The organism is Stenotrophomonas sp. RG-453 (assembly GCF_033843685.1).
GTDB lineage: Bacteria > Pseudomonadota > Gammaproteobacteria > Xanthomonadales > Xanthomonadaceae > Stenotrophomonas > Stenotrophomonas bentonitica_A.
In genome coordinates this window covers 57,672-115,045 of record NZ_JAMYED010000007.1, presented here as the reverse complement: position 1 = coordinate 115,045, position 57,374 = coordinate 57,672, and the positions used below count along the sequence as shown (strand labels likewise).

Annotated in this window: 52 protein-coding genes (2 of these 52 cut by a window edge); 11 read left to right on the top strand and 41 right to left on the bottom strand. The window is 62.5% G+C overall.

Annotated elements, in window-relative coordinates; all coding sequences use genetic code 11:
- From NJD74_RS14450 to NJD74_RS14380, 15 genes are all read right to left on the bottom strand, one after another.
- A protein-coding gene (locus NJD74_RS14450) for a CusA/CzcA family heavy metal efflux RND transporter (protein WP_319624438.1) crosses the window boundary here: on the bottom strand, positions 1-1,697 show its 5' portion. The gene continues 1,456 nt to the left of window position 1, outside the view; 1,697 of the gene's 3,153 nt are visible here — the first part of the coding sequence; the start codon lies at positions 1,695-1,697; the stop codon falls past the left edge of the window.
- Position 1,698: 1 nt separating this feature from the next.
- Positions 1,699-3,075, bottom strand: coding sequence for an efflux RND transporter periplasmic adaptor subunit (locus NJD74_RS14445; RefSeq protein WP_319624437.1), 1,377 nt, complete (start codon positions 3,073-3,075; stop codon positions 1,699-1,701).
- Complete coding sequence (locus NJD74_RS14440; protein ID WP_319624436.1) at positions 3,072-4,394, bottom strand: TolC family protein; 1,323 nt, start codon at positions 4,392-4,394, stop codon at positions 3,072-3,074. Before NJD74_RS14440 ends, NJD74_RS14445 begins: the two co-directional genes overlap by 4 nt.
- Before the next feature lie 597 nt (positions 4,395-4,991).
- Complete coding sequence (locus tag NJD74_RS14435; RefSeq protein ID WP_082746427.1) at positions 4,992-7,418, bottom strand: heavy metal translocating P-type ATPase; 2,427 nt, start codon at positions 7,416-7,418, stop codon at positions 4,992-4,994.
- 61 nt (positions 7,419-7,479) lie between these two features.
- Positions 7,480-8,409 carry a copper homeostasis membrane protein CopD gene (gene copD, locus NJD74_RS14430; RefSeq protein ID WP_319624435.1) on the bottom strand — a complete coding sequence of 310 codons (930 nt, stop codon included), beginning with the start codon at positions 8,407-8,409 and terminating at the stop codon, positions 7,480-7,482.
- A gap of 10 nt (positions 8,410-8,419) precedes the next feature.
- Positions 8,420-8,803 (bottom strand): copper homeostasis periplasmic binding protein CopC, encoded by a 384-nt coding sequence (copC, locus tag NJD74_RS14425; RefSeq protein WP_005413416.1) that lies wholly within the window; start codon positions 8,801-8,803, stop codon positions 8,420-8,422.
- 178 nt (positions 8,804-8,981) lie between these two features.
- Positions 8,982-9,332, bottom strand: coding sequence for a four-helix bundle copper-binding protein (locus NJD74_RS14420; protein WP_012480213.1), 351 nt, complete (start codon positions 9,330-9,332; stop codon positions 8,982-8,984).
- A 70-nt stretch (positions 9,333-9,402) separates the two neighbouring features.
- Positions 9,403-9,768 (bottom strand): DUF411 domain-containing protein, encoded by a 366-nt coding sequence (locus tag NJD74_RS14415; protein ID WP_019184727.1) that lies wholly within the window; start codon positions 9,766-9,768, stop codon positions 9,403-9,405.
- Positions 9,769-9,941: 173 nt separating this feature from the next.
- Positions 9,942-10,451 (bottom strand): nuclear transport factor 2 family protein, encoded by a 510-nt coding sequence (locus NJD74_RS14410; RefSeq protein WP_012480215.1) that lies wholly within the window; start codon positions 10,449-10,451, stop codon positions 9,942-9,944.
- A gap of 19 nt (positions 10,452-10,470) precedes the next feature.
- Positions 10,471-11,241: a cytochrome c gene (locus NJD74_RS14405; protein WP_012480216.1), complete on the bottom strand. Its 771-nt coding sequence runs from the start codon at positions 11,239-11,241 to the stop codon at positions 10,471-10,473.
- A 12-nt stretch (positions 11,242-11,253) separates the two neighbouring features.
- Positions 11,254-12,525, bottom strand: a complete 1,272-nt coding sequence (locus tag NJD74_RS14400; protein WP_319624434.1) for a copper resistance protein B — start codon at positions 12,523-12,525, stop codon at positions 11,254-11,256.
- Positions 12,522-14,393, bottom strand: coding sequence for a copper resistance system multicopper oxidase (locus NJD74_RS14395; protein WP_319624433.1), 1,872 nt, complete (start codon positions 14,391-14,393; stop codon positions 12,522-12,524). The genes NJD74_RS14400 and NJD74_RS14395 overlap by 4 nt, the downstream gene beginning before the upstream one ends.
- Positions 14,394-14,508: 115 nt before the next feature.
- The gene (locus tag NJD74_RS14390) at positions 14,509-14,928 is read right to left on the bottom strand and encodes a CopL family metal-binding regulatory protein (RefSeq protein ID WP_126941173.1); all 420 of its coding nucleotides are present in this window, start codon (positions 14,926-14,928) and stop codon (positions 14,509-14,511) included.
- Between the two features lie 174 nt (positions 14,929-15,102).
- On the bottom strand, positions 15,103-15,456 hold the full coding sequence (locus NJD74_RS14385) for a helix-turn-helix transcriptional regulator (RefSeq protein ID WP_126941175.1): 354 nt from the start codon (positions 15,454-15,456) through the stop codon (positions 15,103-15,105).
- A 73-nt stretch (positions 15,457-15,529) separates the two neighbouring features.
- Positions 15,530-16,570, bottom strand: a complete 1,041-nt coding sequence (locus NJD74_RS14380; protein WP_017354988.1) for a DNA-binding protein — start codon at positions 16,568-16,570, stop codon at positions 15,530-15,532.
- A 272-nt stretch (positions 16,571-16,842) separates the two neighbouring features.
- Here NJD74_RS14380 and NJD74_RS14375 point away from each other — a divergent pair, with 272 nt between their 5' ends.
- Together NJD74_RS14375 and NJD74_RS14370 are read left to right on the top strand one after the other, a co-directional pair.
- A complete protein-coding gene (locus NJD74_RS14375; RefSeq protein WP_319624432.1) occupies positions 16,843-18,423 on the top strand; it encodes an AAA family ATPase in 1,581 nt (526 codons plus the stop codon).
- The gene (locus NJD74_RS14370; protein ID WP_313171987.1) at positions 18,401-19,498 is read left to right on the top strand and encodes a UvrD-helicase domain-containing protein; all 1,098 of its coding nucleotides are present in this window, start codon (positions 18,401-18,403) and stop codon (positions 19,496-19,498) included. The genes NJD74_RS14375 and NJD74_RS14370 overlap by 23 nt, the downstream gene beginning before the upstream one ends.
- A 12-nt stretch (positions 19,499-19,510) precedes the next feature.
- Here NJD74_RS14370 and NJD74_RS14365 read toward each other — a convergent pair whose 3' ends face one another.
- From NJD74_RS14365 to NJD74_RS14315, 11 genes are all read right to left on the bottom strand, one after another.
- The gene (locus NJD74_RS14365; RefSeq protein ID WP_027080079.1) at positions 19,511-19,789 is read right to left on the bottom strand and encodes a hypothetical protein; all 279 of its coding nucleotides are present in this window, start codon (positions 19,787-19,789) and stop codon (positions 19,511-19,513) included.
- Positions 19,790-20,176: 387 nt separating this feature from the next.
- A complete protein-coding gene (locus NJD74_RS14360; protein ID WP_017354992.1) occupies positions 20,177-20,899 on the bottom strand; it encodes a hypothetical protein in 723 nt (240 codons plus the stop codon).
- An 82-nt stretch (positions 20,900-20,981) separates the two neighbouring features.
- Positions 20,982-21,695 carry a response regulator transcription factor gene (locus NJD74_RS14355; protein WP_313171990.1) on the bottom strand — a complete coding sequence of 238 codons (714 nt, stop codon included), beginning with the start codon at positions 21,693-21,695 and terminating at the stop codon, positions 20,982-20,984.
- 1 nt (position 21,696) lies between these two features.
- A complete protein-coding gene (locus tag NJD74_RS14350; protein WP_319624431.1) occupies positions 21,697-24,156 on the bottom strand; it encodes a heavy metal translocating P-type ATPase in 2,460 nt (819 codons plus the stop codon).
- Between the two features lie 78 nt (positions 24,157-24,234).
- Entirely contained in the window at positions 24,235-27,471 is a 3,237-nt protein-coding gene (locus NJD74_RS14345) for a CusA/CzcA family heavy metal efflux RND transporter (RefSeq protein ID WP_319624430.1), read from the bottom strand.
- A 15-nt stretch (positions 27,472-27,486) separates the two neighbouring features.
- A complete protein-coding gene (locus tag NJD74_RS14340) occupies positions 27,487-28,740 on the bottom strand; it encodes an efflux RND transporter periplasmic adaptor subunit (RefSeq protein ID WP_319624429.1) in 1,254 nt (417 codons plus the stop codon).
- Positions 28,737-29,990, bottom strand: coding sequence for a TolC family protein (locus tag NJD74_RS14335; protein ID WP_319624428.1), 1,254 nt, complete (start codon positions 29,988-29,990; stop codon positions 28,737-28,739). The genes NJD74_RS14340 and NJD74_RS14335 overlap by 4 nt, the downstream gene beginning before the upstream one ends.
- 513 nt (positions 29,991-30,503) lie before the next feature.
- Entirely contained in the window at positions 30,504-30,875 is a 372-nt protein-coding gene (locus NJD74_RS14330; RefSeq protein WP_319624427.1) for a diacylglycerol kinase, read from the bottom strand.
- Between the two features lie 72 nt (positions 30,876-30,947).
- Positions 30,948-32,663, bottom strand: coding sequence for a phosphoethanolamine--lipid A transferase (locus tag NJD74_RS14325; RefSeq protein ID WP_319624426.1), 1,716 nt, complete (start codon positions 32,661-32,663; stop codon positions 30,948-30,950).
- A gap of 1,186 nt (positions 32,664-33,849) precedes the next feature.
- Entirely contained in the window at positions 33,850-34,467 is a 618-nt protein-coding gene (locus NJD74_RS14320; protein WP_319624425.1) for a cation transporter, read from the bottom strand.
- A gap of 24 nt (positions 34,468-34,491) precedes the next feature.
- The gene (locus tag NJD74_RS14315; protein ID WP_319624424.1) at positions 34,492-36,450 is read right to left on the bottom strand and encodes a cytochrome c/FTR1 family iron permease; all 1,959 of its coding nucleotides are present in this window, start codon (positions 36,448-36,450) and stop codon (positions 34,492-34,494) included.
- Between the two features lie 90 nt (positions 36,451-36,540).
- Here NJD74_RS14315 and NJD74_RS14310 point away from each other — a divergent pair, with 90 nt between their 5' ends.
- The 4 genes from NJD74_RS14310 to NJD74_RS14295 all read left to right on the top strand — a co-directional run bounded on the left by NJD74_RS14310 (position 36,541) and on the right by NJD74_RS14295 (position 42,749).
- Positions 36,541-36,954: a helix-turn-helix domain-containing protein gene (locus tag NJD74_RS14310; protein WP_017160757.1), complete on the top strand. Its 414-nt coding sequence runs from the start codon at positions 36,541-36,543 to the stop codon at positions 36,952-36,954.
- Positions 36,951-38,222 carry a site-specific integrase gene (locus NJD74_RS14305; RefSeq protein WP_319624423.1) on the top strand — a complete coding sequence of 424 codons (1,272 nt, stop codon included), beginning with the start codon at positions 36,951-36,953 and terminating at the stop codon, positions 38,220-38,222. Before NJD74_RS14310 ends, NJD74_RS14305 begins: the two co-directional genes overlap by 4 nt.
- A 24-nt stretch (positions 38,223-38,246) precedes the next feature.
- Positions 38,247-41,240, top strand: a complete 2,994-nt coding sequence (locus tag NJD74_RS14300; protein WP_319624422.1) for a Tn3 family transposase — start codon at positions 38,247-38,249, stop codon at positions 41,238-41,240.
- Between the two features lie 117 nt (positions 41,241-41,357).
- Positions 41,358-42,749, top strand: coding sequence for an NAD-dependent succinate-semialdehyde dehydrogenase (locus NJD74_RS14295; RefSeq protein ID WP_319624421.1), 1,392 nt, complete (start codon positions 41,358-41,360; stop codon positions 42,747-42,749).
- A 973-nt stretch (positions 42,750-43,722) separates the two neighbouring features.
- Here the strand turns inward: NJD74_RS14295 and NJD74_RS14290 are convergent.
- Positions 43,723-43,923, bottom strand: coding sequence for a hypothetical protein (locus tag NJD74_RS14290; RefSeq protein ID WP_160298434.1), 201 nt, complete (start codon positions 43,921-43,923; stop codon positions 43,723-43,725).
- A 204-nt stretch (positions 43,924-44,127) separates the two neighbouring features.
- Here NJD74_RS14290 and NJD74_RS14285 point away from each other — a divergent pair, with 204 nt between their 5' ends.
- A complete protein-coding gene (locus tag NJD74_RS14285; protein WP_080341466.1) occupies positions 44,128-44,661 on the top strand; it encodes an arsenate reductase ArsC in 534 nt (177 codons plus the stop codon).
- Here NJD74_RS14285 and NJD74_RS14280 read toward each other — a convergent pair.
- From NJD74_RS14280 to NJD74_RS14260, 5 genes are read right to left on the bottom strand one after another with little or no spacing between them, the layout of a single operon-like run.
- Positions 44,622-45,707, bottom strand: coding sequence for an ArsO family NAD(P)H-dependent flavin-containing monooxygenase (locus NJD74_RS14280; protein ID WP_319624420.1), 1,086 nt, complete (start codon positions 45,705-45,707; stop codon positions 44,622-44,624). The two genes, NJD74_RS14285 and NJD74_RS14280, sit on opposite strands and share 40 nt — an antisense overlap.
- A 24-nt stretch (positions 45,708-45,731) precedes the next feature.
- Complete coding sequence (trxB, locus tag NJD74_RS14275; protein ID WP_319624419.1) at positions 45,732-46,718, bottom strand: thioredoxin-disulfide reductase; 987 nt, start codon at positions 46,716-46,718, stop codon at positions 45,732-45,734.
- A 3-nt stretch (positions 46,719-46,721) separates the two neighbouring features.
- Positions 46,722-47,780, bottom strand: a complete 1,059-nt coding sequence (gene arsB / locus NJD74_RS14270; protein ID WP_319624418.1) for an ACR3 family arsenite efflux transporter — start codon at positions 47,778-47,780, stop codon at positions 46,722-46,724.
- 20 nt (positions 47,781-47,800) lie between these two features.
- The gene (locus NJD74_RS14265; protein WP_319624417.1) at positions 47,801-48,292 is read right to left on the bottom strand and encodes an arsenate reductase ArsC; all 492 of its coding nucleotides are present in this window, start codon (positions 48,290-48,292) and stop codon (positions 47,801-47,803) included.
- Positions 48,293-48,318: 26 nt separating this feature from the next.
- Entirely contained in the window at positions 48,319-48,633 is a 315-nt protein-coding gene (locus NJD74_RS14260; RefSeq protein ID WP_319624526.1) for a metalloregulator ArsR/SmtB family transcription factor, read from the bottom strand.
- A 40-nt stretch (positions 48,634-48,673) separates the two neighbouring features.
- Here NJD74_RS14260 and arsH point away from each other — a divergent pair, with 40 nt between their 5' ends.
- From arsH to chrA, 3 genes are read left to right on the top strand one after another with little or no spacing between them, the layout of a single operon-like run.
- On the top strand, positions 48,674-49,414 hold the full coding sequence (arsH, locus tag NJD74_RS14255; RefSeq protein ID WP_319624416.1) for an arsenical resistance protein ArsH: 741 nt from the start codon (positions 48,674-48,676) through the stop codon (positions 49,412-49,414).
- Positions 49,411-49,830: an arsenate reductase (glutaredoxin) gene (arsC, locus tag NJD74_RS14250; RefSeq protein ID WP_319624415.1), complete on the top strand. Its 420-nt coding sequence runs from the start codon at positions 49,411-49,413 to the stop codon at positions 49,828-49,830. Before arsH ends, arsC begins: the two co-directional genes overlap by 4 nt.
- A 54-nt stretch (positions 49,831-49,884) precedes the next feature.
- Positions 49,885-51,087 (top strand): chromate efflux transporter, encoded by a 1,203-nt coding sequence (gene chrA / locus NJD74_RS14245; protein WP_319624414.1) that lies wholly within the window; start codon positions 49,885-49,887, stop codon positions 51,085-51,087.
- Here chrA and NJD74_RS14240 read toward each other — a convergent pair whose 3' ends face one another.
- From NJD74_RS14240 to NJD74_RS14220, 5 genes are read right to left on the bottom strand one after another with little or no spacing between them, the layout of a single operon-like run.
- Positions 51,088-51,849: a sulfite exporter TauE/SafE family protein gene (locus tag NJD74_RS14240; RefSeq protein WP_080341470.1), complete on the bottom strand. Its 762-nt coding sequence runs from the start codon at positions 51,847-51,849 to the stop codon at positions 51,088-51,090.
- A gap of 27 nt (positions 51,850-51,876) precedes the next feature.
- A complete protein-coding gene (locus NJD74_RS14235) occupies positions 51,877-52,314 on the bottom strand; it encodes a TIGR01244 family sulfur transferase (RefSeq protein ID WP_319624413.1) in 438 nt (145 codons plus the stop codon).
- Entirely contained in the window at positions 52,311-52,742 is a 432-nt protein-coding gene (locus NJD74_RS14230) for a YeeE/YedE family protein (RefSeq protein WP_046272483.1), read from the bottom strand. The genes NJD74_RS14235 and NJD74_RS14230 overlap by 4 nt, the downstream gene beginning before the upstream one ends.
- A complete protein-coding gene (locus NJD74_RS14225; RefSeq protein WP_005413386.1) occupies positions 52,739-53,179 on the bottom strand; it encodes a YeeE/YedE family protein in 441 nt (146 codons plus the stop codon). Before NJD74_RS14225 ends, NJD74_RS14230 begins: the two co-directional genes overlap by 4 nt.
- On the bottom strand, positions 53,176-54,066 hold the full coding sequence (locus tag NJD74_RS14220; RefSeq protein ID WP_319624525.1) for an MBL fold metallo-hydrolase: 891 nt from the start codon (positions 54,064-54,066) through the stop codon (positions 53,176-53,178). Before NJD74_RS14220 ends, NJD74_RS14225 begins: the two co-directional genes overlap by 4 nt.
- Before the next feature lie 228 nt (positions 54,067-54,294).
- Between NJD74_RS14220 and NJD74_RS14215 the strand changes: the two genes are divergently transcribed.
- The gene (locus NJD74_RS14215) at positions 54,295-54,594 is read left to right on the top strand and encodes a metalloregulator ArsR/SmtB family transcription factor (protein ID WP_032967187.1); all 300 of its coding nucleotides are present in this window, start codon (positions 54,295-54,297) and stop codon (positions 54,592-54,594) included.
- Here NJD74_RS14215 and NJD74_RS14210 read toward each other — a convergent pair.
- The 4 genes from NJD74_RS14210 to NJD74_RS14195 all read right to left on the bottom strand — a co-directional run.
- Positions 54,573-55,283 (bottom strand): DUF2238 domain-containing protein, encoded by a 711-nt coding sequence (locus tag NJD74_RS14210; RefSeq protein ID WP_049430396.1) that lies wholly within the window; start codon positions 55,281-55,283, stop codon positions 54,573-54,575. The genes NJD74_RS14215 and NJD74_RS14210 overlap by 22 nt on opposite strands.
- A complete protein-coding gene (locus NJD74_RS14205; protein ID WP_319624412.1) occupies positions 55,273-56,112 on the bottom strand; it encodes a universal stress protein in 840 nt (279 codons plus the stop codon). The genes NJD74_RS14210 and NJD74_RS14205 overlap by 11 nt, the downstream gene beginning before the upstream one ends.
- 20 nt (positions 56,113-56,132) lie before the next feature.
- Complete coding sequence (locus NJD74_RS14200; protein ID WP_319624411.1) at positions 56,133-56,903, bottom strand: universal stress protein; 771 nt, start codon at positions 56,901-56,903, stop codon at positions 56,133-56,135.
- A gap of 88 nt (positions 56,904-56,991) precedes the next feature.
- Positions 56,992-57,374, bottom strand: partial view of a DUF4010 domain-containing protein gene (locus NJD74_RS14195; RefSeq protein ID WP_319624410.1) — the 3' portion only. 898 nt of this gene lie beyond the right edge of the window; the window shows 383 of its 1,281 coding nt (coding positions 899-1,281); its start codon lies off the right edge, out of view; its stop codon occupies positions 56,992-56,994.

Here is a 57,374-nt window from a genome sequence, read left to right as displayed (position 1 = left end):
AGCGACGCGGGCATGTACAAGAGCGTGCCCTCGTTGAGCGTCGGCATGAACTCGCTGCCCAGTCGTGAAGCGGGCCACACGCTGGCGAACAGGGCGACGAGGGCGATCGCGATCGTGGCCATGCGGTTCCGCAGCACGACGTCGATCACGGGCCGGTAGGCCGCGACCAGGAAGCGGTTCACCGGGTTCTTCTGCTCGGGAACGATCTTGCCGCGCACGAACAGGAGCATCAGCACCGGTACCAGCGTCACCGACAGCAGCGCGCCACCGGCCATGGCGAACGTCTTGGTGAACGCCAGCGGCTTGAACAGGCGTCCTTCCTGCGCCTCGAGCGCGAAGACCGGCAGGAACGAGACGGTGATGATCATCAGGCTGAAGAACAGCGCGGGCCCGACCTCGCGGCAGGCGTCGATGATCAGCTGGGTGCGGCTGCGGGAGCCGTCGGCGCGTTCGATGTGCTTGTGCGCGTTCTCGATCATCACGATCGCGGCGTCGACCATCACGCCGATCGAGATCGCGATGCCGCCCAGGCTCATGATGTTGGAGTTCATGCCGAACGCACGCATCGCGATGACCGCGATCAGCACGCCGATCGGCAGCATGACGATAGCGACCAGCGCGCTGCGCGCATGGAACAGGAATACCAGGCACACCAGCGCGACGATCAGGCTCTCCTCGAGCAATGTCGTGCGCAGGGTCTTGATGGCGCGCTTGATCAGGTCGGACCGGTCGTAGACCGCCTGGATACTGACGCCTTCGGGCAAGCCTCGTGCAAGCTCCGCGATCTTGTCCTTCACCCCCCCGATCACGGCCAGGGCGTTCTCGCCGAATCGCGCAATGACGATCCCGGCCACGACATCGCCCTGGCCGTCCAGGTCGGCGATGCCACGGCGCTCGTCGGGCACCAGTTCCACCCGGGCGACGTCGCCGATCAACACCGGCGCGCCTCCTTCGGCGCGCAACACCAGGCTCTCGATGTCTTCTATACCGCGCAGGTAGCCCCGGCCCCGCACCATGTACTCGGTCTCGGCCATCTCGATCACGCGGCCGCCGACGTCACGGTTGCTCTCGGCGATCACCTCGGACACCCGCGAAATCGGGATGCCGAACTCGCGCAGCCGGACCGGATCGACGGTGATCGAGTACTGGCGCACGAAGCCGCCGACGCTGGCGACCTCGGCGACGCCCGGGGCGGTGGTCAGCTGGTAGCGCAGGTACCAGTCCTGCATGGCGCGCAGTTCGTCCAGCGAATGGCGGTCGCTCTTGAGGATGTACTGGTAGACCCAACCCACGCCCGTGGCGTCGGGGCCCAGTGCGGGTGCCACGCCGGCCGGGAGGTTCTTGGAGGCGACGTTCAGGTTTTCCAGCACGCGCGAGCGCGCCCAGTAGAGGTCCGTCCCTTCCTCGAAGATGACGTAGATGAACGAGGCACCGAAGAACGAGAAGCCGCGGACGTCCTTCGACTTGGGCACCGAGAGCAGGGCGCTGGTCAGCGGATACGTCACCTGGTCCTCGACCACCTGGGGCGCTTGTCCCGGGTACTCGGTGAACACAATCACTTGGACATCCGACAGGTCCGGTTGCGCGTCCAGCGGGGTCTGCATCAGCGCGTAGATGCCGCCGGCCACGATCGCCAGCGTCATCACCAGCACCAGGAAGACGTTGCGGACCGACCATTCGATGAGGCGGCCAAGCATGTCAGTGCCCCTCGTGGCCGGTGGGGGAGCGCGGAGTCTCCTCCGGGGTGGCCGGCATGGAATGACCTGCGTGCGGGTTGGAGACGCCGTCGCCGGACTCGGGTTGTGGATCCTCGCTGGTGCCCGAGGGCATGCCATGTCCTGCATGACCGCCAAGACCCTCGAGCGCCGACTGCAGGTTGCTTTCGGCGTCAATCAGGAAGTTCGCCGAGACCACGACCTGCTCGCCCTCGACGAGCCCGTCCAGGATCTCGATGCGATCGCCGCCGCGCCGCCCCAGGCTGACGTCACGCGATGCGAAGCGTCCGGGGCCGGTTTCGACCAACACCACCTGGCGCGTGCCGCTGTCGAGCACGGCCGAGCGCGGAACGGTCAGGACCGGTCCGACCCCCGGCTCCTCGAGCAGCACTGTTCCGTAGAGCCCGGGACGCAGGTCGCCGGTGGGGTTGGGCAGGGCGATGCGCACGTCCACGGTGCGCGTCAACGCATCGACGACCGGCTGCACGAACGTGACCTCGCCCTGGGCCACCTGGCCGGGGAGGGCCACGGTTTCGAAGCGGGCCGGCTGCCCGGCCCTGATTCCCGCGGCCTGAGCCGCCGGTACCTTGGCGATCACCCAGACCGTCGACAGGTCGGCCAGGCGCAGGATGGTCTCGCCGGGCTCGAACCGTGCGCCCTGGACCACCGGCTTCTCGATCACCACCGCGTCCGCTGGCGCGGTGAGCACCAGGTCCGTCCTGTCGAGCTGCGCATCGCTGATTTCCCAGTTGCGCAGGCGGGTGCGCGCGGCATCGCGCAGACGGACCATCGACGCCGCGCTCGCGGGATCGGACTCTGCCAGCCGGCGGGCGGTCTCGTTCGCCAGTCGGTATTCCTGCTGCGCCGCGGCCAGCTGCGGGCTGTAGACGGACAGTAGGGGCTGTCCTGCGCGGACCCGCATGCCGGTCTGGTTCGCGTACAGCCGCTCGACCCAGCCTTCGAAGCGTGGCGCGATCGCATACTGCCGGGTCTCGTCGACCTCGACCGTGCCGCTGGTGCGCAAGGTGCCGGCTAGGGCGCCGCGCTTGACCGCTTCGGTGCGCACGCCTAGCGCCTGCACCTTGTCCGGTGCCATCACCACCGTGCCCGGCGTCGCCGGCGCCTCCTCCCCGGCATAGACCGGGACGTAATCCATACCCATCGGATCCTTCTTCGGCACGGGCGAAGTGTCTGGCAGGCCCATGGGATTGCGGTAATAGACCACCTTGCGTTCCGTCGTCGCCTCGGCAGAGGTGTCGGCGGACGAGGAGTCTTGTGTGGCGCGGCCGGCCATCCAGCCGATGGCCAGGGCGGTGAATGCGACGCCGATGGCGAGCGACAGGGTCTGGACACGGGTCATCGGATCTCTCCTTCGATGGCGCGCACGGCGGCGGCGCCCAACATTTCGTCACGCAGCGCGTCGACCCGTGCGAGGTCGGCGCCCTGCCATTCATTGAGTGCTTCCAGCAGCGTCCCGAAGTCGACTTCACCGACCTGGTAGCTGGCCAGCGCGGACTGCCAGGTGGCGTCCGCCTGCGGCAGCAGCGTGTTTTCGATCAGTCCGCGGCGTTCGCGTGCGCTGGTCCACTGTGCCCAGGCGGAGGCGCCGCGCTCTTCGACGTTCCGAAGCGTGGCGTCCATGCGGGCGAGTGCTGCGTCTTCGAGCAGACGGGATTCGCGCTCGCGCTCGCGTCGGGCGCGCTGCTGGAACGGGATCTCCACCTCCAGCATCAGCTCGGTGCTTTCGATCCCATTGCCGAGTTGCATCGCGCCCACGCCCACGGTGATATCGGGATACCGGTTGCGACGCTCCAGCACCACGTTCGTGCGGGCGGCCTCGGCGCGGGCGCGCTGCGAACGCACTGCCGGATGCGCATCGGCGCCATCCAGCGCTTCGGCCAGCGAAGCGCTGCGAACGAAGAGGCGGGGCGCCTCATCGGGGGTGGTCAGCGGCGCATCGGAGCGGCGGCCGAGCACGGCGTTGAGCGTAGCGACTGCCTCCTGTTTGGCCGCGAGGCGCTCGATCCGCTCGCGCTGGAGGCTGGTCTGCTCGACCTGGGCACGGATCGCGTCCTGCTGTGCCGCACGGCCCAGGGCGTAGCGAACGCCGGCGATCTCTTCGATCTGGCGGAGGAGGACGATGCGCCGATCGAGCACAGCGACCGCCTGGTCTGCGTGCCAGTAGCGTGCGTAGGCCGCCTCGGCATCAGCCAAGAGGTCGCGCGTCGCGGTGACGCGGTCGAGGCCGAGCGCGACCGCGTCCTGGCTGGCGACGGTCCGCGCCAGGCCGCGCTTGCCCCAGAGCGGGAAGCGCTGGCGCAGGGCGTAGGAGACTTCGCGACCGGCATCGGGAGTCCGCCAGGGCTTGTCCGGATCCAGGCCGCTGAAGCCCACCGACGCAGACGGATCGGGCAGTGCGCCTGCAGGCAGGATTCGCGCCTCGGCGGCCTGGGCTTCGAGGTCCAGTACCCGCAGCTCGGGGTTGTGTTCGAGAACCCAGACGCGGATCGACTCGAGGCTGTGCCCCGGGACAGGGTCGGTGGCCGACACAGGCAGCGCCAGCGTCCACAAGGTGCTGGCGAGCAGGCAGGGAAGCAGGTGCCGGAGCGGTGGCCGCCGGCGGAACAGCGGGCGAGGAAGCAGGCGCCTGGCCTGCAGTCGGTCGAACGGGGATGCCATGTCAGATGTCCTTGGGCCGAAGCGACGCAGGTCGCTCGGACGAGGGCAGGAGCACATGCCGTGATGCAGCACGGCACGAACGCAGAGCACTGCGCCGCACAGGAGGTGCGGGGCAGTCAGCGTTCGGGCATCAAATCAGCAGGAGGGCCGCTGGGTGGGCGGTTGGTCGGTGCCAGGCAGGTCTGGGGGGCGAGTCGACCCGGATGGACGTGGCCACGTGGGAGCCATCCGCGCCATCAGCCACCGCGACCCAGGAGTGCCAGTCGCCGGCGAGCAGCGGCGGGACCGGTGGGATACGCCCACTGTTCGCCGAGATGTCACCTTCGGTGCAGTGTGCGTCGCACAGCGCCTTGCTCGCCGAGGGGAGCAAGGCATCGCAGTCATGGCCGTGGCCGTGTCGGGCGTCGCTGGCGGCAGTGACGAGTGCGGCCGGCGAACCTGGGAGATCCAGGCACTCGCCATGTCCGGCTAATGCGAGCTGGGACCAGAGCAGCGCCGCCATCGCGAGGAGGACCGTGCGCTGGAACCATTTCCGGTGGCGAAGGCGGGCCATGACCGCAGCTTACCCCTTGCCAAGGAGGGTGTAGTTGATCCAAATCAACCGCTGGTCAGTCCGGGGGCCCGGTCCGGCTCGGTCGTCTTCGCTGCCGCTGGGACTGCCACCGACTTGGCCAGGCGAAGCGCGTTGGCCACCACCGACACCGAGCTCACGCTCATGGCGAGCGCCGCGACCATCGGACTCAGTAGGATCCCGAACGCGGGGTAGAGCACCCCGGCCGCGAGCGGAACCCCGAGCGCGTTGTAGACGAACGCGAAGGTGAGGTTCTGCTTCATGTTGGCCACGGTGGCCTGAGAGATCTTCCGGGCGCGCAGGATGCCGCGCAGGTCGCCCTTGACCAGGGTGATCTGCGCGCTCGACATCGCGACGTCGGTGCCAGTACCCATGGCAATGCCGACGTCGGCGGCGGCCAGCGCCGGCGCGTCGTTGATGCCGTCGCCCGCCATCGCCACCCGCCGGCCTTCGCGCTTGAGGCGCTGCACCAGTTCGGCCTTGTCCTCGGGGCGGACCTCGCCATGCACTTCGTCCAGGCCCAACTCTGTGGCCACAGCCCGTGCGGTGGTGAGCCCGTCGCCGGTGGCCATGATGATGCGCAGCCCGGCGGCGTGCAGCTCATTGATGGCGGCCGCGGCCGACGCCTTGATCGGGTCTGCGACCGCGATCAGACCCGCCAGGCGACCGTCCACGGCGAGGAACATGGCGCTCGCACCCTCGCGGCGCAGACGCTCGGCGACGTCGACATGCGCACCGGGATCGGCGCCCAGATCATCCATGAGGGCGGTATTGCCCAGCGCAAGCGCGCGACCGGCGACGGTTCCGCGCACACCCATGCCGGTCACCGAGTCGAAGTCCTCCACGCGGTCGAACTCGAAGTTCCGGCGTCGGGCCTCGGCCACGATGGCATCGGCCAGCGGATGCTCGCTGCCCTGGTCCAGGCTGGCCGCCAGGTGCAGCACCTGGTCGGCGTCGAAGCCCTCGAAGGCCACGACTTCCTTGAACGCGGGGCGTCCTTCGGTGAGGGTGCCGGTCTTGTCGACGATGAGGGTATCGATGCGGCGCATGTGCTCGATGGCCTCGGCATCGCGGAACAACACGCCCACCTGTGCCGCCTTGCCGGTGGCGACCATGATCGACATCGGCGTGGCCAGACCCAGCGCGCAGGGGCAGGCGATGATCAACACCGAAACCGCGTTCAGGATGGCAAAGGTCCAGGCCGGCTCCGGGCCGAAGAAGCCCCAGATGAAGAAGGTGGCCACCGCGATCGCCAGGACCGCGAGCACGAACCAGTAGGCGACGGTATCGGCCATCCGCTGCATCGGCGCGCGAGCGCGCTGCGCCTGCGCGACCAGCTGCACGATCTGCGACAGCACAGTGTCGGAACCCACCTTGGCGGCGCGGATCACCAGCGCGCCGGTGCCGTTCTGGGTCGCGCCGATGACCTGATCGCCAGTAGTTTTCTCGACCGGGATCGGCTCGCCGGTGAGCATCGACTCGTCGACCCTGGAGCGGCCTTCCACCACTTCGCCATCCACCGGCAACTTTTCGCCGGGTCGCACGCGCAGGTGGTCGCCGACATGCACGTGGGTTAGCGGGATGTCTTCCTCGGTGCCGTCGGCATTGACCCGCCGGGCTTCTTTGGGCGCCAGACCAAGCAGGCCCTTGATTGCCGCGGACGTTTTCGAACGCGCCCGTAGCTCCAGCATCTGGCCGAGCAGCGTCAGCGACACGATCACCGCCGCCGCCTCGTAATACACGCCGACGCGCCCATGTTCGGTAAACGACGGTGGGAACAAGCCGGGTGCCAGCGTGGCGACCAGGCTGTAGCCAAAGGCGGCCGCAACGCCAATCCCGATGAGGGTGAACATGTTCGGGCTGCGGTTGCGGATCGACTGCACGCAGCGCTCGAAGAACGGCCAGCCGGCCCACAGCACGACTGGTGTGGTCAAGACCAGCTCGACCCAGGTCTGCACGTCGATCGACAACGGCAGGATCTGCACGTCGCCCAGCACGACACGCGGGAGGTACTGGCCGAACATGGCCAGCACGAGCGTCACCACAGTCAGCGGAAGCGTCCACCAGAACCGGCGCGAGAAGTCGCGAAGTTCCGGATTGTCATCGTCCTCCAGGCTCGGCATTTCCGGCTCCAGCGCCATGCCGCAGAAGGGACAGTTGCCTGGACCTTGTTGCCGGACTTCCGGGTGCATCGGGCAGGTGTAGATGGCGCCGGGCTGTGCCACCTCGGGTTCGTCCTGGGGCGTCAGATAGCGCTCCGGATCGGCCACGAACTTCGCGCGGCATCGCTCCGAGCAGAAGTGGAAAGGTGTGTCGGCGTGGGTCGCATGATGCTGCGTCGTGGCGGGATCGACCTGCATGCCACAGACCGGATCGGTGACCCGTCCATCCGCAGCCTCGACAGGGGCTGCGCCTGCAGAATGGTGATGGTCATGGGACGACGGTGAGTTCATGCCGATGCTCGCTTTAGTGGGGATGGACTGCCAAGGCAGTGTGCCATTGCGGGTTACACAGCTATTCGGGGCTGAGCGTCCCGAGCACTGAAACAACAATCAGGATCAAGATGGCCAGCGCGGCCTCAGCCGTAACACTCTGCCGCAAAGCCCGCACCTCCTGCGCGGGATCTCCGCTGGTCAGCGCTCGTTCCAAGCGCGGCACCAGCGTCCATCGGTGCAGCGCTCCCAAACCCAGCATTCCAGCGAACAGGGCCAGTTTGAACAGCAGCAACTTCCCGTAGGTGCTCTGGAACAGGGCCGAAAACGACCACGCGTTGAGATCCCCGTAGTCCGCGATGCCGGACACGATGAGCGCACCAACGAAGATCGTTCCCAGCGTCGAAAAACCATGCAGAAAGTCATGCGTTGATCGCAGACGCCCGCTGCCGTTCGTCTCTTTGCCGCGCAGCAGCATGGCAAGGAACATCAGGACCGCTGCGATCCAGCCGCCTGCCGCGAGAAGATGGACGATGCCTGCAGCAAGCCGGACCGCGCCTGCCAAGCCCTCGCCAGCGGCGGCGTGGCCGTTCCATGCCAGCGAAGCGAGTGCGCCGCCCGCCAGCATCGCCCCCAGCGGGAAGGCGGTCTCCACCTTCCCGCGGCGACGATGCCATCCGAGCACGAACATCAGGGCGACCAGCAGCGCGCCTCTCGCCATGGCTGCCCGGCCCGCGGACGTCTCGAGCAGATACCAGCCAAGCGATGCGCGATCAACCTCGGCAAGCGGCATTCCCATGATGCCCGCGGTCTTGAAGACGACATCGAGCCCGGTGAGCACGAGACCGGCTACGGCACCCGCCAATAGAACGCCCATGAGTGACCACCCGGCCAAGGCGTCGGCGAGTGCCGATCGACGCGACCCGTACCAACCGAAGAGTGGAACCCCGAAAAGAACCATGATGACAAGGTATTCCAGGAATCTCAGTGCATAAGCCGACAGGTCGAACATTCGCGACTCCTCAGCGCACCGTGAAGCTGAAGCTGCCCGGCATGGGGTGGTTGTCACCACCGACGGCGCGGTATTCCACGGTATAGACGCCCGGAGCCAGCGGTCCAGGCAACTTGGCACGCAGGGTCTTGCCGTTGTTGACGATCTCGGTCGTGAAATTCTCGATCGGCATGGTGGAACTGCCGTGCTTCATGAGCAACTTGAGACGCGACGCCCGCGGAATCAATGTCTCGTTGAACACGAGATCGATCTGGCCTGGCGAGGCCACCACCGCATTTGCCGCCGGTGTGGACTGCTGCAGCGCGGCGTGGGCGTGCGCGACCTGCAGCGAAAACTGCCCGGCCGCGATTGCGAGGACGAGCGCGAAGGAGCGAATGACGTTGGACGACTTCATATGGATAAATCCTCATTGGAATGTGATGCAAAGCCCGTTCGGGAGGGGCCGCGCTGTGTTCGATGCGACAAGCGTTAGATGTCGGACTGTCACCGAAACCACGATTTGTCGGATTTTCTTGATACTTCCGCTTTCGCGAGACGAGGATCCCACCGGCTCAGGCGGGATCCTCGACGCATTACGCTGCCATGGCGCTGCAGCTTTCCGCGCAGCGGCGACAAACTTCGGCGCAGCGCGTCATCTCAGGGTCGTTCATGGCGTCGCATGCATCGGCGCACTGGCGGCAGATCTCCGCGCAGGCACCGCAAACCACGTCGTGAACGCTGGCACCGCGCAGCATCGCGTCGGCACTGGTTGCGCAGGTATCGGCACACGTCGCCAACAGGGCGATGTGCTCCGGGGCCGCGTGAACACCTCCTTTGGTCAGGCAGTAGTTGATGGTCTCCAGGCAGATCGCATGGCATTGCGTGCAGTTGTCGATGCACTCGTTCATGGCCTGGGGCCGGTGTGCTGCGGAATGGTGAGTCATGTAGTTCTCCTTCTTCCTCGCGGGCGAGAATCGGCGCGCCCGCAACACCGTCCCCTGTTGCTGCGACGGATCAGTGCTGTGCGAACGGTTCAGTGGTTCCGTCGCGATGGATCAGCTCGACCGTGAACGGCTGCTGGCGTCCCTCCGGGACCTCCATGCCCGGAGAACCAAGCGGCATCCCTGGGAGGACCAGGCCGCGTGCGTTCGGCTTTTCTTCGAGGAGACGCTTGATGTCCGCGGCCGGAACGTGGCCTTCGATGACGTATCCGCCGATCTCGGCCGTGTGGCAGGAGCCCTTTGCATAGGGGACACCCAACCGCTCCTTGACCAGACCCAGGTCATCCATGTCGTGCACATCCACGGTGAATCCCGCCTTCTGCACGTGGTCGATCCAGACACCGCAGCACCCGCAGGTCGGGGTCTTGTGGACGGTCATGCGTGGCAGGGCTGCTGGAGTCGCGTCGGCTGATTGGACGACAACCTGTGCGGAGGGCGAGGTTGTGGGTTGCGCGGATGAAGCATCCTGGGTGCAAGCACCCAGACCAGCCACGGCAAGGACCACAAAAGTCAGACGGTGCAATGTGAGCGTAGTCATTTCAATCTCTCGACTCAGCGCTTGGTCCGCGAGGACCAGTGGATGTGGACGATCCGCCAGCCGTCCGCGGTCTCCTTCAGCACCATCGTCTCGGCGCTCTGGACGGTCAGTGGCTGGCCGTCCTTCTGGGCATGCAACTCGCTTTCGGTTCCGACCCACGCGAACTCGCCAGCGGCTCGTGCGCGCTGACGGAGCAGCTGGCGATGGGCGCCCTTGAGGAACGCCGCATCGCTGACTGCGTGATGGCCCATGTATTCCTCGCGGCTGCGTTCGGCGCCCCCGGACTCGAGGATGAGAACGTCGGCAGCGAGCAGGGCTTCGACCGTGGCCAGATCGCCGCTAGACAGGGCCCTGTTGAAACGCTCCGCTACGGCGACCGCGGCCTCTGCAGTGACTGGGACGTCGACGTCCGCAGATGCCGCGGCAGCGGGGTGATGTGCGTGCGGCTGTGTCGCCTGCGCCATTGCGGGGGACACGACGGCCAGTGCCAGTGCGAGGGTGAACGAGATTGCTGTTGCGTTCATTGCGTGGGCTCCAAGGAGATCAATGGGTGTGCGCATGGCCGTCATCGGCCACGGGCGTGTGTGGTGCAGGGTGCGACTCCACCTTGCCGTCGGGATGGCCGTGGCTCACCAACCCGACTTCCGTGTCGCTGGGTGTCGGGCCGTGGTGATCGTCGTCCACGCCCGGCGGGTGCGCATGCGGCATGGAGTTGTTGCCCGGCTCGAATAGGGCAGGGTGATCCTCGGCCTTTTCGTCGTCATGGTGGCCTTGCGTCTCGCCGCCGCCATGCGAATGGCCCTCGCTGCTGTCGACAAGTTCCTTGTACGCAGTCGCGTCCAGCGTGGGCAACTTCTGCAGGAAGGCCGACATGTTCCATATGAACTCATCGTCCATGCTGCCGCCCCAAGCGGGCATGCCGCTGGCCTTGATGCCGTGCTTGATCACCCAGAACGCCTCAGCTGGAGCGACCGGCTGTTTGCTTAGGTTCGGTGGCGCGGGGTACAGGCCCTTGCTCATCTCGGTGGCCGCCGCGTCTGGTGAAAGATGGCAGGTCACGCACATGGCGTTGTAGTTGCCCGCACCCTGGCGGATACGCTCAGGATCATCCAGGTTCGTGGGTAGCTGAAGCTTGGCGGCGCGCACCTCAATGGAACGCTCGCGCGCCGTTTCAAGTAGCGCATACACCGGGCGACTATGCGGATCGTCGGCGGCCACGTTGTACACGCCCAGAGAGACCGTGGCGGTTGCGACCACCGCAACCAATGCCACGCCGGCACCGAGCCATACCCACATCTTTTTGTTGGATTTCATTGTCAGTTCCCCTTAGAACCAGGTACGAAGGCCGATGACCAAGCGCGTGTCTTCAAAGGACTCGCCATGCTCGCGTCGCATGTCTGCGGTATTGCCAAAAGCGCGCTCGTACACCACGCCGATGTAGGGAGCGAACTTTCGGGTGAACTCATAACGAAGTCGTAGCCCCGCCTCAGCGGTACTCAGACCCGAACCTATCCCGCGCAATGGATCGTTCTTGCCATAGGCGGTGACTTCCACCAGCGGCTGCAAGATCAGCCGGTTGGTTAGCAGCAATTCGTACTCGGCCTCGACATTGGCGGCAGTCTGGCCCCCTTCGCCGAGATAGGCTGTGGCGGACACTTCGAACTTCATCGGCGCCAAGCCCTGTACACCGATAGCGGCGAAGTTCTGCGATGCCCCAGGCTTGAAGTCGTGACGCACACCGGCCACCACATCCCACCACGTGGAGATACTGCGGCCGTAAAGCACTTCCAGATCAGCCGACTCGGTCTGACCATCCGTGCGTTCGCCTTCACTGCGGAGCCAGACGCGATTGAGGTCCGTACCGATCCAGCCTTGGCCCTCCCAGCCCAACCCGGTGCCCGGATCGGCATCCCAGGTTTCCAGGCGATTGAGCAGCACGTAGCTCTTGATCGAGTTGTCATGCACCGGATGCGCGTGTTCCGGCGCGATGGCCACCTTGCGATCCGCGTCCGTCACCGCGGGAATCGGGGTGCGCGGCTGCGTTGGCGCTGCAGGCCCGTGCCCCATCTGATTGTGGTCCATGTCCTCCATCGATTGCATTCCCGCTTTTGGTGTAGCGGGCGCGGGCGAATCATGGCCCATCTGCGAATGGTCCATTCCCTGCATCGCAGGCGTGGCCGTACCAGAGGTGTTGGCTGCAGCGGGCTGTGCCATCTGACTGTGATCCATGCCCTGCATCGACTGCGCCTGTGCTGTGGGCGCCGCAGGTGTGCTCGCGGGCGAGCCATGCCCCATCTGCGAATGGTCCATGCCCTGCATGGCAGGCTCGGCTGCTTTAGCCTGCGGCGCGGCGTGGCCCATCGTCGCATGATCGATCGTCGCTTCGCTCGTCTTGGCCGGTGTTGCAGGCTTTTGGGCTGGCGCAGGTTTTGATGTCGGCGCCTGTTGTGCAGAGTGATCCTGAGTCTGGGTCTGCGCGCCCTGCTCCATCGGCATGGAGCCGTGCTGCATGGATTGGGCGCTGGCCGCATTGGCCAGGGCCAGCGAGATAGCCAGCGTCAGCGCAGTCAGGGTGGTATCGCGTCTATTGATGTTCATTCGTCGACCCTCACCGTGCGCATCATTCCGGCTTCCATGTGATAAAGCAGGTGGCAATGGAACGCCCAGCTGCCCAACGCATCGGCACGCACGCGATACGTGCGTCGGCTACCCGGCGGCATATCCACCGTGTGCTTGCGCACCATGAAGTTGCCGTTGTCGTCCTCCACGTCACTCCACATGCCGTGCAAATGGATGGGATGGGTCATCATCGTGTCGTTGACCAATACGATGCGCATACGCTCGCCGTAGTTCAGCCGCAGCGGCTCGACATCGGAAAACTTCTGACCGTTGAAACCCCAGGAGAATTTCTCCATGTGTCCGGTCAGATGCAGCTCGATCTCGCGACCGGGGTCGCGTCCGTCAGGGTCTTCAAAGGTGCTCTTGAGCATGGAATACGTCAGCACATGACGGCCGTTATCGCGCAGGCCATTGCCAGGATCATCCAAGCGCGAACTCACGCTCATGGCTTGGTTGTCCAACAGGGGATTGTTGGTCTCGCTGGCAGGGTGTGATTGCATGCCCCCGTGCTGCATGCCTGCCATGGCACCATCGCCGGCGGCGGGCATCGCATGGCCTGCATGGGCCGAGGTCGCGTTACCGCTGGCAGGTGGGGTCATGCCAGGCATGCCCATGGCCGCACCACAGGCGCCTTCCATGCCCTTGCTGCCGCCAGACATATCCATCGATCCATGATCCATGCCCATGTCTGCCATCGTCAGCAGCGGCCGGGGATCTATAGACGGAACGGGCGCGCGTAATCCTTCGCGCACGGCGAGCGTGCCGCTGACGTAGCCGGTGCGACCGGAGTCCTGGGCAAAGATGGTGAATGCGTCCTGCCCGGAGGGCTCCACGATCACATCGAAGGTTTCTGCTACTGCAATGCGGAACTCGTCGACGGAAACCGGATGGACATACAAGCCATCTGCCGCCACCACGGTCATCTTCAGTCCCGGAATACGCACATCGAAGTACGTCATGGCAGAGCCATTGATGAAACGCAGGCGCACCTTCTCGCCACTGCGGAACAAACCGGTCCAGTTGCCCAGTGAGGTCGTGCCGTTCATCAAGTAGGTGTAGGTGTTGGCGTTGACGTCGGACAGATCCGTGGGCGTCATCCGCATCACGCCCCACATCTTGCGATCTTCCAACGTGGCCGACAGACCGTAGCGCTTCACATCGCGCGCAAAATCGCCGACCGTGCGCTTGTAATAGTTGTCATGGCCCGGCATCTTCTTCAAACGATCGAACAGGGCCGTCGGGTCCAGGTCTGTCCAATCGCTCAGCATCACGACGTAGTCGCGATCGAAGCTGAAAGGCTCTGGCTCCAGTGGATCGATCACGATCGGCCCATAAAGCCCGGCTTGTTCCTGGAATCCTGAGTGGCTGTGGTACCAGTAGGTGCCGCCCTGATGCAGGGTGAACCGATAGTGGTAGGTCTCACCACGTCCGATACCGTCAAAGCTCAGGCCCGGCACGCCGTCCATGTTGGCCGGCAGAATGATGCCGTGCCAATGGATGGAAGTGTCCGTGCCATGGAGGGAGTTGGCCGGCAATGCATTAGAGACACGGAGGCTGACCGTGGTGCCTTCCCGCCACCGCAGCAACGGCGCCGGAACGGACCCATTGACTGTGATCGCGGTGCGGGTCTTGCCGGTGAAGTTCATCGGCGTCTCGCCGATGGTTAGGTCAAACTCGGTGCCCGATAGTACGTTGGGTTGTCCCGGGCCCTTGAGCGCCCAACTGGCTTTGGGCCAGAAACCTAATCCTGCGACTGCGCCTCCCAAGGCCAAGCCCTGGACAAATCGCCGCCGCGAAGGTAGCAGCGGCGGTCCACCGTGTGGACCACGAAAATCATCATGCGACATGAAAATGCTCCAAGCGTCGTGTTGCCACCGGCGGGCGGTGGTACAGAGCGGGCGGCTGGCCTATAAATAGGCATGCAAGCCACACCAACGGCGCCATTGCGGCGCTTAGGGACGCTTAGCCGATCGGTGGTCGGATCAGATGAGGCAAGGCAGGTGCCGCATGCCCTAGGGGCAGCGGCATGACATCCAGGCCCAAGGCCAGTTGCACCGAAACATGCAGGCGCGCCGGAAGTGCGCTCGCGCACGCGTGTACGCAGGCGCACCGGCACGCAGAAGACTTGCAACAGTCGGGACCGGCATGGTCGCCATGCCCAGTGCCAGCCCTTTCAATCGAGGTGGCATCGGGATGATTCTCAGCACTGTGATGGGCGACGCAGTCTTCTTCGCCTTGCACCGCGGCAGCCACTTCGCTGGCCTGCGCTTCCATGGCCGGGTTCATACTGATCGACGCAAATGCCGACCACGCGCCGTTAAGCACGAGCATGACGATCAGGAGCAGTCGCAGTAGAAGTGAGGAGGCTGACACGGGCGACATTGTAAATCACTTTAGACAAGGCGCGTGTGTATCGGTCGTGAACAAAATCTCAAGTAGGCCTGAGATGCCGCCACTTGTCAGTCGCACTAGTCACGGCCACTGCAGCTCCCTCCAGGAGCGCCCAATGGGCGGGTTGAGGCGAAGGGTTGCCCATAGGGCTAGCGCTTGTTCGGTTTACTTTTCGGGTGTGGCCTCGATCAGCTTCACCAACTCCCGCTTCTGCTGCTTGCTTAGCGAGCCCCAGCGCAGGAGCAACTTGGCCAGCAGATCATCGTCGGTGTAAAGGAAGGCGGCGGGGATCCCCAACGCTTGGGCCAACCGCTCAGCAGTCTCCAGCTTGGGCTCGTGCTTGCCACGTTCGTACTGGTTGACTCGGGGGCTGGCCACGTAAGGATCCAGACCGGCCCGGATGCCCAACTCCTTCTGCGACAAACCCGTGTGCAGGCGGGCTTGTTGGAGGCGTCGAGCGAAGGTCGGTGTTGAGTCGACGGACAAAGTCACGCGCCCCCCCCCCCATGGAAACCCCATAAGGATGGCGGATGTGGGGTTAAGCCGAGATACGTGCAAAAATGCCCCCCAGAATTTGATTTCTTCCGTGAAATCATTTGGTTGCCGGATTTTTGTTGGTACCTGAACTGTCGGCGCGATCGGGCCGCAACTGCGCCAGCAACTGCTCCAAGGTGTCCTGGCGCACACCGGCACGCAACGCTTCGGCCTCGGCTTGTTCACGCCGTTCTCGCTCCTTGGCCAAGTCGGCGTGAGCATTGGCCAGCTTGACCCGTGCGCTCTCCAACGCTTGGGCGTCCTGGGTCCAGCGTGCCAGCAAGGCCTGGTACTCCGCAGCCGTAAGCCGCAGCGCGTCCAGCTCCTTCCGCTGGTCGTCCGCAGCTTGCCGCACCTGCGCCAGTTCCCTCTCTAGGCGGCTGTGGCGTTCCAGCCACTGCCCGTTGTCGCGGTTGAGCTGAACCAGTTCGTGGTTCTTGGCGGTCAGCGCCTCGTTGGCCTGGCGCAGCGCGACCTGCAGTTCCTGCACCTGGTGCTCGTGGCGGCGCTGTTCCTGTTCGCGTTGGTCCTTGACCGAGGTGCGGTAGTGCTCCAACGCCTCGCGAGCATGCTGGTGCTTCTGCTCCAGCGACTGGGCATGCGCCTCGTGCTCCGCCAGCCGCGCGGTCAGTCCCGCGATCCGTTCGCCGAGCTGCGCGACCTCGGTGACCCGTTCGGCCAAGGCCTGCTGGGCTGCGGCGTGGGTCGTCTTTTCTTCGCGTAAGGCAGTTTCAATGCGCTGAAGCTGCGCGCTCAGCGTGGACGCCTCCTGCTGGGTGCGTTCCAGCGCCTCGCTACGCTCCTGCAAGTGCGCTTCGAAGCGCTGCCGGGCCTCGGCGATTACAGCCTCGGCCTCCTCGTGTAGGCGACCGGCAAGCCGACCGACCAGGTCCTGTAGCGCGTCGCTGACCGCGACCTTGGCGCCAAGGCCTTGCCCTTCATCTTCTTCCAGCTCCTTCAGGTAGCGGTGAATGGTTGTCTTGGAGCCGGTGTTGCCCAGCGCCACCCGCACCGCGTCCACCGACGGGTGTTTGCCCTGTGCCCGCAGCGCATCGCGGGCCTTCTGGATGTCGCTCTTGTACAAGCCGCCGCGTGCCATTGCACTCTCCGACTATTTCGTAATGTATTACATACCACGTAATTACATACCACTCAAGTTACACTACTCGCCGAGTACGGGTCGTATTTAAAGGCGGGATAATATGGAATTATCCCGCGTAACCGGCGTTTCGGCCATTTCAAGATGTAAAAACAGTACGAAACCGCACAAGGCTGGCGATCGCTGGGTAGTATGGCCCAGAGCGGAAAGGAGGCCAGCCGGGGTGCAAGCAGGCGCCGCCACCGAACTCGTTGGCCATCAAAGGACTGTGCATGCCGATCGAACGTATCGTCATCGACAATTTCAAGTCGTTTCGCCATCTGGACCTGCCCCTCAACGCCCACATGAACCTGGTGGTGGGCGACAACGAGGTCGGTAAGTCCACCCTGCTGGAGGCCATCCACGCGGTGGTCACCGGGCAACTGCATGGGCGCAATCTCGCCTACGAGCTCACGCCCTACCTGTTCCACCAGCCCGCGGTGCAGGAATATCTGGCGACCCTTGCTGCAGGCACGCCGGCTTCGCCGCCACGGATCTCCATCGAAGCCTATCTGGGCGCAGATGTCGCGCTGGCGTCGTTGCGCGGCACCAACAACTCCCTGCGCTTGGATACCGCCGGCATCCGGCTGCTGGTCGAGCTCAACGACGACTACCGCGAGGAGTTCAACGCCTACCTGCAGCAGCACCAGGGTGCGGTCAGCCTGCCGGTGGAGTACTACACGGTGCGCTGGTATTCCTTCGCCAACAATGGCGTCACCGCTCGCAGCATTCCGTTCGACTCGACCATCATCGACACTCACGGCATCAAGACCTTGTCCGGTGCCGATCGCTATATCGCCAGCATCATCGATCAGGCACTGACGCCTGCGCAGCGCGTCTCGCTGTCGTTGAGCTTCCGCCGCATGCGGCAGAGTTTTTCCGAAGAGGCGGACGTGGCGGCCATCAATGCGTACCTGACCGAGCACACCGGGGACATCAGCCACCGGGCGCTGACGGTGGGTGTGGACACATCGCCGCGCTCAACATGGGAAACCAGCTTGTCACCTTACCTGGATGAGCTCCCGTTCACCCAGGCCGGCAAGGGTGAGCAAAGCGCGGTGAAGATGAAGCTGGCGATGCACGCGGCCGGCGCTGCCCACGTGCTGCTGATCGAGGAGCCGGAGAACCATCTGTCCTATTCCAGCATGACCCAGCTGATCGACAAGATTGCGGCCCTCTCCACCGCCCAGCAGGTGATCATCGCCACCCACAGCAGCTTCGTGTTGAATAAGCTGGGCGTGGACAACGTGATCCTGTTCAGCGCGCAGGGCCAGATGAAGCTGGACCAGCTGCCGAGCGATACCCATGACTATTTCATGAAGCTGCCGGGCCACGACACGCTGCGGTTGATCCTGGCCAAGCAGGCGATCCTGGTGGAAGGCCCTTCCGACGAGCTGATCGTGCAGCGCGCCTACAGCGACCACCATGGCGTGGCGCCGATGGCTCATGGCGTAGACATCATTTCGGTCAAGTCGTTGGCATTCAAGCGCTTCTTGCAGATTGCAGATCGGCTGAGAATTCAGGCCAAGGTGATCACCGACAACGACGGCGACATCGCGGTTGTGCAGGAACGCTACGCCGACTATCCCAACGCCATCTACTACGATTCCGATGAGAGCGCCCCGTCGCTGGAAGAGCAGCTGATCAAAGCCAACTCGCTGGCCGAACTCAATACCGTGCTGGGCAAGACGTTTGCCGATGAGGTGGCGCTGCTCAAGTACATGAAGGGCCATAAGACCGATACGGCCCTGGCGATCTTCAACAGCCCGCACTCGATCAGGTTCCCGGACTATGTCCAGCGCGCCATCACCTAACCGGGTCCTGCTTTCGGCGGCCGGCTCGGGCAAGACCACCTTGCTGGTCCGGCAGGCCCTGGAGCGGCCTGGGCGTCGCATCGCGATTGTCACCTACACGCTGGAGAATCTAGAAGAGATCCGGCGCACGTTTGAGGTCCACGCCGGTGCGGTCCCCGTGCATGTCACTTTGCACAGCTGGTATGGCTTCCTGCTGTGCCAGTGCATCCGCCCGTACCAGGCAGCGCTTTGCCCTGAGCCTCGCATCGAGACCATCCTGTTCGTAGAAGGTGTCACCAATAACAGGGCCCCACGCACCCAGGTGGCGCGCCACTACTTGGCAGGCAACCGGATGTATTCGGACCGGGCGGCCGATTTCGCTGTGCGCTGCGATGAGCTGACCCAAGGTCAGGTCATGGCACGCCTGGCGGCCATGTACGACGAGCTCTACATCGACGAAGTTCAGGACCTCGCCGGCTTTGATCTGGATCTGGTCGAGCGGCTGTTGAAGAGCGGCATTGCCATCACGTTGGTGGGTGATACGCGGCAGGCGACGTATGCCACCAACTATGCTCAAAGGCACAGCCAGTATCGTGGACCCAATCTGGCAGCGCTGTTTCAGATTTGGGAGGCGGACGGCTTATGCCAGCTGGATCACCGCCTCATCAGCCTTCGCTGCGTCCAGGCCCTGTGCGATATGGCGGACACGCTCTATCCGCAGATGCCGCGAACCCAATCAGGCAATGGCGAGGTCACCGGGCACGATGGCATCTACCTCGTCGCTCCAGCGGATGTTGAAGCGTACATGCAGGAGTTTGCGCCCACCGTGCTCCGGCATGACCGGCGGCAAGCGTGCGACGGACTACCGGCCGTGAACTTTGGGCAGTGCAAGGGCCGCACCTACAGCCGGGTCCTCATCTTTCCGAACGGCCCGCTGACACAGTACCTGCGCACGGCAGATGCAGCGCGTATCACCGCGCCACCAAAGTACTACGTGGCCTTCACCCGGGCGCGGCAAAGCGTGGCCTTTGTGTATGCCGGCGCGTGCGCGTTGCCGGGTTATCAGCTCTATGCGCCTGCCAACGCAGACGCATAGAGCCACGGGCGATCACATTTTCTTCAAGGGCGCCGCGGTGGGCTGTGGTGGCACCGGACCCGGGTCGTTGAAGCACAGCATGACCTGATCGATGTCAAATTGATCGGCCAGCACGCGGGCGATCACCGCATGCACCAGGTCCAGGTCGACCGAGGGCGCAGCGACGGTGATGGTGGCCGCGATCGCACGACCGCGCTCTTTGGCGGGGACTAGGCGCAGGTCATCCACCGCTTTCACGCCGGGGTCGGTAAACATCGCCGTACGCACTTGTTCCAGCTCGGCTTCATTCATGTTGGCGGTGACTCCAGGGAATGTGATTGTCAGGCGGGATAGGTCTGAATCTTGCAATCAAAAAACACCGGCCTTGCCAGCAAGGTTGGTAGGCGGGGGACAGGCTCCGGCCGATGACGACTGTCGCCAGCGACCGCTGCAACCCTGAGCCCGCATCTTTGAGGCTCCGGTGGGCTTTGGGCGCATTGAAACCAGAAGTCGCCACCACGGACCTACCTCGGGGTATTGCTTCCGGCCCGTAGAAGACCTCCACAAACGTGATCTCGATGCGCCAACTCTCACAGAGCGAGACTGACGACGGGTGGTCCCATCCGCCCTTGCGTCATATTTGTCGCGCTCGCAGTTGTCAAGAATTAGCCTCCATGATTTGGATTGGTTGATCGGATCCTATTTTCTGCGAGGCTTGGACCGAAGCCCCGGTGGTCTGCGTTGCTTAATAGGTTGCTTCAATCTCCACCGGCTCCATTCACTAGTAGATCCTTCAGCTATGAAGGTGACCAGAACCCACTTCAGTAAGGGAGAGAACCCCACCTCAGCATCACGAAGCAGGTTGGCCCAATACCTTCCGACTAGGAAGGAGAATAGACTCATGGCAGTGACAGACGATGCGAACCACGGCCAACTGATGTCACTGACGTTCGCTTGGATGCCTTTCTTGTACATGTAAACTGCAAACACCAGAGCAGCGCACTGCATCGAGATCACAACCGCGGTCGGCGTCGCCCGGGCTCTGTGGAGGGCGGCGGCGAAGAGAGTCTCCGCAAACGAGAAGCCAATCAGCAATAGAGCTGCACTCAGCATCGCTGGACCGAACTCCGCAATTCCGGCGAGTGACAGCACGATTGGAAGGAATGCAAAGGGGAGTGGCTCCAAGCAGAGGGTTGGATAGAATTTCACGAACAGTGGCCATCTCTTTACCGCGACCAGAATGATGTCTTGCATCATCGCAACTACCAATGCAGCAGCCGCACTCGTTAGCGCAATCGACACCGGTATCCAAAACATCATCTCTTCTGATGCCGGCGCGAAGGGCACCATGGCCGCTGCGCCCCAAATCGCTGCGGCCAAGAACGCGCCAATTGGGAGTGCGGCTGGCTTCCACATGGTCATACTCTGATCAGAATACGTGGACAAATAGTCAGGCGCTCAAGGTCTGCACTGACGGCTCTGCAGCCATGTCTACGCCTCACCGTCATAGGGCCTCCCTTCCCCGGGGGGGGGGCATAGGCCTTGATGGCGGTATCAGTCGATACCCAACCCGCGGCAGCGTCTGGATCATCTTTTCCTCAAACGGACCATCAATGCTTCGCCGCAGGCTGGACATCTGTGATCGCAGAAGATCCCCGTCGGGCAGGTCGTCACCCCAGAGAGTGTGCTCAAGCTGCCGCCTGGTCACAGCGGCAGGACTTGCCCGCATCAGCGCTTCAAGGAGCTTCCTGCAAGCTGGGTACAGATGCAGTCGTTTTCCAGCCCGTGTGGCCTCCAACGTACTCAGGTCCAACGTGAGCTCTCCGATCAGCAGTCGCCTCCTTGTTACGCGTCCCTCCGTACGGGAAACCAACGCCTCTAGGCGAACTTCGAGCTCCGGGAGCTCAAAAGGCTTGGTCACATAGTCATCTGCACCGGAGCGGAAAGCGATGATTTTGTCCGAGAGCGCAACCTTTGCAGCCAACATCACAACGGGAACTGAAACACCGTGATTCAACCGCAGCCTTCTCAGAACCTCCGGGCCTTCCATGCGAGGAAGCATCCAATCAAGAATGACTGCGTCGTAACCATTGGACGCCGCAAAGTGAAGGCCGGCGATGCCGTCCCCGATGGTATCAAGCTGATGCCCTCGGGCCTCGAAGTAGGCCAGAATCTTCAAAGCGACTTCTCGATCGCGCTCAATCACTAGAATTCGCATGTCACGACTGACGGAAGCCAAGGAGCCTCAGCGCATTGAATACAACCAACAAGGTTGAACCTTCATGCACTGCCACAGCCGGTCCAATGCCAAGACCTAGGATGGTCGCAGGAACCAACAACGCTACGACGCCCAGGCTCACATACACGTTCTGACGGATCACCCGTTTCGTGCGTCGACTAAGCGCTACAGAGAATGCAACCTGTCTCAAATCCTCAGACATAAGCGCGACGTCGGCAGTCTCCAGCGCTACGTCCGAAGAGGCGGCACCCATTGCAATTCCGACGCTGGCACTAGCCATTGCGGGTGCGTCATTCACACCGTCGCCGACCATTGCCACTCGCTCCGTCTCCTTCAACTGACGTATTGCCTTCACCTTGTCGTCAGGCATGAGATTTCCCCATGCCTCGTTTAGACCCACGTCCGTTGCCACGGCTTGAGCTACAGTCTGGTGGTCGCCAGAGATCATGATCATTCGTTGGATGCCCAAGCGCCTTAGCTTGTCCAGGGCTTCACGCGCCTCTGGCCGGGGCGTATCCATAAGGCCGATGACACCTAGGTCGCGATCACCTAGGCGAACGGCCATCGTGGTTCTGCCGGCGTTACGGAGCTCCTCAATGGCAGACTCCGCACCCGCGGATAGAGCGCCAATGCCGTCGTTACCGAACATTTCTGCCTTTCCTATCCACACGTCAATGCCGTTCACCTTCGCCTGAACGCCTCTTCCAGCGAAGTTAGCGAGGTCTGTCGCTACCATGACCGGTCCATCGCCCAGGCGAGTATTACCATCTCGAACGATAGCTGCGGCCAAAGGGTGGTCACTTAAAGCCTCGACGGCGACGGCAACGTGAAGCAGTTCCTGCTCTGCCGTTCCCTGCATCACTTTGATGTCGGTAATTCGCGGCTTGCCTTCAGTGAGCGTTCCAGTCTTGTCGAACGCGATGGCGCGGACCATGCCCAGCTCCTCCAGTGGTGCGCCACCCTTGATGAGTACGCCACCTCGCGCAGCTCGGGCAATTCCCGCTAGAACCGCGCTTGGAGTCGCGATTGCCAGTGCGCAAGGGCTTGCCGCTACAAGTACCGCCATCGCTCGATAGAAGCTGTCGCGGAATGGCTCATCGATCACGATCCATGAGAAAAGTAACAGCACGGCCAAGATCAGAACAGCGGGAACGAATACCCTCTCAAACTTGTCTGTGAAGCGCTGCGTTGGCGATTTCCTGGTTTCGGCTTCGCTCACCATCTTGACTACGCGGGCCAGTGCCGATTCGCCTGATCGACGCGTGACTTCGACCTCTAGGACGCCGGAGCCATTGATAGTGCCGGCGAAGACGCGGGACTCCATTCCCACCGAATCAGGCCGACCCCGTGCCTGAGCAGGGTCAGTGACTTGCAACTTATCTACCGGAATGCTTTCCCCGGTGACAGGGGCTTGGTCAACGCTGCTAGTGCCTTTGACGACGAATCCGTCTGCCGGCATCCGATCATTGGGACGAACAACCACCACATCTCCAGGTATCAACGATTCAACCTTGACTTCCACGACCTGCCCATCCCTCAGCACCCTGGCGGTTTCTGGGGCAAGCTTTGCAAGAGCTTCAATCGCGCGCTTAGCCCGGCCCATCGCGTAGTGTTCAAGGGCATGACCTAGACTGAAGAGGAACAGAAGCAAGGCGCCTTCGGCCCATGCGCCCAGCGCTGCCGCACCTACCGCTGCAACCAGCATCAGAGTATCGATTTCAAAACGCTTCAGCTTGACGTTCTCAATCGCTTCGCCAAGCGTGAACCAGCCGCCAAAAAGGTAGGCAGCTACGTAAAATGCGGTAGGAATCCATGGCGTTTGGAGCAAGCCGAGCTTTTCAATCGCAAATCCCAGGATCAGGAGCAGGCCACAGGCAAGTGAGAAGATCAGCTCGCTATTGCCACCCAATACGCCCCCGTGGGAATGACCATGGTCTTGTCCGTCCTTGTGTTCGTGACCTTCGTGCTGATCTTTCAGGTCTTCCTTCGGACCGGATGCGCCTTGCCCTACACCCAGCGCGTGGAGCTCTGCTCTCAGCTCCGTCTCGCTTGTCTTGGTTTGATCGTATTCGAGGCTCACGCCGCCAGTCGGGCTGGTGGTGGCTTCAATGACCCCCGGCAAAGCCTGTAGTTGCCCTGCAATTGTTCGTGCTTTCCGGGCGTGAACTGCTGAACCCAGTTCCAAGGAGAGGTGACCATACCGCTCACCCAGCTTGACACCCATGGACGACGCCACCTCTCGCACTCGTTGAAGCGAGATGAGCTCGGGCGCGTAATGAATGCAAAGTGTTCCGCAAGCCCCATCGCTACCACCGCGCACGTGCACGCGTGATATTCCGTCCATTTCCTGAAGCCCGTCCACCAGCCTTTGGACGCAGTTATCGTCGCGAGAAACGCCTGGGAGTACGACCGGCAATTCGACTTCTGTGGTCAGGTTCATGTGTTCCCTCCAACGTCATAAGAATGGATCGGGAAGTCCGGCAGGCAGATACGCTGCCGGACACAAACACTCCATCAATCAGGGAACATTTCCCGGTTGCCCTTTGGGATCTGGCTTGGCCAGGCGCCCCGCAAATGTCGGCAGCACAAGAAGTGTCAGTACTGTTGCGGTCAACAGGCCGCCAATGACCACCGTGGCGAGAGGCTTCTGCACCTCAGCACCAGATCCACTCGCAATAGCCATCGGAATGAAGCCGACGATCGCCACCAGCGCGGTGGTCACCACAGCTCGAATTCGGCTGCCGGCACCGTTCATTGCAGCGATCAATGGACTGTCACCAGCATCAAGCCTCTCTCTGATGGCTTGCATGAGCACCAATCCGTTCAGCGTCGCAACACCCGATACCGCGATGAATCCGACAGCGGCAGATACCGAGAACGGCATACCACGCACCAGCAATGCGAGAATTCCGCCAACCAGGGCAAGCGGGACGCAGGTGAACACCAGACCCGCCTCCTTCGCACTGCCCAATGCCATGAACAGAAGACTTCCGATCAGCAGGAAGACAATCGGCACAACTGTCATGAGTCGCCTTTCCGCCCGCTGCAAGTTCTCGAACTGACCGCCCCACGTCATGTGGGCGCCTGGTGGAAGCTTCACGTCCTTCACCGCAGCTTGGGCCTCTCCGACAAACCCGCCCAAGTCACGACCGCGAACATTAGCCTGCACCACGACACGACGGCTCCCGTTATTTCGACTGATCTGGTTCGGCCCCTCGCTGATCTCAATGCGTGCGACAGAGGAGAGCGGCACGATGCCCCCAGTTGGGGTTGCAATCGGCAGCGATGCGAGCTGATCGGGGTCATTGCGTGCATCGTCGCCGAGGCGCATCACAACATCGAACCGGCGGTCGCCCTCGAAGATCTTGCCTGCCGCAGCGCCGCCAATACCGGTTGAAAGTGCGTCGCTCACGTCCGCCGCCGTGAGGCCATACTGCGCAGCTGCAAGATGATCGATTGCCACATTGAGCGTGGGCAGGCCGGAAATCTGTTCAACACGGACATCCGCTGCGCCCTGAGTATTTCTCAGCTTCAGCGCGACCTGGTCAGCAACAGCTTGCAGTTGCTCGAAGTTATCGCCGTAAATCATGACGGCTAGGTCCGTACGTACACCTGAGATCAGCTCATTGAAGCGCAGCTCGATGGGCTGGCTGAATTCAAAGCTGTTGCCTATCTGCGAGGCGGCGATCGTCTCAAACCTTGCAATCAGATCCTCCTTGCTCAGGGAAGAGTCTGGCCACTCCTTTCTCGGCTTAAGTACGATCACACTGTCGGAGATGTTGGTCGGCATGGGGTCGATAGCTGCTTCGGCAGTACCGGTCCTCGAGAAGACCGTCACAACCTCTGGTTCAGCAGCAATGGCCTTCTCCAGCGCCAACTGCATAGCCAACGATTGCTCAAGCGACGTAGATGGCACACGCAACGCCTGCATAGCGAGGTTTCCCTCATCAAGCGTTGGCATGAATTCTCGACCCAGCATCGTAAAGCCGACCACGCCCATTGCGAGCATCACGAGGGCGCCAGCGAACACTGCCTTGGGCCTACGAATCGCCGCTTGGATCACCGGTTCGATGCGGCCGCGCAGGACGCGGATGATGGCAGTCTCATGTTCTTCGTCCTGGTCGCCCTCGTGTCCTTCCTTCTTCGCGTGGAGCTTGGGCTCCCTGACCAGCAGGGCAGCCATCGCCGGTACGAAGGTAAAGGAGAAGATGAATGCGCCAACGAGGGCGAGCATGAAGGTGGCGGCCATCGGGTGGAACGTCTTGCCTTCCACACCTTCCAAGGTAAGGATCGGTGCGAACACCAACAGGATGATCACCTGACCGAAGGCTGCAGGACGCGCCATCTTCCTCGCCGAGTCGGCGGCCACACGCAGTCGCTCCATGGCATTGAGGGGTCGGCCAAGTTCGGCACGCCGCTTGCCAAGCATCAGCAGGGTGGACTCGATCACAATTACCGCGCCATCTACAAGGATGCCGAAGTCCAGCGCACCCAAGCTCATCAGGTTGCCGCTGATACCGAACTTGTTCATGCCGATAACAGCGAACAGGAACGACAGCGGAATGACCAATGCGGTGATGGCTGCCGCACGCAGGTTGCCCAGGAGCAGGAACAGCACAACTACGACCAGCAGGGCACCTTCGGTCAGGTTCTTGGCGACAGTCTTGACAGTGGAGTTAACCAGCACACTACGGTCCAGCACTGGCTCTGCGAAGATATCGGCGGGCAGAGATTCATTGACCTGTGCCAGGCGCTCAGCTGCAGCTTGAGCGACGGTGCGGCTGTTGCCGCCGGCGATCATCAGTGCCGTGCCCAGTACTGCCTCATGACCATTTCGGCTAGCTGCACCAAGCCGTGGGGCGCGCCCCATACCGACCTCGGCAACATCGGCCACCCGGATGACCACACCGTCCTTGGTGGCCACCGGCGACTGAGCCAAGTCGTCGGTCGTCAGGGCAAGGCCGTCTGCCCTAACGACCAGGCCTTCGCCCGCACGCTGGACGAAACCCGCGCCAGCCTGGACGTTGGAGCGTTCCAGTGCTTGGACCAGATCGGCCAGACCCAAGTTGTATGCCGCCAGTCGAGCGCTGTCGGGGTAGATGCCGTATTCCTTGACGTACCCACCCACCGTATCAACACCGGCCAGGCCGGGGCTGGAGCGCATCTGTGGTGCGATGATCCAGTCCTGGACAGTACGCAGGTACGTTGCGCGCTCCTGGGCGGTTCCAAGACGATCGCCCTCTGGTGTCAGGTAGACCTCACCCTCTTGCCAGCCAGCCTGGCCGGGCTTGGCCAGCTTCTTGGGGTCGAATGGCTTGAAGTCCACCGTCCACATGAGAACCTCGCCCAGCCCGGTTGTAACCGGGGAGAGCATGGGGGACACGCCCTCGGGCAGATCTCCGGCAGCCTCCCGCATCCGCTCTGCCACCTGCTGGCGGGCGAAATAGATGTCGGTCTGATCAGTGAAGATCGCGGTGACCTGAGAGAAGCCATTGCGTGATAGGGAGCGAGTGGTGTTCAGACCTGGGATGCCGGCCAAGGCCGTCTCCAGAGGATAGGTGACCTGACGTTCAATCTGCTCCGGAGTAAGGGCAGGTGCGATGGTATTGATCTGAACCTGGCGGTTGGTGATATCTGGTACAGCATCGACTGGCAGCTTGCTCAGTTGGAACAAGCCAAAGCAGGCAATCGAAGCAGCCAGAAACACCACGAGCCAACGGAACTTGACCGCTGCTTCAATGATGATCTTGAACATGGTGTATGAGTTCCCTTAGTGGCCGTGCTCGGCTTCGCCCTTGGCCAGTTCGGCTTTGAGCAGGAAGGCATTGGCGCCTACGAGGCGCTCACTACCTGTCAGGCCGTTAAGGATTTCGATTCGATTACCTGCACGACGACCAGCGAGTACCGGCGTAGCCTGGAAACCACCCTGGACGGCAACGAAGACAACACTTCTGCCATCAACGCTTTGGACCGCATCCGCCGGCACACTCATACCTTCAGCGGCACTATCGGCGATGATGACGGCCGAAACGGGGGAGCCGGCCGGTGGCAACTTCTCCGAAATTGGTTTGGCGCGAATGGTCGCGGTGCCTCCCTGCTGCATCACATTCGCAGCGGCGGCAATCACCTCAGCTTCGAAGCTTCCGCCCGGGCCAGTCACTTCCAGCTTCATTCCGGGCACCGCGAGAGTGGCCAGTGCTGGCGGTGCAGTGAATACGAGTTCATTCATGTCCGGATTGGAAACCTCCGCAACAAGCGTTCCAGCTGAGACGACACCACCGGGCGTCACTTGGACGTTGCCAACCACGCCAGCGACAGGACTGGAGATTGTCACCCGGCCGGAACTGTCCGGAGATCCACTGGCCGCTACCTGTGCACGTGCAGCACTAGCGGCGGCATCAGCGGCCAAAGAGCGCGCGCGCGAGGCCTCCAGCTCCTGGCGAGCCACTACGCCCTGCTCGACAAGAGACTTATCGCGGCCGTAGGCCAGGCGAATGGCTTCGGCCTCCGCCGCAGCGGCAGTGGCGGCGGCTTTGAAGGTCGCAGCTTCTCCACTGACAATGATCACCAGGGGCTGGTTGCTCTTGACGGCTGTACCCGGCGCAACAAGCACGCGCTCAACGCGGCCGGTGACCGTTGAGGCGATGGCAGCACGCCCCCCGATGGCCGGCTCGACGCGACCTGCAAGGCGGGTCGATGCGCCACCGCCGCGGCCGACAGCCACCACGCCGATGCCAGATGCCTTGATCTGGTCAGGCGTCAGCTTGACTACACCTTCCTCGGACTCCTCTTCGCCATGTTCGCCATCACCATCACCTTCACTGTGCGCCTCGGCGGAGCCCGGCTTTGCGTCAGCTGCGTGAACGTCGTGACCATCATCCTTTCCAGCCGGCTTTTCTGCCTCCGTACCGGTGGATTTGGCATCCTCCTGCGCCCCGCCACTGCATGAGGTCAGCGCGCCGGTCATCATCAAGGTAGCCAGCAGCGTCGCTCCGATGAGCGTCTTGTTTCCGTACTTGTTCATTTTGCCTCCACAAACGGTGCGCGCCCTTCAAGGCGGGCGAGGTCGATTTCTGCTGCCACCCGGCTAAGACGGGCATCCACAGCACTGCCACGCGCAGCGATCAGGGTTGATCGCGTGCTGCGCAGCTCCAATTGCGATATACGACCTGCCTCGAATCCGATGCGGGCCAGCCGATAGGCTTCATCTGCGGCCTGTACGCTTTCATCCGCTGCTCGTGCGCGGCTGTTGGATGCCTTGAGACTCGCTACCGCTCCCAAACGGGCCGCCTCACTGTCACGCCTCTGAGCCTCCAGAACCGCTTCGGCAGCACGTTGTTCCGCATAGGCCGCCTGGATCGCACCGCGGTTACGATCGAATAGAGGGATCGAAAGGCTGATGCCAACGTTGTAAGCTTGGTCGCCCGCTTGGCGGAAGCGCGTCTGAGCCACGGATGCACTCAGTTGTGGCAACGCACGCTTGCGCTCAACATCGATAAGGCGGCCGGAGGCGTCCGCTTCGGCTTGGGCGATGCGAACGGCAAGCGGGGCGGCCTCATTGTCAATTGGATGAGAGGGCACTCGGTCAAGCAGGCTTTCGCCGATGTCGGTCAGCGGGCTGTCCACTAAGGACACCCCGGCTAGGCGAGCAAGCGCCGCATCCCGGTAGGCCTCGGCCTCATCTAGGCTGGCCTTTGCATTGGCGACCTCGCTCCGTGCCTGCACACCGCGCAGGTTGGGCTCACGCCCCTCGCTGACCATCGCAGCTACCGCCTTGGCGTCCTGTTCAATCAAGGCCAATGCCTCGCTGGCCAACTCATATCGGCGCAGCGCAGCCTCTGCTTCGGCGTATGTCGCAGCCAGGCGACCCGCTGCGTCACTGCGCATCAGATCACCCCGCAAGCCTGCAGCCCAAGCCTCCGCACGCGCGGCGCGCACTCGGGCCCCTCGTTGACCCCAAATCTCCAGCGGCTGGGAGAGGGTGACAATGCTGTCAGCGTTTGAGAAACCTTTGTAGGGACCAGTGCCGTAGGCGTTCTCCGCTTCGATGGAGACCGTCGGATTGGGCAGTGCCCGAGCCTGTTGTACCCGCGCCTCGGCTGCCTCAGCCAGCGCGACGCCTTGGACCGTCGCAGGCATCTGGTTCAAGCGAGAAAGCAACGATTCGTAAGATGGTGCAGTTTGAGCAGCTACATGCCCGGTTGGCACCAACGCCAGCAGAACAGCGACAGCCAACCCGGTCGCTGAAAGCGACCGACCCGTCAAAATCGACATAAAAACTCCCGTAAATTATCTGAGCGAACTACCCGCAAATGCGGGGCAGAGCCAGATCAGATACGGGGGGGGCGCATGGGTCCGTCGAGTCGGAGGGCGTAGACGTCCCCGTGCTCGGTACTGTGCAGCGAAATCCGGCCATCGGCGAACAGATCGTCGTGACCGGCAGCTGGGAGGCTTGCCGTTGAATGGTGGCAATGCCCATGGCCACAGGCATCGGCACTGGACGAATCCTTGCCCTTGCCTAGGTCCTGATCCGATTCTCCTGAGACGCCGTGCAGGTCACCTGCGGTGGCTGGAGCCTCCTGCGCACAAGCCAACGCCTCAGCCACGGGCACGACCACGAACGCCACTATAAGCAGCATCATAAGGTACATACGGATGGCGGGCAGGGAGCGACGCATAGGTGGAAGACTAGCAACCTCGTTTGGACGGATACAATTACATAGAAATACTACAGCTACGACACCGGACGCGTTTTTGGGCCCTGTTCAGGTTAGGGCAGCGGAAGGCTCAGTCGAGCAGGACCAAGGCCCAAGTGAGCCCCACGTTGCAAAGAGCCACGAACACTGCGGCCGAACCCATGTCCTTGGCTCGACCAGCCAGCTCATGGATCTCTGGGCCGTAGCGTTCGATAACTGCTTCGATGGCGGAGTTCAGCAGCTCCAAGGCCAGGACAATCAGCACGCTTCCCAGCAGAAGTGCTCGCTCTACCCCTGAGTGGCCCAGCAAAATCGCTGCCGGTAATGCCACCACGGCCATGACAGCCTCCAATCGAAAAGAAGATTCATGCAGCCAAGCTGATCGCAGCCCTTGAAGCGACCAGCGGAGTGCCTTGAAGACGCGGGCAATGCTCCGCGGACGATGACCGTACATATCTGCCACTGCGATGTTTCCTTGTCGAGGGCTCCAAGAGCCACTGGGGGAGTGTTCCAGCAGCGTGCTCGTCGTCGCCCGTTATGGAGTGGAACCGGAGTTGCTAGAACAGCCGGCGAAAAGATTAAGGCTCTCGTCAAGCGCCTCCGTTCGGACCTGCATTAGGCCGAGTACAGAATGGAAGAGGTTGTCGTGGCTGGCCGGCTGCTTTGATCGGACCCGGACACATTGAAGGTCCAGGGTGTTGCTGCTCTTCATGCCCTCGGACATCCACATGACCATAGGTACCTTGATCTGAGTGTCGGGAGCAATGGCATAGGGGAGGCCGTGCAGATAGACGTTCGACTCGCCCAGTGACTCACCGTGGTCGGAAACGTAGATCAATCCAGTGTCATGGCTCTGATCCTGCTCAAGCATCCGGATGGTCTTTCCAAGGAAGTCATCTGTCGCAAGGACTGCGTTGTCATACGCATTGACGATCTGCTGGCGCGTGCACTTGCCCAGATCTGCATTGCGGCAGTCAGGCGTGAACTTCCTCAGACCCTCGGGATATCGCTTGTAGTAGCTCGGCCCGTGGTTCCCCAGCTGATGCAGGACCACCACAACATCGCCGGGGTTGTCATCGATCGCGTCATGCAGCCCCCCTAGCATGATCTCATCGCGGCACGCTTGGTCATCGCACAACCCATCCTCGGTAGGCACGCGGAAGGACTCAAACGCCAGGTCCGCGCAAACGCCCTTGCAACCTGTCTGGTTGTCCCGCCATAGCGTCTTAATGCCAGCTCGCTCAAGCACGTGAAGAAGCGACTCTGAGCCCTTGATTTTGTCCCGATCGTAGTCTCGCCTTCCATAGACCGAGAACATACAAGGCACGGAAACTTCAGTATTTGACCCGCAGGCAGTAACGTCCGAGAAGTTGACGACGTCTGATGCTGCCAGCTGTGGAGTTGTCTGCCGGCCATATCCATTCAGTCCCCAGTTCTGCGCTCGAACCGTTTCGCCTACGACGATGACCAGAAAGTGCGGCTTGGCGCCCGTTGGATGGGGGGCCATTCTGGCGTCCGGACCCACCACCTGGATCGGACCACGTTCTGCTCGCGTCTCTTCTCGAACAACCTTCGCAGCTGAAGCAAGATAGTTTCCGGGCGTTGCCAAGTACCTGACTGGCTTGTGGTTGCGCATCAGTGAGGACAGGTTGTCGAATGAGGCGAATGCTGCGCCCGCGATGACCACGACAGAAACGCCGAGCAGAAGCGCCCTTGCAAGCATTGCGCTCGCCACACTGGAGGGACGCCGGATTCGAACCGTGCATGCCATGAAGGCTGGAAATACACCTTTGATCAGCACCGCAAGGAAGAACCCCCAAGTCAGCAGCTCGCCAGCTTCGGCGCTGTCGGTCCTCAGCACGTTTCGCACCATGCTTGCATCGAAGTAGACGCTGTAATTATCTGAGTTGTAGGCCGCAGCAGCGGACACGACAAGAAGCAAGGAAACGACGGGCTTTACCGTCCATCGAGTGCACAACAATCCAAGAATAAGCACGTTCAAGGAAGTGAGAAGCGCGGACGTTGACAAGAGAAGCAGTGCACGGGCTGCGCCATTAACACCGGTCTTCGCAACCACCTCTGAGAAGAAGGCGTTGTTGAGGAAGAGCGTGAAGTAGATTGCCACGATGATGATCAAGGTGTTGATCCCCACCTGTGGACCTCGGATAGGCCTGCCGAGACGGGCCGGCGGATCTGATCCCAGGCCCCGGGGCTGACTCCCTCGGTTGAAGCGTGTTTTCAATTGAAGCATTGGTGAGTCCTTTTCATTGACAACCGCACGCGGTCGTAGCGCATACAGCGGCCTTTGCGTGTCCGCAGATGGCAGGTCATCCACACAGATGCAACACCTGAGACCAGCAATGGGAGCAGGAGGCAATCCGCAGGTTTTCGGTAACCTCTAGCTTTGCAGCCTGGATCGACATGAAAAGCGCAGGCTTATCTGGGTCCACTTGCCCTCCGCGATGCGGGAGAAGCCTGTTACTGCCTTCCACCATTTGGGGAGGCAGTTAAGGCGAATCGCGATTCGTCGGCAGGCCAAGTGTCGCGCAGGCCAAGACCTGCACCGATGACCAGCAAATAGGTTGCCATCAGCAGTGCCGCCTGACTGCGCGGAGTTTTGAGATAGTCAGATGTTGAGAAGGGCATTCAAGCTGCTCTCTTCAAGGCGACAAAATACTTTTCGGCGAATGCGCGAGCAGCCACGCGTCAGCCGAACGCAAGAAGCGCCTATCAAATAGATGCGGTCATGGAAAGCCCCTGTTAAACCTGATCACAGAAAGACTAACAGGCGCGTTTCGCCTGTTTCGCGATCAAGCCTTGGGCGGTCTAATCAACCTGTCGGGGGTGTGAGACGTTACGGGTTGTTCGTACAACACATGCCCGTCTTCATTTCGTGCGGCATCGGCACTAGTGAAACCGTTGGACGCGACGAAAGTGCTGCTGTGGTGGCAGTGACCATGACTACAAGCGGCATGCGCTTTATCGGGGGCGCCGTCTCCTGGTCCTGCTACTTCCTCGTGGGACTGCTCCTCAGAGAAGCAGACCGAAGCATCGACGACAGGCACAATGACCAGCACTGCCAGTAGCAGTGCCAGAGCGTAGCGCTTGGCATGGATGACAATGGAGGGCACGTGCGGGTTGCACCAATGCGATTGAGGCTTGAAAGATACCTCGGGTCTTGCTCTTCAGCAAGCTCACGCCCATTCATTAGCCTTGCGGGCTCGCGTGGCCTTGGGGGTACGAGTGGCTAGAAAAAGGCGTAAAAAATGGACGGCATCCGGTATCCGCAGAACAACAATTTAACGTTTTTACTGAGCTTCCGCATGTAACCGAAGATTGGGCAGCGAGGGATTAGTCGGGTAACGGATTGTGCCACCTGACCCACGGCCGGATACACCAGCAGCAGCCAGCGTCCGACCGTAGCCGGCCAAGCTCGGTCAGGTAGCCGTCCTGCGCGCGTCGGCACGTGCCCGGCTAGCGTCACCCAAGATCTCGAAAGCCTCCTTGATCACATACAGGCCGATTAGGGCGCCGATCACAAAATCCGGGTACGGGCTGGCCAGCCACCACACCAACAGGCCGGCCAGAATCACCCCAACGTTGGCCACCACATCGGCTCGGGTGAACAGCCAGGTCGCTCGCAGATGCACTTCGCCGGACTTCAATGGGGCGAGCATACGGAGCACTTTCAGATTCACCGCCAGCGAGATCAGAGCGGTACCGATCATCCAACCGCTGACCGGCTCGGCGCCGTACATCACCCGGCGGCCGACTTCGACCAGCACGCCTACGCCCAGCACCAGCAGCACGCTGCCACTGACCCACGCGGCGTTGGCCTTGAACCGCGCCGTGCGCCCGATAGCGACCAGGCCAATGGCATAGGCGGTGGCGTCAGACAGCATGTCCAGCGCGTCGGCTAGCAGCCCGGTGGAATGGGCAATCCAGCCGGCAATGCCGCCGATCACGGCCATCGCTGCATTCAGCACCAAGGCGATCCAGAGGATGCGCCGCTCCTCCTTGTTCTTGGCTTCGTGGTGGCACCCGCAATCACTCATGTCCTGGTCCTCTGCTGTGTTGTTTCATTGCTCGTTTGCGCCTGGCTGTCTACGCACACCGGAACGAGCATTGGCGAGGAACCCCACGATGGCGGCGGTGCCTACCAATACCTGCGCCAGCAGCGACTGCCAGGTGGGATACAGGCCGATCCATTCGATGCGCGGCAACGCGAGCGGTGTTTGAGAGATCCAGCCGGCTTCCTGCAACGCGGCCACGCCTTTACCGATCAGGATGACCGCCATCACCGCGATGAGAATCGAGCTGATCGAAAAGAACCGGCTAATCGGCAGTCGCCTGCTCATGCGCAGCATCGAGTACGCCACCGCGGCCAACACCGCGATTCCCGCCACCAGGCCTGCGAGGATGGCGGTGGACGCCTGGTCGCTCCACATCGCGATGTAGAACAAGATCGTCTCAAACACCTCGCGGTACACCGCGACAAAGGCCAGCATGAACAGAAAAACAGCCGAGCGCCGTGTCAGCGCGGTCGTCAGCTTGGCGTGCAGGTACTCCTGCCACCGTCCTGCAAAGCTCTTTTGGTGCATCCAGATGCCTACGCTGAGCAGGACAGCGGCAGCGAACAATGCCGAGACGCCCTCAGTGACTTCCCGGTTCGCACCGCTGATATCAACAAAGTAAGTGGCCACTGCCCAGGTCGCTGCGCCTGCCAACAACGCGCAGATCCAACCCGCATGCACATACGGCAACACATCAGACCGCTCGGCTTTACGCAAGAACGCCACGATACCAATCACGATCAGCAGCGCTTCCAGTCCTTCGCGTACCAAGATGGTAAAGCTGCCCAGAAACGCCGTGCTGGCGCCTATTCGGGTGTCCTGCAGCGCCAAGTCCGCCCGATCAAACAGCTGGGCAATTTGCTCTGCCTGCCCGGCAACGTCAGCCGCGGGCGCATGCTGGTCCAGCTGCGCGCGGTAGCCTGCCATGGCCGTTTCGATCTCTCGCAGCAATGACGGATTGCGCGTGGCCAGCGTGGGCTCAAGCGGCTCTACTCCATCCAGATAGGACGAGAGCGCAAGCTTTTTGGCTTGAGCCAAGTCCTCAACAGCGTAAGCGCGCTGGCTCGCGGCCAGTCGCTGCCGCGCCACCGCAAAGCGATCGGCTCCTGGTACCGCTTCGTTTACAGCCTGTGGCTGCGAACGCAGGTAGGCGATGATCGCGTTTGCCTGATCAGCGGGCATCGTGGTAGCAAGATCGGCTTCCCGCGTGCGCGTCAGCGCTTCGAGGGTGGGAATGCGTGCATGGGCCTCCGTACTGGTGCGCCATAACGCCTCACCTTGCGCCTTGGCTTGCGAGGAGTACCCCAAGCTGCCCACATAGAATGCCAACGCCCAGCGATCACTTTCTGACAGCCCAGAGAAGCTGACCATGCCGGTACCCGGCACACCCTGGGAAATGACCTCGTACAACGACAACGGGGTGCGCTGCGCGGCGCGAGTGGCATCGGTGAACGCGATCGGCGGCGGACTTAACGCTTGCGCGGCGGGGCCATCACCGTGCCCTGTGGGGCCGTGACAGGCCGCGCACTGCTGGCTGTAGATGGACGCGGCCTGGGAGGTCTTCGGCGGGCTCGCCGGAACCGCGCCGATCGGGTAGTGGGCCAACAGCGCCGTGCCGAGCCCGCGCGCCAACGTTGCCACTTGCGCAGGGTCGGCCTTCTCTGCCACCGCCTGGACCAAGCGGTCGGCCTGGGCCGTCAGCTCCTGCTGGTTCTGGCCACCGGGCAATGCTGCCAGCTGACTGCGGACGGCGCCGACAAACTCGCTCATTTCGGCGTATTCGCTGGGGGCAATAACGCGGCCGGCCTGGACCGCGCCGGGGTAGTCGACCGCGATGTAATCGAGCATCTGCCACGTTTGGCGCAGGTCTGCAGCAGCAGGCTCCGTCTGAGCAGAAGCGGGCAGAACCCAGCCGATCAGCAAGGCAATCAGGCAGTAGCGAATTAAGGCGATGGGCAGTGGCATGGTCGTCACACGCAGCGGCGCGGCCGGAGTGGCGGCGTATACGGGTTCAGCGTAAAGTCCGTAGCTACTACGGAGTCAAGCGTACTACGAATGAAAATCAGTGAGGCTGCCGACGCCAGTGGATGCCACCTGGAGACGATCCGCTATTACGAGCGGATCGGCCTGCTGCCGCGCCCGGGGCGCTCGGGCAATGGCTACCGGGTCTATGGCCCGGCCGACATCGAGCGGCTGCGCTTCATTGCGCGCGGTCGGGACCTAGGCTTCAGCCTGGAGGAGGTCCGCAGCCTGCTGCAGCTGGCCGGCGATGAGGAGCTTTCGTGCGGCGACGTGGATCGGCTGGCACGCAGCCATCTGACGGACGTGCGGGCGCGCATGGCCGACCTGCAGCGCATGGCCAGCGAGTTGGAACGGGTGATTGCCAGTTGCCACGGCGGGCAGCGGGCGGAATGCACCATTCTGTCGACCCTGCGGCAGCCGGTCGCTGTGGAGGCCACGCGCCAGTGACCGAACTGGACCGCTACCTCGATGCGGCCACGCGCCAGAACACGGTGCGCAGCTATGCGTCGGCGCTGCGGCACTTCGAGGTTGAATGGCAAGGCCACCTCCCAGCGACACCTGACAGCGTGGCCCGGTACCTGGCCGCTTATGCGCAGACCTTGGCGACCAGCACCCTCCGCCAACGTCTGGCGGCCATCGCCTCTTGGCACCGCGACCACGGCTTTGTCGACCCGACCCGATCGCCGCTGGTGCGCAAGGTGCTCAAAGGCATCCAGACCCTGCACCCGGGCCAGGTCAAGCAAGCCGCGCCGCTCCAGATTCGGCGGCTGGTCGAGCTCGATGACTGGCTGGCCGCGGCGATCGCTGCGGCACATGCCCGGGGCGATGGGCCGGCGGCGCTGCGCCATCAACGAGACCGAGCGCTGATGCTGCTCGGGTTCTGGCGGGGATTCCGTGGCGATGAACTGCTGCGTCTGGACGTGGCCCATCTCACGCTGGTGCCGGGACAGGGGATGACCTGCTTCTTGCCACGCAGCAAGGGTGATCGCCAGGCAGCCGGCGTCACCTACAAGGTGCCGGCGCTGTCGCGGTTATGTCCGGTGGAGGCGACCCAGGCGTGGCTGCAGGCGGCCGACCTGCAAGAAGGGCCGGTGTTTCGGGCAGTCAACCAATGGGGCCAGGTGAGCGCCGAAGGCCTGCATCCCAACAGCTTGGTGCGCCTGCTGCGCGAGTTGCTGACCAGTGCCGGCTTTGCCGATGCGGGGCTCCACAGCAGCCATTCGTTGCGCCGCGGCTTTGCCAGCTGGGCCAACGACCAAGGCTGGGACATGAAGGCCTTGATGGAGTACGTGGGCTGGCGCGATGTGCAGTCGGCCATGCGTTACCTGGACGGGCGTGACCCGTTTGCCCGGGACCGCATTGAAGCAAGCCTGCCCAGTCCAACCGTGCCGGTACCGGCGATGGCACTGCCGGCGCCGGAGGGCAAATCGGCCCTGCAGCTGCGCCTGCGCATGGTGCTGACCCCGTTTGCCCGCACGGGTCGCGGCGCGGCCAAGGCCCGAGGCCGAATTGAAGAGATCTGCTTGGCCCCGTTCCAAGCGGTGCGGCTGAACACCGCCAGCAGCGAGTACCAGTTGACTGCTCCCACCGATCCCGAAAGGGATCTGGATGAAATCCTGGCCACGTTGCTCGATGACATGCACCGCATGGCCGATACGCACCAGTGCTTCCTGGAAGCGTCGCTCAGTACAGACGACGGCCGGCACTGGGACTGATCCCCCTCACACCCTCCGGATCCAATGGCTACCCTTCACGAGACCGCCTACCCGCGACTGAAGCCTGATCCCACCGCCAAGGAACTGGAGGAGATCTATACCCCCACCGCCGCTGAGATTGCATTCGCCAAGCAGCTGACCACCCAGCCGGGTCCGCAACTGGCGGTACTGATCCATCTCAAGCTCTTCCAGCGCTTGGGTTACTTCACAGTGTTGGCCGAAGTGCCCGAGCGGATCCGGAAGCACATCGCCAAGGCCGCCCGACTCGGGCGCGTATTGGACACCGACCAGCTCGAACGCTATGACGCCTCCGGCAGCCAGCGCCGGCATATGCCGCAGCTTTGGCAATTCATCGGGGTACGTCCCCTGGATAAATCGGGCTTGGCTTGGCTGGACACCGTGGCCACCGGAGCAGCCCAGACCAAGCACACCATCCCGGACATCGTGAACGTCCTGCTCGAAGAGCTGGTGCACCATCGCTACGAACTGCCCGGTTTCCGCACCCTGGAGCTGGCCGCCATCGGTGCCCGCGAGCGGGTCAACCTGGGCTACTACCGCAGTATCAGCCACGCGCTGACGCCCGCCACGCGCACGCTCATCGACGAACTGCTGCGCGCACCGGAAGGGTCCAGGTTCACCGGCTGGCAATCACTCAAGCGCGAGCCCGGCCGGCCCACCAACAAGGAAGTTCGGTTCTACCTGCAGCACATCCGCATGCTGCAGCAGTTGGCCGACCAGCTGCCTCCCATTGATGTGCCGGTGCCCAAGCTCAAGCAGTTCCGTGCAATGGCTCGGGCCTATGACGCCAGCGAGCTGGCCGAACTGGCTCCGGACAAGCGCTATGCGCTGGCCACCATCTTCATTCGCGCCCAGCATGCCAAGACACTCGATGATGCAGCCGAGTTGTTCATCAAGCAGGTGCGCGGGCTGGAGAACACGGCCCAGCAGAAGCTGCTGGCCTACCAGCTCGAACATGCCAAGCGGGCCGACTTCCTCATCGGCCAGCTCAAGGAGATCCTGCAGGCCTATCAGCTCGACGGCAGCGATAGTCAGCGCGTGGATGCCATCGACAACAGCCTGGAAGCGGAAGTGTCGACCTTGCTGGCCGAATGCGAAGAACATATGGCCTACGCCGGGAAGAACTACCTGCCATTCATGCTGCAGCCCTATGGCGCGGTCAGGCCGCTGCTGTTCAATGGGCTGGAGCTGATGAAACTTCGGGCGACCAGCCACGATGCCGGCATGGAGCCGCTGATCGCAGCGGTGCTCTCGCTGCGCAAGCAGCGCCGTGAGCTGATCGAGGTCGCCTCCCTCGGTTTGGACCCGGAAAAGGACTTTGACTGGATGTCCAAGCTCTGGCGTCAGCACGTGTTCGGCAAGCGGGCCAGTGCAGCCGGCGCCGGCTGGATGCACCGTAAGTACTTCGAGCTGGCCGTGCTGGTGCAGGTCAAGGACGAACTTAAGTCCGGAGATCTCTTCATTCCCAGCAGCAAACGGTTTGATGACTACCGTGAGCAGTTGGTCGATGAAGCCACCTTTGCCCAAGAACTGGAAGCCTATGGCCAGGTCTCAGGCCTGCCCACCGACGCCGAGTCTTTCGTGGCGGGATTGCGCGCACAATTGACCTCCCTGGCCGATGAGGTCGACGCGCGTTTCCCGGAGAACGTACATGCGGACATCCTGGATGGGCGCCTGGTGCTGCGGAAGGGGCAACGCGCCGAAGTCTCCAGCGCGATTACCACGGTGGATCGCCTCATCGCCGAACGGCTTCCAGAATCCAGCATCGTCAATGTCCTGATCGATGCTAGCCAATGGCTGGATCTGCACCGTTTCTTCCGCCCGATCGCCGGCACCGAGAGCCAGGTCGAAGATCTGCCCCGACGTGTGATCACCACGCTATTTTGCTATGGCTGCAACCTGGGGCCGACGCAGACGGCGCGGTCGATCAAGGGCTTCAGCCGGCGCCAAGTCGCTTGGCTCAACCTGAAATACGTGACCGAGGATGTGCTTGAGAAGGCCATCGTGGAGGTCATCAATACCTACAACAAATTCGACCTGCCTGGCTATTGGGGCAGCGGCAAGAGCGCATCAGCTGATGGCACGAAGTGGAGCGTGTACGAGGACAACCTGCTGTCGGAGTATCACATCCGCTACGGCGGCTACGGTGGCATCGGCTACTACCATGTGTCCGATAAATACGTGGCGCTCTTCAGCCACTTCATTCCCTGTGGCGTGCACGAGGGCATCTACATCCTCGACGGTCTGTTGGCCAACACTTCCGACATCCAGCCTGAGATCGTCCATGGCGACACGCAGGCCCAAAGCTACCCGGTCTTCGGCCTGGCCCACATGCTGGGCATCCAGCTGATGCCCCGGATCCGGAACATCAAGGACCTGACATTCTTTCGGCCCGAACCGGGTAGGGCTTATAAGAACATCCAGGCACTGTTCGGGGACAGCATCGACTGGCAACTGATCGCCACCCATCTCCACGACATGCTGCGGGTGGTGATCTCAATCCGATTGGGCAAGATCACCGCGTCCTCGATCCTGCGCCGGCTGGGCACCTACAGCCGGAAGAACAAGCTGTACTTCGCCTTCCGGGAACTTGGCAAGGCCGTTCGAACGCTGTTCTTGCTGCGCTACATTGATGACAATGAGATCCGCAAAACGATCCATGCTGCCACCAACAAGAGCGAGGAATACAACGGCTTCGTGAAATGGGTGTTCTTTGGCAGCCAGGGGATCATTGCTGAGAACGTCCAACACGAGCAGCGCAAGATCATCAAGTACAGCCAGCTGGTGGCCAACATGATCATCCTCCACAACGTGGAAGGCATGAGCCGGACCTTGGCCGAGATGAGGAAGGAGGGGATTGAACTGACGCCCGAGATCCTGGCCGGCCTGTCGCCTTATCGGACCAGCCACATCAATCGCTTCGGCGATTACCACCTGGATCTTGAAAGGGAAGTGGCGCCGCTGAGCTACACAGCCAAGGTGCTTGAACAGACCCCATAGATGGGGAGAACCTGCCCGAGAGATGAGCAATCAACCTTGAAATTCAGTCGCTTAGGCAGCTTTTGGCCCTGTACGTAATGATTCCCTGCCGACCCTCTACGTAAAGCCTCTCTTCCCATGCCAAACAAGCAACTCACGACCATCAATCCGCTGACCGAAGAGGTGCTCGCCACCTATTCCTACATGTCAGACGGCGAAGCCGCCGCCACGGTGAAGGCAAGCCATGACGCATTTCTTCAGTGGCGTTTGCGCAGTCTGGATGAGCGAGCGAAAGTCATCGCGGACATCGCCAAGGCGCTTCGTGCGCGCAAGGAAGAGTTTGCGCAGCTGATGACCGACGAGGTCGGCAAGCTCATTGAAGACAGCCGTACCGAAGTCGAGCTGTGCGCCAGTATCTGCGACTACACCGCCAAGCAAGGGCCCGTCGCCCTGGCCGATGAAGAGCGCGAGGTGGAGGGCGCCACCGGCATCGTGACTCACGCCCCGATCGGCGTGGTTTACGGCATTCAGCCGTGGAACTTCCCGGCCTATCAGGCCATCCGCTATTCCATCGCCAGCCTGATGGCGGGCAACGGGGTGTTGCTCAAGCATGCCGAGAGCTGCACCGGGAGTGGGCTGCTGCTGCGTGACATCTACGAAAGCGCCGGGCTGCCCAAGGGGCTGTTTGGGGTGCTGCTGATCACCCACGACCAGTCCAATGACATCGTGGAGAACGACCTGGTGCGCGCGGTGACGCTGACCGGTAGCGAGGCCGCGGGACGCACCGTGGCCGCCAAGGCCGGCGCGGCACTCAAGAAGACGGTGCTTGAGCTGGGCTCGAATGACGCCTATCTGGTGCTGGACGACGCCGACCTGGAGCTGGCGGTGGCGACCTGCGTCAAAGGCCGCCTGTTCAACAACGGGCAGACCTGCGTCAACGCCAAGCGCTTCATCGTGACAAAGAAGAATTACGAGGCCTTCGTGAGCGCCTATGCAGAGGCCTTCGAAGCGATCCGGATGGGCGACCCGAATGCGGACAACACGCAGCTCGGCCCGATGGTCTCCAAGGCGCAGCGCGACAAGCTGCACGAACAGGTGACCAAGAGCGTCTCCCAGGGGTCACGCCTGGTGGTTGGCGGCGAAGTACCGGACCGCACGGGCTGGTTCTATCCGGCCACGGTGCTGGCGGATGTGGCGCCGGGGCAGGTGGCCTACGAGGATGAGCTGTTCGGCCCTGCAGCGGCCATCATCCGCGCCGAGGACGATGAGGATGCGATGCGCATCGCCAACGACAGCCGCTACGGCCTGGGCGGCGGCATCTTCAGCCGCGACGTGCAACGTGCCCGGGAGCTGGCCACCAAGTACTTCGACACCGGCATGATCTTCATCAACACCTTCGACGTGGCATCGCCAACGCTTCCGTTTGGCGGTGTGAAGGCGTCGGGCTATGGCCGCGAGCATGGTCCGGAAGGTCTGAAGGAGTTCGTGAACGTCAAGTCGATCAAGATTGCGGCTACAGCGTCGGCTTGATTTCGGCACCGGCACCGGCACCGGGCTGCCGGACTCTGCGCCTGCGTGCGTTGGCAGAGCCGGGTAGGGCGTCGGGCGTAGCGGCTCCGACGCTCGTCGGGCGCAGGCTTGAAGCGGTAAGCTTCCCCCAGCACAGGGGGAAGCTCATGCTCAAAAGGATTTCAGCAGGATTGCTGCTTTTTTCGCTTGCCTGCTCTTCGCTGGCGCAAGTGCATTCTGCAACGGGTCCCCGACCCAAGCCGTTGCCTCCGGCGCCCAAGGCGGCCTACAACTCGATGTCGAAGAGCACCACGCCGTTCAATTGCGAAGAATTGGCGTGGCCGAATCACCCACATCCCGGCATGAAAGCTTACTGCGAACGCGTTGAGGCCCGTACTCTGTCAGCTGAGGCCCAACGCGCCGGGCGCCCGGGACCGTCGGACAGCGTGATGAACCTGCCACCCTTGGGATCAGAGGACTCCAAGCGTTCGGGAACAGCATGTATCGGCGGTCAGGCGTTCCGGAAACTCCCGAATGGATGGGAGCAGGTCCATGCTGCTGCAGGCGACTGGCAGCGATGTCGGGAGCGGTAGCCAGGGGTGCGAATGGGGTTTTGTGTCGGCTACGGCCTAGCTTCTGCCATGTCTCGCTGTCTCGTCCATGGTGGGTCTTGGGAAGGGGAGCGGAACTACATCGAGAGGCAGACCAGCAAAAGACGGCGCATCATGCATTTCGCATTCTTGGTACATATCCAAAGCGTTGCGCTCGCAAATGCCCGGCACCGCAGGCATTTCTTCTCGAAAGGGGATGGAACCCGTTGCGCCTCGCGCATCCCCTCAGGTGTTGCGTTCGCACCCGGCGAGTACGCAACACCCATCTCCGCCTTTCCCCTCGGCCCTGTTGCGACCGTTGCGCTGAGGACGTCCCTGGACTGGGGCAACTACGTGCCATGAATTGCGGGATTTGAAAGGCACGTTCGGCCGAGCTGTCCCGCCTATCGACGGCCAAGCTTCGTCTCTGATGCCAGTTCAGCGCGAATTCGCGCCAAAACGACATCGCGAAGCGTCCCTGAGATAGATCCCTCAACGGCCGCCGCGTAGAGGTCATCATCGCGCGTCGAAATGGGCAAGCCTTCTAATCGGAGCGAAGCCTTGGCTTCAACGAGCGCCTGTTGGCGCTGAGCCTTGCTGGTCATGGATGCCACCATTATTTAGCTCAATTGTAGCCAAATTCACCTGGGCAACCTGCGGCTAGGCTGCTCCACCGTGCAGACTTTGCCCACTGCAAGCCGCCTACCGCCGCTCAACGGCGATGGCGGGAAGTTCTGGCACAGACTGTCATTGAACAGCCACACAGCCGGAGAATACTTCCATTATTCCGGATAGATGGTTTAAAGAGCATGAGAAAGTTGAACGTTCTTTTCCTCTGCACGGGCAACTCAGCCCGGAGCATCATCGCCGAGGCTCTGGCCAACCATCTTGGGCGCGAGCGGTTGCACGCCTATAGCGCAGGAAGCCATCCGAAGGGCGTTGTCCACCCCATGGCCATCCAAGTGCTTGAGGAGACGGGTTTCGAGATAGAGAATCTGTCCAGCAAGCCGTGGGAGGTCTTCGCGGGCCCCGATGCGCCGCACATGAATCTGATCGTGACGGTGTGCGATCGTGCAGCAGGCGAGGCATGCCCGGTTTGGCCTGGTCATCCGGTCACGGCTCATTGGGGCATTCCCGACCCGGCGGCGGTGCACGGAAGTGAGGAGCAGGTCCATAAGGCCTTCCTGACAGCACTTCATCAGCTTCAACATCGCCTGACGTTGTTGCTTGCGCTTAAGCCTGAAGCATTGGACCGCATGACACTGCAGACAGAGGCGCGCAGCCTCGCCGACGTTGGCGCAGATCACTCACCGGGTGTCGACGAATTCGAGGGTCGGAGGTAGTCGCTGATCTGCCTGACCGCTTCGCGCGCGTAGCGTGTAACGCCGATTAATGTGGCCGACGCCATGCCGTTCCAGTCGCCATAGCCCAGTAGCCAGACCGACGGTTCTGCAACAGAGCGAACTTTGGAGTGATCCATTTCGATCTGGCCCTGCACGTTAAGCAGCGGCAGATCGTCCAAGTGCGACAACGCCGGGCGGAAGCCGGTACACCAGATAACCGCATCGAACGCACGTTCGGTGCCGTCAGTCCATTGCATGCCGGTGGGGGAGAAGCGAGACGGCGGCGGGACGGCGGCGAGTACCCCTCGCGCCCGCGCTTCGAGCACCGGCGGCACCATCACAATATCGCCGAAACCGCCTTGCGGCAGGTCGGGCTCCCTACCTTCCTGCTGCGCCTTCCATCGTTCAGTGGCGCGTTCAAAGAGCACGCGGCCGTCGACATCATCGGCCAGGAACGCCGGTTCGTGCTGTGTGATCCAGGTGGTTTCCGCCACCGTCGATACTTCGGCCAGAATCTGCGCACCGGAATTGCCACCGCCGATGATGGCCACCCGCATTCCGGCGAACGGTGCAGGGGTGCTGTAGTGAGCGGAGTGCAGCTGGATCCCCGCAAATGACTCCAACCCTTCGTACTCAGGCGTGTAGGCTTCCCCCCATGTCCCGGTGGCGCTGATCACCGCCCGCGCCAACCATTGCTGACCGTCGCTGGCCACCACCCGCAGCCGTTCGCCGGCGCGGCTGACTCGTTGCACGCGGATAGGGCGAAGAACTGGCAGCGCATATTTTCTTTCGTACTGCGCCAGATAAGCGAGCACTTCGGCACGCGCAGGGTAGGGGCCTTGGCTGGCGGGCATGGGCCATCCGGGAATGGAGCTCCAGCCCGCAGGGGAAAACAGATGCAAGGAGTGCCAGGCATGCTGCCATGCGCCGCCAGGCGACGCTTCCGCATCGAGAATTACATAGGACAACCCGCTGCGACGCAGGAAATAGCCGGCCGAAAGACCCGATTGGCCACCTCCGATTACCACCACATCGACGCTGTCCATCTGCGCTCCCTCGCGCCACCGCACTCAGGCGGCGTTCTTTCGCTGGTGTTGATCGGAGATCTTGAGTGCATCCAGGTAGCGCTCTGCGTCCAGCGCGGCCATGCAGCCGAAGCCAGCCGAGGTGATGGCCTGGCGGTAGTGCTGGTCGGCCACGTCGCCGGCGGCGAACACGCCTTCCACCGAGGTCTGGGTGGCGTTGCCGCCCAGGCCCGAGCGGATCTCCAGGTAACCGTTGTTCATGGTCAGCTGGCCGTCGAACAGGCTGGTGTTGGGGTGGTGCCCGATGGCCACGAAGAAGCCGTGGGCGTCGATGTCGCGGGCGCTGCCGTCCAGAGTGGACTTCACGCGCACGCCGGTGACGCCGGCGTCATTGCCCAGCACTTCTTCCACCTGATGGTGCCACACGGTTTCGATCTTGCCCGAGGCAACCTTGGCGAACAGCTTGTCCTGCATGATCTTTTCCGCCTTCAGGGTGTCGCGGCGGTGGACCAGGTAGACCTTGCGGGCAATGTTGGACAGGTACAGCGCTTCTTCCACGGCAGTGTTGCCGCCGCCGACCACGACCACGTCCTGGTCACGGTAGAAGAAGCCGTCGCAGGTGGCGCAGGCCGACACGCCGCGGCCCTTGAAGGCTTCCTCGGTGGGAATGCCCAGGTACTTGGCGGTGGCGCCGGTGGCGATGATCAGCGCGTCGCAGGTGTACTCGGCGCTGTCGCCGATCAGCTTGAACGGGCGCTGGGTGACATCGGCGGTGTGGATGTGGTCGAAGATCACTTCGGTTTCGAAGCGCTCGGCGTGGGCCTGCATGCGCGCCATCAGGTCCGGGCCCATCAGGCCGTGGGCATCGCCCGGCCAGTTGTCCACCTCGGTGGTGGTCATCAGCTGGCCGCCCTGCTGCAGGCCGGTGATCACCACCGGCTTCAGGTTGGCGCGGGCGGCGTAGACCGCTGCCGTCCAGCCGGCCGGGCCGGAACCGAGGATCAACAGCGGGATGTGTCGGGTCGTGCCCATGACTCAGTGACTCCGTGCGTCGGCAGGAAAGTAGCGCTTGCCCAGCCGCAAGGCGACATGGACCAACAGGATCAACACCGGCACCTCCACCAGCGGACCGATGACCGCCGCGAAGGCGACCGGCGAGGCCAGGCCAAAGGCGGCAATAGCGACCGCAATGGCCAGCTCGAAGTTGTTGCCTGCGGCAGTGAAGGCGATCGCCGTGGTGCGTGGGTAGTCCTTGGCAATGAACTTGCCCATCAGGAAACTCAGCACGAACTGAATGATGAAATACAGCGTCAACGGGATCGCGATGCGCACTGCATCCATCGGGATGCGCAGCACATCGCCTCCCTTCAGGCTGAACATGGCAACGATCGTGAAGAGCAGCGCCGCCAGGGTGATCGGACTGATCGCCGGCAGGAACTTCTCTTCATACCAACGCACGCCCTTGCGCGCCTTGAGCCAGCGGCTGGTGAGGAACCCCGCGAGGAAGGGGATACCAAGATAGATCAGCACCGCCTCGGCAATGGTCCAGAAGCTGACGTCGATCACGCTACCCTCCAGGCCGAACACCGGCGGCAACCACGACAGGAAGAACCACGCATACACACTGAACAGCGCGATCTGGAAGATCGAGTTGAAAGCCACCAAGCCCGCCACATACTGCCCATCACCGCGGGCAAGCTGGTTCCACACCAGCACCATGGCGATGCAGCGTGCCAGGCCGATCAGGATCAGGCCGGTCATGTATTCGGGGTAATCGCGCAGGAACAGCACCGCCAGGCCGAACATCAGGAACGGACCGATGATCCAGTTCTGCACCAGAGAGAGCATCAGTACGCGCTTGTCGGCGAACACCTTGGGCAGCTCTTCGTACTTCACCTTGGCCAGCGGCGGATACATCATCAGGATCAGGCCAATGGCGATCGGGATGTTGGTCGATCCGATCGACAGGCTGTTGAGCGCGCTGGGCACGCCTTCGAACATCGCGCCGACGCCGACGCCCAAGGCCATCGCCAGGAAGATCCAGAGCGTAAGGTACCGGTCCAGGAAGGACAGGCGGGTGGAATCAGTGGTCATGGCGGGTCTCGGAAAAGCGGTTAGTTGATCTGCGCGATCGGGTCGAGGCGGGCCTTCAGCGCCGCGCGGTCGTCCCAGGCGCTGTCAGGAATCTCCACGAAGGCCTGCAGGCGTCGCTTGATGGTCTGATGGGCACGGTCAAAGGCTTCTGCCTTCTGCGCATCCGAACCTTCCACGCCGGCCGGGTCGAACAGGCCCCAATGCACGCGTACGAAGTCACCAAACACCACCGGGCACGCCTCGGCGGCCGCGCTGTCACACACGGTGACGATCAGGTCCATGGCAGCGGCATCGGCTTCGGCAAATTCGTCCCAGGACTTGCTTCGCATGCCCTCGACCGGGAAGCCTTCGCGCTCCAGCTGGGCAATGGCAAAGGGATTGACGCGACCGGCCGGCTGGCTGCCCGCACTGAAGGAGAGATAGCGGCCTTCGCCCCATTTTTTAAGGGTCGATTCGGCAAGCACGCTGCGGGCGGAGTTGCCAGTACACAAGAACAGAACACGACGGGTCATTTAAGCGATCTCTAAAAGGGAGGAGGTCAGCAGCCAGCAGGACGTTCGCAGGCCTGTTCGTCGGCGCAGCAGTTTTCGGTCAGGTAGGTCACCAGCGCGCTCATCGCCTCAAACTCGGCCCGGTAGCAGATGGTGCGACCGCGCTGCTCGGCGGTAATCAGGCCGGCGGCCAGCAACTCCTTCAGATGGAAGGAGAGGGTGGCACCAGGAAGAGAGAGGGCTTGGGCAATATCGCCGGCCAGCTTGCCGCCACTTCCGGCCTGGACCAGCAGGCGGAAGATGGAAAGCCGAGTGGCGTGGCCCAAGGCGGCGAGGGCGTGGGTTGCGGTTGTATGTTCCATTCTTATAGAATAGTCGAAGCGAATAGGCAGGACAACCCCCATGCAACAACTTCCCAATGTCGTCCCGGGCGCCTTGAACCCTCCGGTGGCCGAAAAGCTGAGCGAGACGAATGCCGCGCCGCACCGGCCCCGCATCCTGATCTTGTACGGTTCCCTGCGCCCGCAGTCGTTCAGCCGCAAGCTGGCTTTGGAGGCGCAGCGGCTGCTGGAACATCTGGGCGCGGAGACCCGAGTGTTTGATCCGCATGAGCTGCCGCTGCTCGATTCGGTGCCCGCCTCACACCCCAAGGTGCAGGAGCTGCGCCAGGCTTCTTTGTGGTCTGAAGGGCACGTGTGGATCAGCCCGGAACGCCACGGCACTTTGACCGCCTTGTTTAAGAACCAGATTGACTGGCTACCGCTGGAAGAGGGGAGCGTGCGCCCGACCCAAGGTCGCACCCTGGCAGTGATGCAGGTCTGCGGTGGCTCGCAATCGTTCAACGTGGTCAACGCGCTGCGCGTGCTCGGCCGATGGATGCGGATGGTGACGATCCCCAACCAGTCGTCGGTCGCCAAAGCGTGGCAGGAGTTCGACGACGAAGGTCGAATGAAGCCTTCGGCGTATTACGATCGCGTGGTGGACGTGATGGAGGAACTGGTCAAGTTCACCCTGCTGGTGCGCGGGCGCAGTGACTACCTGGTCGACCGCTACAGCGAGCGCAAGGGCGCCGTTGAAGCGGCGGCGCTGGCGGCCGCTGCAGGCGTGGTCGAGACCATTTTGAATCAGGAGGAAAGTGCGTGAACGCTGTCATCTACCACAACCCCAAGTGCGGCACCTCGCGCAACACACTCGCGCTGATCCGCTTCGCCGGGATCGAACCGGAAGTGATCGACTACCTGGCCCACCCGCCCAGCCGCGCGCGCCTGGTCGACCTCATCACGGCCGCAGGGTTGAACGTGCGTGATGCCATCCGGCAGAAGGGCACGCCGTATGACGAGCTGGCACTGGGCAATGCAGCACTGAGCGACGACGCGCTGCTTGATGCGATGCTGACGCACCCGATACTCATCAATCGTCCTTTGGTACAAACCGATAGGGGTACCCGTCTGTGTCGGCCATCAGAAGTGGTGCTGGACATCCTGCCGCCGCTGCCCGGACCGTTCCGAAAGGAAGATGGAGAGTGGGTGACCGGGCATACCGGAAGCTCGACGCCGTGATCCCATTGCTTGGCTGGGCTCGCTGCCGTTGAGAACCACAGGAGGTCATGCCCTATGTCGCCGCTCGATCCCGCAACAACCGAAAGCGCGTGGCGCGTCTTCCTGGTGTTCCTGCGACTGGGACTGACGTCGTTCGGCGGCCCGATTGCCCACCTGAGCTATTTCCGCCACGAGTTCGTCGAGCGTCGCCGTTGGCTGACGGACCGTAGCTATTCCGATCTGGTGGCCCTGTGCCAACTACTTCCGGGCCCGGCCAGCAGCCAGGTTGGAATGGCGCTTGGCCTGCGTCGAGCCGGCTGGCCTGGTCTGGTGGCCGCCTGGGCAGGCTTTACCCTGCCCTCGGCCGTGCTGATGATCCTGTTTGCCTTGGGCGTTGCCGGATACCAGGGCATCGTTGAATCCGGCTGGCTGCATGGCCTGAAGATCGTGGCAGTTGCCGTGGTGGCCCAAGCGGTATGGGGAATGGCCCGGTCCCTGTGCCCGGACCGTCTGCGCGCAGGGATGGCATTTGTTGCCGCTGTGTTGACCTTGGCCATGCCCTCGGTCGTCGGCCAGATCGTGGTGATCATCTTCAGCGGACTGCTCGGTCGCTGGATGCTGAAGATCGAACCAGTTTCCGGCCAATCAGACGGCGGCTATCCCGTCTCGCGAAGAACCGGCACGGTGGCACTGGTGCTACTGGTGCTGCCACTTGTTCTGCTGCCGGTGTGGGCCGCGGCGAGCGGATCCCCCCTGGCCATGCTGTTGGAGGGGGTCTACCGCGCCGGCGCCCTGGTCTTTGGCGGCGGCCACGTCGTGCTGCCATTGCTGCAGACCGCGGTTGTCCAGAGCGGCACCGTGAGCACGGCAGATCTGCTCGCCGGGTACGGTGCGGCGCAGGCGGTGCCGGGCCCTCTTTTCACATTCGCAGCGTACCTGGGGGCCATGGCCGCGGGTCCGTTGAGTGGCTGGGCGGGAGGTCTTACGCTGTTGGCGGTCATTTTCATGCCTGCCGTTCTCGTGCTCGTAGGAGTGCTGCCCTTCTGGGAGTCGCTGCGCCACCGCAAGGATCTGCAGGCTTCAATTGCAGGCGTCAACGCCGGGGTCGTCGGGATCCTGCTGGCAGCGTTGTACGACCCGGTGTGGACGAGTGCGATCCATGACCGATGGGATGTCACGATGGCGCTGGTTGCGTTCGGGCTACTGGTCGTCGCGCGTGCACCGCCGATCGTGGTGGTGTTGCTGGCTGCCATGGCGGGTTGGGCGATGGCGCGGTAGTCAGGGCATCTGCCAGAGCATATAAGCCGCCGTCATGAAAATGAGTAGCGCGAATGCAACATTCAACACTCCACGGTGCTCTGCCAACGCTGCTGATGCGCGCGCTCCGGCGATTCCGCCCGCACTTCCAGCAACGACGAATGCGGCAGCAAGTGGCCAGTTGACCAGGCCGGATTGAGCATAGTTGATGGCAGTCGTCAGACCGAAAGCGGAGACAGCTACGAGGGAGCTGCCTATTGCGGCCAGCATCGGCATGCCCGTGGCGGCCATCAGCCCAGGGACAACCAGGAAGCCGCCGCCAATACCGAAGAATCCGGAGAGTGCCCCGGAGAACGCCCCTAATCCGAGTAGTGCCGGCATGTTCCCTTTGCTGAGGCGGACGCTTGCATCACCTTCCGCATTGCGTTTGCGCAGCATAAGAATGCCTATCACGACCATCAGCAGGGCAAACATGAACAATAGTCGCTGCCCATCCACGGCCTTACCTAAGCTGGAGCCCAGATAGGCGCCAGCGATGCCTGCCAACGCGAAGACCGACGCGCACGGCCATCTCACGTTTCCCCGGCGGGCATGAACGAAAAGGTTGGAAAGTGCATTGGCAGCAACCGCCAATGCACTGGTACCGATGGCGACGTGTGGACTGTCGATGCCCACCAGGTAAAGCATGAGCGGGACAGCCAGAATAGAGCCGCCTCCGCCGACCAGCCCGAGTACGAAGCCCACCAGAATGCCGGAGAGTCCACCCAGCGCGAGCTGCAACAGGGAAAGGGTTTCCATGTCAGTTGGCCGTTAGGCAGCGGAAGAGGGGGCGCCTCGCAGGCGCGAAGCAAGAGAGGACAGGTCGTAACCAGCCTCACCGGCAATGCACAGCACCTGTTCGGGCGTAGCGCCGCCGTTACGAACCTGGGATAGGGCCCATAGCGACGTCGAGCGGGTGCCGGTCCTGCAGTAAGCGACGATGGGTGCAGGCAGTTGTTCCAGCAGCACGCCAAACTGCTGCACATGTCCATCGGTGATGCCGCCAGGCACGACGGGCAGATAGGCAAAGCCCAGGCCCGCCCTGGAGCAGGCCGCCTGCAGTGCAAGGTGATCGGGCTGGTCCGGCTGCTCGCCGTCGGGTCTATTACAGATGACACTCGAGATGCCCGCCTTTTTCAAGGCAGGTATGTCGGTGGGAACCAGTTGGTCGGTCACATGCAAGCTCGGCGCAAGTGAGTGCAGATTCATGGCGAATTCTCTGTTGAGCGGGGACGGTGGAGGAGCCAGTGGAGGAGCATGCCGACGACCATGGCGGCCGCGAAAACGAGTGCAAAGGGTTGACCCGTTGGCAACAGTGCAATGGCCGGGCCCGGGCATACGCCTGCCAGCCCCCACCCAACGCCAAACACTGCCGCGCCAATGACCAGGTTCCGGTCGATCTGACGCTGATTGGGAATGTGCAGCGCCGCAGCGAGCACAGGAGCATTGCGTGCGCGGACCCATCGATAGGCGATCGCTGACGGAATCAGCGCCCCGGCCATGACAAGTGCCAGTGATGGATCCCACCTGCCTGTGACGTCAAGAAAGGCGAGTACGCGCGTGGGATTGGCCATGTCCGAGACGACCAGGCCCAGGCCAAACAAGGCGCCACACAGAACTGCCGCCAGCCGGATCATGTTCCGCCTCCGATCATCATGCGGACAACCGCCACGGTCGCCATGCCCATGAGCATGAAAACGCCCGTGGCAACCATGGAGCGTGGTGACAGCCTGGCCAGGCCGCAAACGCCGTGACCGCTCGTGCAGCCAGATCCGAGGCGGGTTCCAAAGCCGACCAGCAGCCCGGCCAACACCAACAACGGCGTAGCGGAGATTGAAAGCGACGGCAGCGAAATGGGCTTGACCGCGAGCGCCAGCCCGGACGCCACCAGCAGCCCTGCCAGGAACAGGGCCGACAAGGAGCGGTCGCCAGCGGACGACAGGCCAAGAGTGTTGGCAAGCAAGCCGGAGACGCCGGCAATGCGACCGGTCAGCAGCAGAAATCCACCCGCTGCCGTACCGATCATCAGGCCGCCGATGACGGGCCAGTACCACGCCAAAGAGGGGAGGGTCATAGCAGGTCCACCGGCAGTTTGAGGTAGCGCACCCCGTTGTCATCCGGGTCGGGCAGATGGCCCGCGCGCATGTTGACCTGCACTGAGGGCAGGATCAGGCGCGGCATGGGGAGCGTCGCGTCGCGGCTCTCACGCATCTCCACGAACATGTCCTCCGTCACACCTTGATGCACATGGATATTCGCGGTTCGTTCCGCGCCCATGGTGGTTTCCCATGCGAACCGATCCCGGCCCGTGGCCTTGTAGTCGTGGCAGAGGAACACCCGGGCGTCATCCGGCAGGGCCAGTAGACGTTGGATGGAGCGATAGAGCTGGCGGGCCGAGCCACCGGGGAAGTCGCAGCGGGCCGTGCCGTAGTCCGGCATGAACAGAGTGTCGCCCGGAAAGACCGCATCCCCTATGACGTAGGCCATGCACGCAGGGGTGTGGCCTGGCACGTGCAAGGCAGTTGCCTGGAGATTCCCAACGGTGAACTCCGCGCCATCGGCAAACAGATGGTCGAATTGGCTCCCGTCGCGCTTGAACTCCTTGCCAGCGTTGAAAACCTTGCCGAAGGTGTCCTGCACGCCGGTGATGTGCTCGCCAATGGCAAGCGTTCCGCCGACCTGCCGCTGCAACCACGGTGCAGCGGAAAGGTGATCGGCGTGGGCATGCGTTTCCAGCAGCCACTGAACCTGCAGCCCTTCGTCATGAATGTACTGGACCAGCGCCGCGGCGGAGTCGGTCGAGGTGCGTCCAGAGGGCATATCGAAATCAAGAACGCTGTCGATGATGGCGCACGCCGAAGACCGGGGGTCGCGTACCACGTGGCTGGCCGTAAAGGTGGCGGGGTCGAAGAACGTCTTCACGCAAGGCGAAGGCGTGTGGCCACCTCGCGCTTCACGCACGATGTCTTGAGCTCTCTCCAATGAAGAATCGACGACGACAGGCCTGTTCACGACTCGCTCCCGGTGGTTGGATGATGGATATTAATACATACTTACGTAAACTATGTAAGTGCCGCCTCGTGTCCTTTGTCCGGTTCAGCTGGCGTGCGGATTAACAGGTACGCTCTAGCTCTCCTTTCTGGTGAACCGCTCTTGACCAACCGCCTCACCGCCAACAACCTGGCCGACATGAAGGAACGGGCGCCTGAAGTGGCCGAGTTGCTGCGCTTCATGGCCACGCCGTCGCGTCTGCTGTTGCTTTGTCAGCTGTCCCAAGGGGAGTCGACCGTCGGTGCCCTCGAGGAGGCCACCGGCATCCGACAGCCGGCCCTTTCCCAGCAGCTCGCCGAACTGCGTCAACGGCATCTGGTGACGACCCGGCGAGAGTCACGTTCAGTCTTCTATCGCATCAATGACAGCCGCGTTGAGGCGATGCTGGTTGCCATGCACAGGATCTTCTGCGTGGATCAGTCCGACGACCGGGAGTGAGCAGACGTGGCGTGCCGTACGCTGGCACCCACCGCGCTGATGATCGCTCCAGCCGACGCCAACAGCACATCCTTATGCGCATCCCACACGTCGCCCTGGATGCCGAGATAAGCCATTCCAAGGTCCTGGTCGACCACCAGAACCGCGCCCCATTCGATCAGTTCATAGGCAGCGGACGTGGCGACGATGAACTGAGTGGCAATCAGGGTCAGCGTCAGCTCGCTGGCCACAGCACGCCTTGCGTAGAGCTCTCTCGCCGCGGGAAAGACCAATACGCCGTAGGCGAGGTGAACGAGTCTGTCGAAATGGTTGCGATCCCAGCCGAACAGGTCGGTGATCCTGTAGCCCGCAAGTTTCTGCGCCCAAGCGTCGTAAGGGACTTCCGAGTACGTAAAATGAGCGCCCACGGCATGCAGGCACAGAAAAAGCAGAAGCGAGACATTGGTTGCGGGCCGGAACGGGCGCTTCCACTGCTGGAAGACAACGTAGGGAATGGCGATGAATACCAGCAGATTCTCCAGCAACCAGTCGCGCCGGTGGTAGGGTTCGACTGCGGCAAGCAGCCAGCACCCTATGTAGATTCCAAGGCAGAACAGCGCGAAGCGCCAGGAGTCCGACTGCGTGCTCCCCAATCTGCCTTTCGCCGCTGCCGAGGCACGATCCTGGCGTTGGGGGTACTCAATGGGCATAAAGGACCGGAATGGTCGCCCCCTGCAATAGCTCCATCGTCATCCCTCCGATGGTCCGCTCGCGCAGGCGGGAGTGTCCGTATCCGCAAACCACGATCAACGTCGCCTTGGTCGCGCGGGCGTGATCGAGCAGGACCTCGCTGGAACGGCGGTGTCTGGCAAGCAGCCGGGTGGCCGATGCGGCGATGCCCCAGCTCCGGAGGTGTTCAATGAGGGAAGCTGTGACAGTGCCAGCAGCACCCTCCATCTCGTCCGAATGGCTGCATATCTCCACCAGAAGGACAGTCTGCACCTGCTGTAGCAATGGGATCGCGCTGTGCAGGGCGCGGCATGCGTTTGGGGTGTCTTTCCAACCCACAATCGCACACGAGTGGTCGCTTGCCCGCCAATGCGGCGGCACCACCACAACGGGCCTTCCCGCGTCAAAAAGCAGCGCATTGAACAGGGCCACGCCCGCTGGGTCGGCCTTGGCGAATCCTGACCAGCCCCCGACAATGGCCAGATCCTCAGAGAAGGCCAGTCGAGCGGCGAGCTCTGCAGGAGATTCAATGCCCGCTTCGTGAACTTCTACGGAAACACCAGGGTGCTCTGCGATTCTGGCCCTGATCCTTGAGGCTCTTTCCGAGGCCTCCCGCCGACATGCGTCCTGGGCAGCCAGGAACGATGCGCGGGGCGTCGGATCAGCAGTCCCGATCGCCGGCGGAGGCAGGTCGACCGTTTCGATGATGCGCACCCGCGCGTCCTGCGACCTGCCGATCTCGACGGCGAAGCGGATGGCCGCGTCATCTGCTGATGAGTCTGACAAAGGCACAAGAATATCCTTCAACATGGCTCTGGCATCCTGGTGCGTCAACGTGACAGGAACAGGGGCGTGAGGGTGCGCTCGAAGAGCTCCCTCGTCGTTCCCCCCAGCAGCCATTCGCGCGCGCGCGAATGGCCATAGGCGCCGCAGACGAGTAGATCCGCCTGGCTATCAAATGCGTGGCCCAGTAGCGCTTCAGCCACGCTCCCCCCATCTGACGACACGGGAGTAAATATCGCTTCTCGCCCCTGCCGCATCAGACTGTTGATGAACGCCTGAGCATGTTCATTGACCCGGTCACTTCCGTCCACGGTGGTAACCACAAGGGCACACGCGAAATCCAAGCTCAGGAAATCATGTGCCGCGCGAGCGGATTCGGGGGTTGCACTCCAGCCGATGACGGCCCGCTTGAAGATTCCGTCGAAACGGGTTCTCCCTGGCAATGCCAGGATGGGGCGTCCGGATCGGCTAACCAGTGAAGAGAACTGAGCATGTTGCAGCCTGCGCTCGGCGTGGTCATGTCCGGCGCACGCCATTATCACCTGGTCGAAACCCTGTGCGCGCAGGGCAATCGCGTCCACAGGACGTTCCGCGCGCCCGTCCTCGATCTGGATGTCATGCGGAACGCTCCACTGCGCAACCCGGCGCAAGAGCGTGGCGACTCTGGGCGGGACTTCGGCGCGTGCAACGTCGGGCAAGGGAGATTCCACTGGCTGCACCAGCGTGATGTGCCCGCCACGGGCGCCGACAAGCGCTGCTGCCAGCTGCATGGCAGAAGCATCAGCGGGCGTATCCGTCAAAGGGACAAGAATATCCATCTTGGCTGTTGGACACAGAGGCCGGCGTTGCCCCGCATTCTCCGCCAGTCCTGCGCGGAGATATTGACGTGGGTCAAGGTGTTGACGATCACCCGCTACGCCCGGCGGCCACAGCGAACGTTCCGACGATCAGGCTGGTCCCGATCAACAACGGAGCAGAGAAGCGCCATCCGCCCCTTGCCGCGGCGATCAAGCATTTCAGCAATGAGTTGGTCGCGAGTGCGATGGTGATCGCCTGTATCGCGATACCGTTGCTGATCCGCTCCGCACCAACCATCTGGGCGGCAGAGGCGGTGGCGGCATGTACGTCGGCAATGCCGGAGATGCCCAGAGTCCAGGGCAGGCTCTCGTCACCCAGCCAGTCTCGCAGCAGACTTGCTGCCAGAAGCAGAATGACGATCAGCCCAACAAAAACCACGATCGCCAACGGTTTGAATGGCCGCACGATGGCCAGCCCGGACACCGCTGAGG

Coding starts and splice junctions, on each gene's coding strand:
- NJD74_RS14445 (WP_319624437.1), bottom strand. CDS start 3,075: ATGACCCGTGTCCAGACCCTGTCGCTCGCCATCGGCGTCGCATTCACC.
- NJD74_RS14440 (WP_319624436.1), bottom strand. CDS start 4,394: ATGGCATCCCCGTTCGACCGACTGCAGGCCAGGCGCCTGCTTCCTCGC.
- NJD74_RS14435 (WP_082746427.1), bottom strand. CDS start 7,418: ATGAACTCACCGTCGTCCCATGACCATCACCATTCTGCAGGCGCAGCC.
- copD (WP_319624435.1), bottom strand. CDS start 8,409: ATGTTCGACCTGTCGGCTTATGCACTGAGATTCCTGGAATACCTTGTC.
- copC (WP_005413416.1), bottom strand. CDS start 8,803: ATGAAGTCGTCCAACGTCATTCGCTCCTTCGCGCTCGTCCTCGCAATC.
- NJD74_RS14420 (WP_012480213.1), bottom strand. CDS start 9,332: ATGACTCACCATTCCGCAGCACACCGGCCCCAGGCCATGAACGAGTGC.
- NJD74_RS14415 (WP_019184727.1), bottom strand. CDS start 9,768: ATGACCGTCCACAAGACCCCGACCTGCGGGTGCTGCGGTGTCTGGATC.
- NJD74_RS14410 (WP_012480215.1), bottom strand. CDS start 10,451: ATGAACGCAACAGCAATCTCGTTCACCCTCGCACTGGCACTGGCCGTC.
- NJD74_RS14405 (WP_012480216.1), bottom strand. CDS start 11,241: ATGAAATCCAACAAAAAGATGTGGGTATGGCTCGGTGCCGGCGTGGCA.
- NJD74_RS14400 (WP_319624434.1), bottom strand. CDS start 12,525: ATGAACATCAATAGACGCGATACCACCCTGACTGCGCTGACGCTGGCT.
- NJD74_RS14395 (WP_319624433.1), bottom strand. CDS start 14,393: ATGTCGCATGATGATTTTCGTGGTCCACACGGTGGACCGCCGCTGCTA.
- NJD74_RS14390 (WP_126941173.1), bottom strand. CDS start 14,928: ATGTCGCCCGTGTCAGCCTCCTCACTTCTACTGCGACTGCTCCTGATC.
- NJD74_RS14385 (WP_126941175.1), bottom strand. CDS start 15,456: ATGGGGTTTCCATGGGGGGGGGGGCGCGTGACTTTGTCCGTCGACTCA.
- NJD74_RS14380 (WP_017354988.1), bottom strand. CDS start 16,570: ATGGCACGCGGCGGCTTGTACAAGAGCGACATCCAGAAGGCCCGCGAT.
- NJD74_RS14375 (WP_319624432.1), top strand. CDS start 16,843: ATGCCGATCGAACGTATCGTCATCGACAATTTCAAGTCGTTTCGCCAT.
- NJD74_RS14370 (WP_313171987.1), top strand. CDS start 18,401: ATGTCCAGCGCGCCATCACCTAACCGGGTCCTGCTTTCGGCGGCCGGC.
- NJD74_RS14365 (WP_027080079.1), bottom strand. CDS start 19,789: ATGAATGAAGCCGAGCTGGAACAAGTGCGTACGGCGATGTTTACCGAC.
- NJD74_RS14360 (WP_017354992.1), bottom strand. CDS start 20,899: ATGACCATGTGGAAGCCAGCCGCACTCCCAATTGGCGCGTTCTTGGCC.
- NJD74_RS14355 (WP_313171990.1), bottom strand. CDS start 21,695: ATGCGAATTCTAGTGATTGAGCGCGATCGAGAAGTCGCTTTGAAGATT.
- NJD74_RS14350 (WP_319624431.1), bottom strand. CDS start 24,156: ATGAACCTGACCACAGAAGTCGAATTGCCGGTCGTACTCCCAGGCGTT.
- NJD74_RS14345 (WP_319624430.1), bottom strand. CDS start 27,471: ATGTTCAAGATCATCATTGAAGCAGCGGTCAAGTTCCGTTGGCTCGTG.
- NJD74_RS14340 (WP_319624429.1), bottom strand. CDS start 28,740: ATGAACAAGTACGGAAACAAGACGCTCATCGGAGCGACGCTGCTGGCT.
- NJD74_RS14335 (WP_319624428.1), bottom strand. CDS start 29,990: ATGTCGATTTTGACGGGTCGGTCGCTTTCAGCGACCGGGTTGGCTGTC.
- NJD74_RS14325 (WP_319624426.1), bottom strand. CDS start 32,663: ATGCTTCAATTGAAAACACGCTTCAACCGAGGGAGTCAGCCCCGGGGC.
- NJD74_RS14320 (WP_319624425.1), bottom strand. CDS start 34,467: ATGAGTGATTGCGGGTGCCACCACGAAGCCAAGAACAAGGAGGAGCGG.
- NJD74_RS14315 (WP_319624424.1), bottom strand. CDS start 36,450: ATGCCACTGCCCATCGCCTTAATTCGCTACTGCCTGATTGCCTTGCTG.
- NJD74_RS14310 (WP_017160757.1), top strand. CDS start 36,541: ATGAAAATCAGTGAGGCTGCCGACGCCAGTGGATGCCACCTGGAGACG.
- NJD74_RS14300 (WP_319624422.1), top strand. CDS start 38,247: ATGGCTACCCTTCACGAGACCGCCTACCCGCGACTGAAGCCTGATCCC.
- NJD74_RS14295 (WP_319624421.1), top strand. CDS start 41,358: ATGCCAAACAAGCAACTCACGACCATCAATCCGCTGACCGAAGAGGTG.
- NJD74_RS14290 (WP_160298434.1), bottom strand. CDS start 43,923: ATGACCAGCAAGGCTCAGCGCCAACAGGCGCTCGTTGAAGCCAAGGCT.
- NJD74_RS14285 (WP_080341466.1), top strand. CDS start 44,128: ATGAGAAAGTTGAACGTTCTTTTCCTCTGCACGGGCAACTCAGCCCGG.
- NJD74_RS14280 (WP_319624420.1), bottom strand. CDS start 45,707: ATGGACAGCGTCGATGTGGTGGTAATCGGAGGTGGCCAATCGGGTCTT.
- trxB (WP_319624419.1), bottom strand. CDS start 46,718: ATGGGCACGACCCGACACATCCCGCTGTTGATCCTCGGTTCCGGCCCG.
- arsB (WP_319624418.1), bottom strand. CDS start 47,780: ATGACCACTGATTCCACCCGCCTGTCCTTCCTGGACCGGTACCTTACG.
- NJD74_RS14265 (WP_319624417.1), bottom strand. CDS start 48,292: ATGACCCGTCGTGTTCTGTTCTTGTGTACTGGCAACTCCGCCCGCAGC.
- NJD74_RS14260 (WP_319624526.1), bottom strand. CDS start 48,633: ATGGAACATACAACCGCAACCCACGCCCTCGCCGCCTTGGGCCACGCC.
- arsH (WP_319624416.1), top strand. CDS start 48,674: ATGCAACAACTTCCCAATGTCGTCCCGGGCGCCTTGAACCCTCCGGTG.
- chrA (WP_319624414.1), top strand. CDS start 49,885: ATGTCGCCGCTCGATCCCGCAACAACCGAAAGCGCGTGGCGCGTCTTC.
- NJD74_RS14235 (WP_319624413.1), bottom strand. CDS start 52,314: ATGAATCTGCACTCACTTGCGCCGAGCTTGCATGTGACCGACCAACTG.
- NJD74_RS14230 (WP_046272483.1), bottom strand. CDS start 52,742: ATGATCCGGCTGGCGGCAGTTCTGTGTGGCGCCTTGTTTGGCCTGGGC.
- NJD74_RS14225 (WP_005413386.1), bottom strand. CDS start 53,179: ATGACCCTCCCCTCTTTGGCGTGGTACTGGCCCGTCATCGGCGGCCTG.
- NJD74_RS14215 (WP_032967187.1), top strand. CDS start 54,295: ATGAAGGAACGGGCGCCTGAAGTGGCCGAGTTGCTGCGCTTCATGGCC.
- NJD74_RS14210 (WP_049430396.1), bottom strand. CDS start 55,283: ATGCCCATTGAGTACCCCCAACGCCAGGATCGTGCCTCGGCAGCGGCG.
- NJD74_RS14205 (WP_319624412.1), bottom strand. CDS start 56,112: ATGTTGAAGGATATTCTTGTGCCTTTGTCAGACTCATCAGCAGATGAC.
- NJD74_RS14200 (WP_319624411.1), bottom strand. CDS start 56,903: ATGGATATTCTTGTCCCTTTGACGGATACGCCCGCTGATGCTTCTGCC.